The organism is Psychrobacter sp. LFX-11D (assembly GCF_904846475.1).
GTDB lineage: Bacteria > Pseudomonadota > Gammaproteobacteria > Pseudomonadales > Moraxellaceae > Psychrobacter > Psychrobacter cryohalolentis.
The window spans coordinates 1-57671 of the sequence record NZ_CAJHAV010000013.1 but is presented as its reverse complement, the minus strand read 5'-3'; the positions used below and the strand labels follow the sequence as shown (position 1 = coordinate 57671).

Genomic DNA, 57671 nt, shown 5'->3' with positions numbered 1-57671 from the left:
ACGAACCTGTGGTGATTGGAGACTTGGCGAGCCGATGTGGTATGAGTATCTCAGGTTTTCACCAACACTTTAAAGAGATTACACAGTTGAGTCCGCTACAGTATCAAAAAAAATTACGATTAATGGAAGCGAGGCGTCTGATCATATCCAATGACTCTCAAATATCACAGATTGCCATGCAAGTAGGCTATGAAAGCCCCAGCCAATTTAGCCGAGAATATAAACGATTATTTGGAAACAGTCCAAATAGCGATTTGAGTTAAGGGGTTGAAAAACTGGTGAAGTTATTACTACAAATGAGTATTTTTTGAAATGGTAATCTTCCAGGTTACTGCCTACGAATTTGACAGCAAATGTCAGTTCAATTCCTCACTATGAACCTGAACCTGAACCTGAACCTGAACCTTCGATTGCAGCACCCGTATGTTCTGTCTTTATTATTTTAAAACCCGCTAACTACACTAAGACCTGTATGTCGACTTCTTTGATATGACTTTTGAAGATAAACCCTAAACTTTACACTGCTTAAACTTTAGCGCTCTCTACCCAAGCAAACTCTTCCAAAATGCGCATCCATTGATCGTCTAGTCCCGCTTTTAGCAATAACGGCTCACCGGTGACCGGATGGCTGAGCGCTAAACTCTGAGCATGTAGCAGCATGCGAGTACAATCATAGTGATTACGAAAAAATCGTGTGTGACGTATATCGCCGTGGCTGGTATCACCCACGATATGATGGAATAAATGTCTCATATGCCGACGCAGTTGATGCTTACGTCCGGTCTCGGGGGTTAAGCGCATTAGACTATAGCGGCTCGTGTCATGCTTTTTTGACACCGCAAATGGCAACTCAATTTGTGCCAAACTTTGCCAATGGGTCACTGCCTCTTGAGCCGGTTTATCCAAATTAGCGAACTTATCGGCAATAGCATCGGGCTGAAAGCTCAACGCATAATCAACGGTGCCTTGTTCTGACATATAGCCGCGCACCACAGCTAAATATTGCTTGGTCATTTTGTGTTCAGTAAAAGCCTCAGTAAGGCTGCGCGCCACGGCTGAGCTCTTGGCAAATAACAACACGCCTGACGTAGGCTTGTCTAACCTATGCACCGGAAATACATGGCAACCTACCGCATCACGGGTGAGCTGCATGGCAAAGCGTGTCTCGCCTTTATCCAGCCAACTGCGATGCACCAACAGCCCAGCCTCTTTATTAATCGCCACCAGAAATTCATCTTCATAGATTATTTCTACTTGATTGGCGATTTGATTGGCGGTGTCGCTTTCGATATTCATGTTTTCAGTGCCTATATTTTAGATATCATAATTATATATCTTTTTTAGCAAACGCTACCAATTCACGTATAAAAGGTATTCCAATAATTTTGCCCATATTTCTGACCTATCCTATAACTTTCAATCTCACACGCTTTTAACCGCCTCGGCATTGCCGTTAACTTAATCCGCTAACTTCTTTAATATGCGAAGTCACCCATGCTACACTTTAGAAGATAGCTTACCAGCCTTTATCGTCTCATTATTGTGCTGATTCGCTTTTATCAAAGATACTAAGTCTTTGATAAAATTGAATATTAGTCCTATTCACTGCTCATTACTAAACATTATATTAAGCAGTATTTTTCTTTATACAAAATTACAGATTTACTGCTTCACTATTTTTTAATTAATTTAAGGAGAAGGTCAAGGATGATAATAGATAATGACATATTACGTGAACGCATTAGTTTATTAGGTTCCTTCCTAGGGGATGCAATTTCTCGCCAGACGGGCGAACAAACGCTGCATACGATTGAAACGCTGCGCAAAGGTTTTATTCAACAGCGCCGTGAGCCTCATGAAGCTCATAAGCAGAAGCTCATCGATTTTATTGCCTCTTTGGACAATCAATCCTTAAAAAATGTCATCCGCAGCTTCTCTATCTATTTTTTCTTAGCCAATCTAAGTGAAGAGAATTATCTACGTGAAGAGCGCCATGCATTACGTATGCAATCAGAGCAGAGCTGGGAAGGATCGTTTCGCCGTACTTTACTAGAGTGTCGTGAGCGCAATATTGAGCCAGCACAGATGCAAGAGCTCATTGAGCAACTAAAATTCATGCCTGTATTTACCGCGCATCCTACTGAAGCGCGTCGACGTACAACGATGAACTTATTACAAGGTTTATTTACGCATAGCGATGCCTTAAATAACGTTGCACAAAACAGTTTTGCCTACGAGCAAGCCAGAGAAAAAACGGCGCAATCGATTGATCTGCTATGGTCGTCTGATGAAGTGCGGACGCGTAAGCCTTTAGTCTATGACGAAATAAATAATGGCCTGCATTATTTCAATGCCAGTTTATTCAACGCCATTCCTAAGGTTTACCGTAATATTAAAAACGCTATTATTGATATTTATCCTGAGCTAACAGACTACCCTCTACCTGCTTTCATAAGCTTTGGCTCTTGGATTGGTGGCGATAGAGATGGCAATCCCTTTGTCACTCATGACACCACAGAAATGGCCGTATTGATGCATGCAGATACCGTGCTGCGTCACTATCAAGTGTTGCTTAAGAAACTACGTCGTCAGCTTATTCATAGTGATACGATTGTTACTATCGAACCTGAAGTATATGCAAAAATTGAAAGTTATAGTGAGCTCGACAGACGAGTCTTTGATTACAATCTTGATGATTACGGCAATGAACCTTATCGCAGATTCCTCTCCTTAATCCTAAATAAAGTCAAAGCCACCAACCTTTTAATCCAAAGCAAAGGGAATGATACTGAGGCTAAAAAAGATGCCTACGCCAATCCACAAGAACTATTAGAAGACTTACGCATCATCCGTCAAAGTGTGAATACTCATGACACAGCACATGGCGAAGGCTTATTACTCGATATAATACGTTTGGTCAAAACCTGTGGCTTCCATTTGGCAGCGCTCGATATTCGCCAAGAGTCGTCTTATCATAGCGAAGTGATAGCTGATATTTTTGCCAATGCTTCTAACTTGCCTGACTACCAAAGCCTCAATGAAACCGAGCGCCAAGAGTGGTTGACGCGCTTGCTTAAGAAACCAGGCACACCGCTTATTTATACCGATAATTTAACGGATAAAACCCGTGAACAATTGGCCTTGATGCACTCAGTAGCGACTTTACGCAAACTGGTTGGGCAAGATACTTTTGGCAGTTATGTTATCTCAATGACCAATAACGCCAGTCAATTATTAGAAGTATTGCTACTCATGCGCTTTGCAGGCTTATGTAGAGTGGATGACGAAGCGCGACTGTCTGCCGACTTGCCAGTAGCCCCCTTATTTGAGACGATAGAAGATCTTAAAAACATCGATAAAATTCTACCTGAAGTTTTAGACAATCCATTATATCGAGGGTTGCTACGACACTCAGATAATACCCAAGAAATCATGCTGGGCTATTCGGACTCTTCAAAAGACGGAGGCATCATTACTTCTGCATGGCAGCTTTATAGCGCGCAGCAGACCATTAACCGTATCGCAGAAGAATATGGCATCAAAACCCGCCTATTTCATGGTCGTGGTGGCTCAGTAAGTCGTGGTGGCGGCTCAACGCATAAAGCTATTGCCGCGCAACCTGCAGGTACACTGCATGGGCAAATCAAAGTGACCGAACAAGGCGAAGTCCTTTATGCCAAATATGCCAACACCGATACCGCTGTATTTGAGCTAACCATGGGCATCACTGGCACGCTTAAAGCTTGCTCCTCAAGATTCGTGGTGCAACCGCCTGAACTGCCACATTATGAAGCGCTCTTTGCGCGTTTAGCAGATGCAGGTGAGCAGCGTTATCGCAAGCTAACTGATCATACCGAAGGGTTTTATCAGTTCTACTCCCAAGCGACGCCAGTAGCAGAAATCTCCTTATTAAATATTGGCTCACGCCCAGCACATCGTAATAAAGGTCTACCAAGTAAGACGACTTTGCGCGCAATTCCTTGGGTATTTGGTTGGTCATTAGCGCGCTTTACACTGCCCGCTTGGTATGGTGTCGGCAGTGCGTTGCATAGCGTCATCGATGATGAAGCACTGATGAAAGAAATGATTGACTGCTGGCCATTTTTTAACGTGTTTATTAGCAATATTGAAATGGCGTTTACCAAGTCTGATATGAGTATTGCTCATGCTTATAGCCAATTATGTAACGATGAGATATTACGTGAACAGATTATGACAGCGGTGACGGATGAGCACGAGCTGACCTATTCAGGTTTAAACTCTTTGCTTAACCAAGAGTCGTTATTAGAGCATCAGCAGAATCTTGCCGCTTCTCTTGAATGGCGGAATGCGTATTTAGATCCAACCAACTATATCCAAATTGAGCTATTAAAGCGTGCCAGACAAAAAGACGCTACAAGCGATACCAATCTTGGTGACCTCGACGTTGAAGATCCATTAATCCGTAGTATTAATGCTTTGGCAGCGGGTCTACGCAATACAGGGTAATTGATAAAACAGAAAAATATAGGCAAAAAAGACAGTACTTTTAGTATTTCCTAAAGGTACTGTCTTTTAATCTGTTTATCTCAAACGGTCACTTAATTATCGATATAGGTTTAATAAACGCCTAAATAATATTAATCTCATAGCTGAACTTCTCTGCCAGCCCATAGGATTCTCTATATTCGATAGGATCGCCTTCTAGATTCTTCGCAATGCGTCAACCTATCTGATGGTATTCAATTTACTACCATTGTTATTGGTTTCTTTAGTGTGAGTGAAATTCTAATCTTGCTCGAAAAAACCACGACTGGACACAAGGTTATTGAACAAGGTAAACGCAGTCTCTTAAACTTTAAAGAGTTTACTTTTGCTTTTGGAGCCATGCTACGCAGTGGTCTCATGGGCTTTGTCGTTGGTATCTTACCAGGTGCAGGCGCAACGATTGCCAGTGCCATGACTTATGCTAGTGAACGCAAAATTGCTGGTGATACTGGTACTTTTGGTGATGGTGATCTTCGCGGTGTTGCTTCGCCAGAAGCGGCAAATAATGCCTCAGCTTGTGGCTCATTTGTGCCAATGTTGACGCTAGGTGTGCCGGGTTCTGGTACGACAGCAGTCATGATGGGCGCATTGACGTTATATAACATCACACCGGGTCCGCAGTTATTTACTGAGCAGCCAGATATCGTATGGGGTCTGATTGCCTCATTATTTATCTGTAACGTGATTTTGCTAATCATGAACATCCCTTTGGTGGGTTTGTTCGCCAAACTGCTTGATGTGCCGAACTATATCTTGATACCAGCCATTGCTGCGGTCAGTTTCGTTGGCGTATATTCTATCCATAGCACGACCTTTGACTTGGTATTTATGGTGGCACTTGGTGTCTTCGGATATTTCTTACGTAAACTAAACTTCCCCTTATCAGCGCTTATTTTGGGCTATGTATTGGGTGAGCTCATGGAGTCTAACTTAAGACGTGCCCTGTCTATCTCTCAAGGCGAGCTTAGTATCTTATGGAGCAGCCCTATCACAGTAGTTCTATGGTTGTTGGCTATTTTGATGGTATTCATGCCAGTCATACGTAGTATCTACCGTAGAAAATTTAAGCCTGCTATTTAAATTTTAGTTACTCTGTTCTCGAAATACTTCTCCGGTGGTGGTTATACTCTATGTATGACCACCATTTTTTTAGGTCGTATTACTGAAATACCCCAAAATTTTCCGAAGTAGGTTTTATACCAATATAAAAGTAAATAGCAGTAGCTCGCCAAGACTGAGTCATTCGCATTGATAGCTTATAATTGTAAGAAGTCCGTATGACTCAAATTGTTATTATGGTCGGATATTATTCAAAAGTATCTGTAGCTTGCCTTATCTCAAAGAGGATGAATGATGCAAAATAAATCTATACCAAGCCTGCCGAGTATGAATCGGCAACCTTTAGGGTTTTTCCCAACGCCGTTGATTGAGCTGACCAGATTAAGCAAAGCACTCAATGGTCCTAAAATTTATATGAAACGCGATGACAATACGGGACTGGCATTAGGCGGTAATAAAACCAGAAAGCTTGAATTTATCATTGGAGACGCCCTTGCTAAAGGTGCGGATACAATCGTGACAGCAGGTGCCGCGCAGTCAAACCATTGTCGCCAGACCGCAGCTGCCGCAGCCAGTTTGGGACTTGAATGTCATCTGGTTTTGGGCGGACACGAGCCAGAACAGTTGCAGGGCAATCTATTGTTAGATAAGATTTTTGGCTGCCATATCCACTGGGCTGGCAGCAACCGTAAAGGGGAAGACATTCCTGAGATTGTAGAGCAGCTCAAAAAACAAGGTAAGAAACCCTATATTGTCCCTTATGGCGGCTCAAGCGAGCTTGGTGCTTTTGCCTTTGTTGAAGCCTTTAAAGAGCTTGAATTACAACGTCAAGAGAGGGATATCTCATTCACGCATATCTTCTTTGCCTCCAGCTCCGGTGGCACACAAGCGGGCTTGATGCTGGGTAATAAAATCTTTGATTCACCCTATCAGATAGTAGGTATCAATATTGATAAAGGTGAAACCGATAAAGTGCCGTTTGATCAGTATATTATCTCCCTCGCCAATAGCACGGCTGCATTGATTGGGGCAGATTACACCTTTTCAGAGTCAGATTTAGTGCTTAATTCTGATTATGTGGGAGACGGTTATGGAGTGATTGGTGCACTAGAAAATGAAGCCATTGCTATGACCGCGCAAATGGAAGGGATATTATTAGATCCTGTTTATACAGGGCGTGCGATGGGCGGATTACTTGATATGATTCGTACCGGTAAAATCAAAAAAACGGACAGTGTGTTGTTTTGGCATACTGGCGGCGCGCCCGCTTTATTTGCTTATGCTAGTGATTTAGCGATATCTCAAAGCGATAGTTAATCTGTCTAGCACTATCAAAAAGATCGGCTAATTAAGGCTAGCCGACCTTTTTAACAAGCTTTCCATCACTATAAAATCTAAACTTTAATTTTTAGATAACACTACATTCTATTCGCTAAAGAATAGCTATCACCAATCATAAAACTTGTCAAAAACAACGGGCATATTTCACTCATCCTCACTGCAAGAAAGATATAACCTATCTAACGCCCCAATTATCCAATTTCCGCTATACATCAGCGACTTAGAGCTGGATATTAAAAATATATCGAGCTCTATGATTGCCTTATATATGAGTTTTAAGCAATATTTGAGTGTACAGTTGCACACATATTGTGTTACAATGTATATACAAATATCTGCATATAGTTTCATTTTATATAGAAACTGTATATATATTGTTATTATCAGGTAATTGCGCTGTGCCGATAGGTTCCAAATTACTGAGATATCTGATCTTAGTACGGTGAATTTTAGTCTTCAGCTAAGTCCCAAATTTTATATTATTGAAATTGCTAAAAAAACCTAATCCTTTGGAGATTTACCATGTTATTTAAAAAATCGGTTATGACCGCGGCCGTATTTGCCGTTGGTAGTTTTGCTGTTATGTCTGCGAATGCTGCTGATTCAGGATCTTTTACTGTCGCAATGACAGTTGCAAAAAGCTGCGTCGTAACAGCAGGCGACAACATTGCCCTAACCGCTAAGACTGACGCGACTGCTCCAATTGGAAGCAGTATTGTCAAGGTAGCCTGTTCTCTAGATACCCCTTACAGTGTTTCAATGACACCAACAACTGGCTCCACCAATACGGGTGAAAGTAAGGGCACCTTAAAAGGAACTTCTGGTAATCTAGCTACATTAGATTATCAGCTGGCTACCGATGCAGCTGGTGCTACTCCTTGGGCTGCTGGAGCTACAGGTAACGCAACAACAGGTGGTACAGGTACAGGTACAACGGAAGCGAAAAACAAATCCTTTACAGTATATGCAAAAGTGACAGGCGACAAGAACCTCGTTCTACCGGACGTTTATAGCGACACTGTTACGATCGGTGTAAACTACTAATCGCCATGTTAAGTCTCTGGTTACGCCGTATTGCTAGACCTGTGCTGATCTCTAGCTTGCTACTGTCCTCTAGTTTGGCAGTGGCAGCCGGCCTACAGGTATCACCTATCTCGCTAAGCTTACAAGCTCGCGAGACGGCGAGTGGTCTGACACTCAGTAATACCAGTAATACTGTGGTGCAGGCGCAGGTGCGGGTGCAGCAGTGGACGCAGGATGATTCAGGTGACACGCTTGCCCCGTCGCGCGGACTGCTTGCCAGTCCGCCGATGATTGAGCTACAGCCGGGTGAGCGGCAGCTGGTACGTATCATCCGCGCCAAAGCGCCGCCGCAAGGCGCAGGCGCAGTTGAGGACGCGTACCGACTGTTGGTCAATGAGGTGCCGATTAAGCTGCCTGAAAACACCAGCGGGCTACAGTTTGCGATGAGCTACTCGCTACCGGTCTTTGTTCAGCCGGTTGGCGTGACTAAGACCCGTCCGCAGTTGCAGTGGAGTACCCATCTGCAACCAGATGGCAAGGTGGTCAAACTGCGTGTGAGCAATCGCGGCAATGGGCATGCGCAATTGGCTGGGCTAAGCTTTACTGATGCGGCAGGTACGAGTACGGATATTTATCCCGGTTTGCTTGGTTATGTGTTACCCGGTGCGACTATGAACTGGACACTGAAAATACCACCCTCCGTGCTAACTTCAGGGGGTAAATTCAAGGTTATGCTAAATGGTACACAGACGACACCTGACGTCACACTGGACACAAACACTCGCTAAAGTCGTTTTTTTGCAAGGTGTGACAAGCTCAATTGGTCACACCGCAGTACTGAGTGAAGATATGCCTACGAGCAGCGTTGATACCAGCGCTGCTTTTTTGCGTGTTGCAAAAGCTATAGAGCCTACAATTCAGGCTCAAACGGATACCGTGGCTCAGGCTAATATAGATGCGGATTTGGCTCAGCTTGATTTGGACCGTTATAGTGATGATGACGATGCAGGGCTAGATTTGTATCTGGACGTCACGCTGAATGGTGCCAGTAAGGGTCTAGTACACTTCGACTACCGTGATGAGCGCCTTTGGGCAACAGCAGCTATCTTGCAACAGCTGAGCTTTGTGTTGCCTCCATCGCTACAGGCAAGCCGTGACCCTATCGCCCTTGACAGCCTACCTGAGCTGAATATTGACTACGATGCACGCCAGCAAACACTCACCCTTATTGCTCCACTCGATATGCTCAAGCTAGATACGACTACCCATAGTACGCGTACCAATAAGCGCCCAAAACCGAGCGCCTCGCCCGGTCTGTTATTAAACTACAACCTGTATAGCAGTCAAACTCAGAATAGCACTAAAAGTCTGAGCGCATATACGGAGCTGCGCGCCTTTAATGCGCTTGGCGTGGTCAGCTCTACCGCCTTAACGACTGCAAATACGGCTGCTAATGACAGTCGTCACAGTCAGTGGAAGGGTCAAACCGTGCGCCTTGATACCAGCTGGAGTCAATCCTTCCCTGATAAGCTGCTAACGGTTCGGGCAGGCGATATTCTGACCGGCGCGTTATCATGGACGCGGTCGACACGTTTGGGCGGTCTACAAATCGGCACCAACTTTAATCTGCAGCCTTATCGCGCGACCACACCGTTGCCATCGTTTTTTGGCTCAGCAACCCTACCCTCAAAGGTAGAGCTGTTTGTTGATGGTCTTAAACACTATAGCGGTGAGGTGCCCGCAGGTCCCTTTGAGCTGGACACCGCGCCCAGCATCAGTGGTGCAGGAACGGCGCAGCTGGTAGTCACCGATGCCTTAGGTCAAAGCAAAACCCTAACTTTTTCGTTATATGATACCCATCGTTTGCTCCAACCCGGACTGTCTGATTGGTCAGTTGAGCTTGGCGCAGTGCGTGAAAATTATGGGACAGAATCTTTTGATTATGGGGATGCGCTTGCTGCCAGTGCTACTTGGCGCCATGGGGTGTCCAACCGTTTTACCGCTGAAACCCATGCCGAAGTGACGCACGGTCTCTCCAATGCAGGGGTCGGTGGGACTTGGCTATTGGGGCGCGCTGGTGGTATTTTGTTTGCCTCGCTAGCCGCAAGCCATAGTGAGGGACAAAGCGGCATGCAGTACAGCACCAATTACTCATGGAACAATCGCCGCTTTAACATTGGTTTTAATGCGCTGGGAACTTCTGGTGTATATCGCGATGTAGGCTCACAATATGGCAATGCCCCTGTACATCGAAATGAGCAAATATCTACGGGTTATAGCATACCTACGCTCGGTAATTTTGGGCTAAGTTACCATCAGGTTGCCCAAGCTGAAAAAGAGGACACACGATTTGCCCGTGTCTCTTGGTCCAAATCCTTTGGTAGACGAGTAAGTATGAACCTCAATTATAACCATGACTTTGACCAATCAGCAAAAAGTAGCCTGTCGATAGGCGCATCGCTATCACTAGATCGCAATATGTCAATGCGAAGTAGCTTGCAACACACCGCAGCGCAAGACATCATCACAGCAGATATCTCAAAATCAGCGCCAAGCGCGGGTGGCATTGATTGGCGCGCGCAAGTACGCCACAGCGCGGCTAGCCAATCAGACAACAGCTTAAATAGTAATGCTAAAGACAGTACAGGCGCGTTGGCTGAGCTAAGCTATCTTGGGCGCTACGGACGGGTTCAGGCTGGTATCAGTAGTAATGATGACAGCTATGCCACTTACGCCAGTGGCACAGGGTCTCTGGTGATGATGGGCGGCGGTATGTTTCCTGCGCGCCAAATTAATAGCGGATTTGCGGTGGTATCGACCAGCGGTATCGCTGGTGTGCCCGTCCTATTGCAAAACAATCCTATTGGCACGACCAACCGCCGCGGACTGCTGTTAGTGACACCTCTCAATGCCTATCAAGAGAATAAAATTGCTATCGACCCGATGCAGCTGCCAGCTGACTTACGCATTGATAAAGTCAGTCTGGACGCGACCCCAACCGACCGTGCAGGGGTGATGGTCGCTTTTGATATCACTCCCGTGCGCTCAGCAACCATTGTATTAATCGATAGCGATGAGCAACCGATTGCCCTTGGCAGTCAAGTCACCTTGATCTCCAACGAAGATACGCCAACCACTGTAGTGGGTTTTGATGGAGAGGTATATTTGGATACATTGGATGCCCACAATACACTGGAGGTCACTACCCCTGCTGATAGCATTTGTACCGTGCGCTTTAAGTACACCAAGCAAGGCGATGAGATTCCGCTCCTCGGTCCTTTTATCTGTAAAAAGGCACAGAAATGATAAAGCTATTTACTATACTTCACTACGGCTATCGCCTATTATCTTTACTCTTTATTCTCTGCGTTGCAGTTTGGTCGACGCCTAATAACGCTCAGACACCTCTCAACGTCACCTGCACAGCAAACGTGAATAGTGGCTCTATTAACCTCGGCTCTATCACGCCTGTTAATGCTGACACTGCCAACATTACTGCTCTCTTGAGCTACGAATGTGAGAATACAAGCGACACGGTCGCAAAAGTATCAGTTTGTCTTGCTGCAGGTAGCGGAAGTAATGAGAGCCAAATTGTTCCTGCACGGTATATGACTGGACCCAATAGCTCCAGATTAGCATTCAATATGACATTGTCAGATGGCGAAATTTGGGGCGATCGGAACTTCGGTAAAGAATATAAATCAAGCGTCCTTACTATCGCTGGAAACTCCAAGATTCAAGGTAGCGAAGTTATTAATACCTCTCTACTTTCAGGAAAAGGTAATGTCAACGCGCTACAAGGTGTTCATGCTAATAATTTTGATGGTATTCATACAACTCTGACGGTAGATATAGGAACAGACTTACAGGTGCCCGATTGTGCAACAGTAGATCAGGGTAGCACTCAATTCACTTTCACTGTCCAAGCAACGGTCCTTTCCAGCTGTCTTATCAATGCGACATCCGATATTAATTTAGGCATACATTCAGCAGGCGCAACTAATATTACTAGTAACAATAACATCGCTGTCACCTGCACCAATGCTACTTCCTATAAGATTGGCTTAACGCCTTCTAATGACAATACGACTGGTAAGGGCATTATGGCAGGAACCAATGGCAAGTCTACCTTACCTTATCAGCTGCAATCTGATGCAAGCGGTACAGAATGGGGCAATAACGGAAATACTTATGCCGCCCTCACCAATGGTGTAACAGGTACAGGAGATGGTGCGGCGAAAGCCCATACAGTGTACGTTACTGTACCGAACACTGATGTCACCCCTGATAGCTATTCTGATAGGGTGACTGTGACCGTGTATTATTAATAACCTTATAAAATAAAACAGCAAGACTGAAGATAAGTCTTTTCACAAAACTGATCTACCTTTACTTAGATCTAATACGTTCATCAGTAGATTCTCGACACTCAAATCTTAATAGATATGAAACTCTTGATGATTATTCACACTGAGGCATACATTTATCAATGCACAACAGGCGTACCCTCTGTACTAAAAGCAAAACCTTTATTGCTAAAATTACCAATCATGACTGCCTCAATGACAGGCGTAACGGTGTCGTCCACCCCTTCTACTTCAATGATAAAGTTGGCACCAGAACCCCCTTTATCCTCTTCTTTTTCGACAATATAATTTAGAGTTGCCATCGCTGGTAGCTCAATAGGAGCTCTTAAGTAGGACTTTACTAAGGCACCATCAGTATCATAATAATCAATTTTATTGATATACAATGATTTTTTTAACGTGGTATTACGCACGCTGAGTGTTGCAGAAAGCAATACTTTGCGATTGTCTCTATCAGTATAAATGTCTGAATATATGGGCACATAAAACGTTTGTTTGTAGCCAAACTGGCTGTGATCCGTTTCTTTTGACGTTTTTTCCAACTCTTGAATTGGGTCCTTATGCTTCTCTGAAAACATCACATTTGGATCTTGTATAGACCGATCACAGCCTGAAAACAATATCAGGGCAGTCAGACATAGCATAGATACTCGATATTTTCTCATGGCCTCTTTCCTTATTTAACGGGCTTTAACCCCAACACTACGTAAAAACTTATTAATATGTTCATTAGCACCATAAATGACCAGTACATCATTATCTTGTAGTACTTGTTCAGGTGCTGCCAAGCCTTGTATATTTGGTTTGGTTTGCATACGACCGAAGCTGTCTTCATAGTGTTCATAACGCATGGTGCTGAGCAATTTGATACTAAATCGGTGTTCAAGCTGTAGCTCGCCGATGGTTCTACCAATCAAATCAGTAGGAATGCTAATCTCGACAATACTAAAGTTGTCACTTAACTCGAACGAGTCTACAAAATAACGCAAGGACAGCCGTTTTGCCCAGCGCATTGCCGCCTCTTTCTCAGGATGAAAAATATCATCAACCCCAATCGCTTGTAGGACTTTTTCGTGTAGTGGATTGATACTACGACTGATCAAACGCCGCGCTTTTAGCGTTTTAAATAGCGCTGTCGCCATGACATTGGCACCTTGGTCTTCACCAATAGCTACCACGACAATATCGGTGTCTTTAATCGGTAGACCATTGACCGTATATTCATCGGTCGCATCCATACAGATGGTATGAGTAATCACTTCTTTATAGGTTTCAACCTTTTGCATACTGCTATCGATAGCAATGACCTCATGACCTTGACTGGTCAGCGCCATACCAAGCGAAGACCCAAAACTGCCCAAACCTGCGATAATGAATTTCATAATACTCCTTTTCACTCACCTCTAGACTATAGTGGTAGTGATGGGACGGGTTAATTAATAGTAATCTCTTCCGTTGGATAACGGTAGTTACGCTCATGTCTATTTTTGAGTAAGGCAATAAAAATCGTCAGCATACTGACACGCCCAACAAACATAATGAATGACACCACAAGCTTGCTAAAAGTAGACAGCTCCGTCGTCAGATTTAAGCTTAATCCCACCGTACTATAGGCTGAAAAACACTCAAATATCACTTTAATCAAATCAAGCTCAGGCTGATCATAACTGATCAAAGTCACGCCCAGCCCAATGACTAATAAGGACAACCACATAACTGAAAACGCACGGCGAATTGAGTTATCTGCAATTTCGCGTTTGAACACTTCGACTTTGGTCTGTCCACGTGCCAAACTCAACGTATTTAGGAAAGCAATGGCAAAGGTGCTGGTTTTAATACCGCCACCAGTAGAGTTTGGAGATGCCCCAATCCACATCAAAAAAATGGTCAGCATGATGGTTGGAAAAGCCAAGGCATTCATATCGATATTGTTAAAGCCTGCGGTTCGCGGTGTCGCAGCAGTAAAAAGCCCCGCTACCAGCTTGCCATACCAACTGCTGTGCTCAGCCAACACACCATGATATTCAAACATCATCACCCCAATCAGCCCTACTAACAGCAAAGCGCCAGAGGTGATTAAAGTGATCCGACTATTGATACTCAACAGCCACGGCTGGTAGGCATAGCGCTGTCCATCACGACACAGCGCTCTTTGCATACGGTGACGCAGATAACGGAGCAAGTTAACGACAATCAAAAAGCCCATACCGCCAAATAAAAAGGTAATACTGATAATCAGCTGTAAAGGATAATTAAAGCGCAGTGATTCATCGTATAACCCTGCACTAAAAGTAGAGAATCCAGCATTACAGAATGCCGAAACGGCATGAAATATAGAGAAGAATAAACGCTCAAATATGCTCATGCCTGCCAAATCATAAACACTTATATAAATCAGTATTGCTGCCAGTGCCTCAATACCAAAGGTGACATATAAAATAGACTTTAAGGTTGTCACCATATCGCCCATACGTGGCGAATATGTCATCTCACTGATACTAAGCTGGGTCTCGTAACTGATACCACCCTTAAAGAAGTAACTAAAATAAGTCACAAAAGTTAGGATGCCAAGACCACCAATTTGGATAAGACCTAGAATAATCACTTGCCCAAAGGTAGTGAAATGGGTAGCGGTATCGACGACGATGAGCCCCGTCACACAGACGGCACTGGTCGCGGTAAATAAGGCGTCTATAAAGGAGATGGGTTGATTTGTAGCATTTGGCATCATTAGCAATAATGATCCGACCAGTATCACTGATAAAAAACTTAAGATAAAAAATTGACCTGGGTTTAAAAAGGCTCGGTTAAGACTAAAATTATTATCTGATATTTCACGGATGAAAGTGACTAGCACGGCAATCTTGATGGCAATAAAACCATCAGCGGGCGTAGACAATCCCGATTGAAACAATTCAGTAAAATGTAGGACGAGCAAGATTAAAATGGCAATGCTGGTCAGCAAATCAAAGACAGCGACTTTATTGACCGTCAGGCGTATTTTTGGACGTATATAACGTCTTAGCGTAGTGACAAAACTGAGTAAAATGATACTCATATAAAACAGGTGAAACACTTGTTGTAACCATGCGGACAATGTAAAACCACTATCAATTAAGGCAACACCGACACCAATAAGGCTTATTACAACGATAAATTTATTTAATAACCGATACGGTATGCCCACATACATAGCTTAGGTCCAGAAAAGGAATAACCAGAATACTTATACTCCTTTTTTCTGTCATATACTAAGCGTGGTTTTAGATAATCGTAACCAGTTATGTGTTCTAACATTAGCCACTACAATATTCGTCATAGTTACTTATCTAGTGGTTACTTTAACAACATTGTCTCTACCGTTTTATCAGCAGAGCACCTATGTTAACGGGCACTATTTATTATAATGTATTAACAATAAAACCACTGATTGCAGTAGCGATTATTGCCAGACTGAATAAACGATCAAGGACGAGGATTTGTTATGAAAATGACTTCTAAAGATAGCGTACACTCATTGATACCGACCATCCACTATAGTACTGGCTGTACCTGCCCAAAGTGCGGCTGTAGCGCGGCATCAACTTGTGATAAATGTGATCGCTGTTCGAAATGCTGTGAGTGTGGTGAAAAGTAGTCATTCTTACCATAGCCTTTTGAGCTACTGACATCGAAAAGCAGCCTCTAGAGGCTGCTTTTTTATACTTCGAATTGCAAAATACTTAGTAAATAAAGGGTCTAAATTTCATTATAGTAAGGTTTAAGTATTAAAGTTTAGGTGTTAAATTTAACTTTTATTTGCTGCAATCCAGCTTTGCATCTGTTCAATCTCTGGCTGCTGGGCATCGATGATTTCTTGCGCCAGCTTACGCATCTCAGGATTTTTACCATATTTAAGCTGTGTTGCTGCCATATCGACTGCCCCAACATGATGAAGTAACATGCCACGAGCAAATGCCATGTCTGGTACTGGGTCAGCAATACCTTTCATCATGTCACCATGCATCGCATCCATACCCTTAGCATAAGCTTGCTGCATGGCTTTAGTATCCGCTGTTGGCATTTTGCTATCAGGATTGTTGGCAAGCCATGTTTTCATCTGCTCAATCTCAGACTGCTGGGCGTCGATGATTTCTTGTGCAAGCTTACGCATCTCTGCATCGGTGCCGTATTTTAGTTCAATCTCTGCCATGTCTACCGCGCCAACATGATGAGCAAACATGCCTTGAGCAAATGCTGCATCTGGATCGTTATAATCCATGCCAATCATCATTTCTTCATGCATCTTAGTCATTGAGTCAGTGTAATCTTTTAGCATAGCTGCCATTGGTGTGCCGTCAGCGACCATAGTGCCTGCACTCGTATCATGACCCGCATGCGGGTCTGCTGCAGTATTTTCTTGTACAGCCTTTTGCGATGCAGCATCTTCTGGGGCAGTCACGTCAACCTTATCATTGGCTGGTTGACAGGCGCTTAGTGCCAATAGGACACTAGTAGCGAGAGCAAAGGTGCTTAATTTATTATTCATGGTACCGCCTTGGCTAATAACGATTTAATTTAGGTATTACAAAGTAAAAAAGCGCTAGCTTATAGCTGTTGCTCGGTTGAGACAATATCAGCATAGACCTCAGTAGTACCATCTTTATTAAGCTGCATAATCTGATAAGGCGCAAATTTATTTTGATACTCCATACCTGGACTACCAACTGGCATACCAGGTACCGCAAGACCTAGGGCTTGTACTGGTGGGTTTTCTAAAAACTGCGCCACATATTTGGCTGGTACATGACCTTCAAAGACGTAACCGTCGGTTGTGACAGCAGTATGGCAAGAGCGCATCTCAGTTGGTACGCCGTAGCGCTCTTTAAATACTGCCAAATCCGTAACATCCTGCGCAGTGGCGCTCAGACCATTGTCTTCTGCATGACTTATCCAGTCTTTACAGCAGCCGCAATTGGCATCTTTGTAGACCGTTGCTGAGACGTTTTTTAATAAATCTGGATTGCTGGCTGGCGTTGTTATTGCCGATTCCGTTTGAGCGTTTGATTCAGCAACATTTGCGGTGACTGCTGCGCCATTGTCATTTTGTAAGGAGCTTGCATTGGACGCGCTACTGTCAGGTTGGCTACAGGCGAATAAGGCGGATGCAGCAACTAACCACACGGTACTTTGCAAGAGTTTATAAGAATGACGTTTGAAGGTAGGGCTAGAATCGGATGTAAAGGCGTTCATAATGCGATCTCATGTATTTTTTGCATTATACCAAATAACCCTTAGGCTCAATCAAGACAGTCAGGCGTTTAACACAGTGACTTTAACAAAACATGACATTCAGATAACAATGCTGGCAGGTTGGCATATCATTCACTTACTGACCCTTTCTCTGCTCTCATCATCTTTACACCACCATAAGTGACCAATATTACCCCCAGCGCGATTAATGAAGCGCCTAGGATTAGCCCTTCTGGTGGGCTTTCATTTTGTAAAAAAATAGCAATTGGCACACCGACTACCGCCCCTACTGCCCCTAATAAGCTCAGCAGCACAGGACCACCCGTTTTTTGCAGTAAAAACAACAGTAAAAACTGCGCAGCGAATACAAATGCTTGTAGCACAATTACACCAAGCGGTAAAAGCGCTGTCATCGGAACCGCTAAAGAGTAATGAGGAATGATACTGACCAGAGCTAGCAATCCTGATGCAGCAATCAGCATACCAGGCGCAAGCGCACTAGCAGAGAGATTGGCTGGCCAATATAGCGTCCGATAAATATTACCAATGGCAAGCAAAACAGGACCACAAAGCGTCAAGACGATCCAAAACACACTGGCATCTGGCGCAGAAAACTTACGTGCTGCCAATACGCCCGCTCCCGCAAGTGCCGCGATCACGCCAAGTGCGCGAAGCTTAGTAAATGGCTCTATACGCAACACGATGGCGGCAAGATAAGTAAGCAGCGGCGGCAAGGAGATAATCAAGGCGACAAAACTTGCGCCAACGTGTGGAATCGCTGAGAAAAATATTAAATTGGAACCTGCAACACTGACCAATGCTGCAACAAAATAATAGCTGAGGATAGGTTTGTTTAAAGGCGGTAGCTCACGACGCCACAGTGCATAAACAAATAAAATAACCGCAGCACCTGTAATGGACCAAAACAGAAATGCCAGTGACGTCAGACCAATCTCGCCTGCATATTTTGCCAAATTGGTAGAAATACCGATTAAAGCGCCGCCAGCGAGCAGACAAAGCAGAGGAAGGAGCCATGTTTGCTTATGGCCTAAAGTCCCTTGTTGCGCTGACGACACCATAGCTTATCCTATTCATCCACCTTATTATGCCAACCACGATAGATTAGCATTCACGCCATTGCAACCACAAACGCGTATCCAGCTCCAACTGATGATAATCAGGCTCCATATGACAGCAAAGCTGATAGAACGCTTTGTTATGCTCCTGCTCCTTAAAGTGCGCCAATTCATGGACGACAATCATCCGCAAAAACTCAGGCGGCGCCTCTTTGAATAAGCTTGCGACCGTAATGCTATTATGCGCTTTAAGCTTGCTGCCTTGCACGCGAGACTGGTAAGTATGAATACCCAGCGCATGTTTGAGTACGGTGAGCTTACTGTTATAAGTCACTTGAGACAATGGATTGCTTTTGCGCATATACTGATTTTTTATGTCATTAATATAGTGATATAACGCCTTGTCGTTTTGGATTTGGTGTCTCTCGGGATAGTTTTTATCCAAATAATCGCCCAATTTGCCACTACTAATTAACATGGCAGCTTGATTTTGGATGTTCTCAGAATAATGAGCAATATATTTTAAGGTGGTCACTGCTTTTGTCCTTTATCTTGATGCGCGATATTTATCTATATCAATTATACGGTAAGGATATTTTTTTGCTTTAATATAGTCAATTCTAAATAAAACAGATACGTTATATTCCAACGCAGTACTGGTATAAATTTTTCTGGCATGCTGTGACTACGCTGACAGAGGCTGCGTAAAATTCATCTCAGTCTTACTGTATCGTTTTAATACTGAATTCACTATAGTTTGCTCAAATAGATAGTGGTTGTTCTATTATTGAGTCATCAACATGTTATTAAAGTAGATAAAATAATAGTGTTATGGTCGATATTTAGACAATTATGATTAGATTTATAATTAATCTCATAATAAGGTTGACAGCTCATGACTACTTGGCTAAAATGTGCCCCACATAACGCAAACAAGACAAGCAATTGGGCATATTAAAGCCTTTGTAAAACTTGATGTTATTACCAATTATTCTCCAATAGCTCAGTTGGTAGAGCAACGGACTGTTAATCCGTGTGTCCCTGGTTCGAGCCCAGGTTGGAGAGCCATATACGAAAAGACCTTCATCACTTATTTGATGGAGGTTTTTTTTGGCTTGTATTTATTAGTGCTTTATTAATATGGCTATTAATGCAGCTTCGGTGTTCTTTTGGGGACTTTTGTTGTATGGTAAGAGTACATATGACTAAGTCAGTTTTGCCTGAGTGCTTTATTCCTACTCACTAATAGTAATGGTTTATTATGATACCTGCACGTATAAAAAATAAGTTTTCTGATCATCCGCAAAAAATCATGCGCCCTATCAGTATTCGCCTCTCTGAAGAGATGATTGAGCTTTTAACGGCGACCGCATCAGAGCTTGGATTTAAGCGTATTCAAGGCTTGATTCGCCTATATATCCGTCAAGGTCTTGATCGTGACCATCAAGACTATACGCTTGCCCATGATGAAGTTTTTATTGAGACATTACGCAAAAAAGGCGTGAGCCAGCGTATTATTGATGAGGCGATTGTGGTGACTCACAATAACAATATCACCCATTCATTGTCTGATCTGCAAGAAAATAAATAGCAGTAGCATTTGAGTATTTAACCGCTTGAGTAGCTAATATTCGAAGCCTTAATAAAGACTAAGTTACCCTAACGGTGCTTGGTCTTTTTTTGCGATTGATAATACTGTACTCACCTTTATTTAGCGATAAATAAACATACACAACTGTGAGATACAATACATTAAGATAACAACTATCACGGCTCATATGGAGGTATCAGATAATGGGTTTATACAAACGTTTAAACAAAGTTGTGTTATTGACTGTGAGCTTGGGGCTGTTTCCTGCCCTGTACGGTTGCTCGCAGCCGCAAGTAGATCCTAGCCAGCAAACAATACCGACCAACTCTGATCAGTGGCAAAAGACACTGGGCGATACCTTTGAGCGTCTACCTGAAGCAGATAGAAAGCTTCTCAGCCGTTATATGCTACGTATGAAGCTTAGTAGCGCCTATGAATCAGGCGCGATGCCGCGTATTACTATTAAACAAGCTTTGATCCAGCAGCGCGAATATGAGCGCCTACATCCAAACAACCCAACGGGTAAGAAAAGTCCCATTGTAACCAGTCAAAAGCTCGAAACTGCCAATCACCTCAACTATCCTGTTGCCCTATTACCAGTCAAAACCAGCGATAGTGATAGCTTAAACCAAGTCAAGCTACAGTTTATGCTGTCAAATCATGGCAAAGTAGCTATCGAAAGTTTTCAAGGTACTCTCACGATGAAAGAGAAACGTTTGACCAAAAATAAACGCTTCAACGTGCCATTAACCCAGTTTGAGCCGCCTATCGCTCCAGAACAATCTGGCAAGATAATCATTGAGAGCAGTATTGAAGACATCAATGTTATGCGTGCTATTAAAAATAACACAGGAGTGAGCATTGAAATCACTGAAGGTAAAATGATATTAGCGGATGGGCAGGAAATCAAATTTGACGAGTTACTAGCCAAATAAAACAAAGGTTTTAAAATCTATAGCAATATAAAACAGCAACATAAAAAAATCCCCAATCAGCAATGATTGGGGATTTTCGAATTTGGCGGAGACGGAGAGATTCGAACTCTCGAAGGGCTATTAACCCTTGTCGGTTTTCAAGACCGGTGCATTCAACCGCTCTGCCACGTCTCCATTTGTGCATCATTATAGCGATCTGAAATGAGAATGCAAGCAGTTATGTCAAAAAAATTAAATTATTTTTTAAACGGCTTATAATCATGAGTCTAAAGCTTGTTTGAAGCAAGATGCAAGCACATATCAAGCATGCGATTGGCATAGCCCCATTCATTGTCGTACCAAGCAAAAACCTTGTATTGATTGCCGACTTGCATCAGTTGTTGCCCATCTATAATCAATGATTCAGTCTGATGGATAAAGTCACTTGAGACTAGCGGTTCGTCCGTATAGTCCATGATCGTCGCTAAATGCGCCTGACTCGCTGATTTTAAAACGTCACGTATTGCTTCAATACTGACATTTGGCGTCTCAAATACAAACGTCACATCAATAGCGGCGACATCAATAGTTGGCACTCTTATTGAATGACCATTTATCTTGCCCACCATATTTGGTAACACGCGTTCCGTAGCAGCGATACTGCTGGAAGTCGTCGGAATGATATTATAACCAGAGGCGCGCGCACGCCTTAGGTCACGGTGCGCTTGGTCAAGTACGGTTTGATCAGCCGTCACTGCATGAATCTCAGTCATCATCGCCGACTCAACGCCAAACGCCTTATCAAGGGTATCAATAAGCGGTACGAGCGCCTGAGTGGTACAAGAGACGCTAGAGATAATAGGCAGATCACGCGTCAAAGCATCGCTATTGACGCCCATCACGATACAAGCATCGACATGGTCAAAGGGTGCGGCACCGATAATCACTTGTTTGGCACCCGCCTCTATGTGCAAGCTTGCCTGCTCATATGAGCGATAGTGTCCGGTGCACTCAAGCACCACATCGACCTGCAACTCTTTCCATGGCAGTGTCTCTGGGTTTTCTCTTGATAATAAACGAATGCAGTAAGTAAGATTATTTTTGGTCAAGCACAGCTGAATATCATTTTTTGCTGTCGCACAGGGCTTTTGCTGATGATCAGTGAAGCCATCTTGTACGATATCCGCTGTCACGCCAAGCTGGCTCAAACGCCCATGTGTGCTATCGAACCTCAGTAAATGTAATAAGGTTTCGGCAGGGGCCAAATCATTAATCGCGACCACATGAATAGCACGTCCTAGCACCTCAAAGCGCTCTAATAACGCACGCAATACATTGCGACCAATACGACCAAAACCATTGATAGCCACTCTCAAAGGCTGAGTCTGGTCACTGGTCGTATGAAACCCTGCTGTAGCAGGATTAGACGTCAAACGGTAGGTAGCACTAGAAAAATCAGGCATAACAAGTTATCGCTGTAATAGAAATAAAAAATGAAGGCTAAAATTGAATGCCATCGGCTGATCAAAAAAGCGCCACGCAGAATATATAGTGAGTTTACTACAAAAGTGTTATAGCGCTATTGGTATGAATTTTACGCAGCCTCTGGGAACGCAGCACGCCAGTAAAATTTATACCAATAGCGCGTTCAAATTTTCATAACATTTTTATTTTCATCTGACTATAGTCGTTCGCGAATAAAAGAAATACAAATGTTATAAGGTACTACTGGGGTTAACTTTTCTTGCTTGCTGTGCCTACGCAGACAGAGGCTGCGAATAATTAACCCCAGTAGCTCTGCACCCTTTTAAAAGTGAATTAACTATATAGGCAGTCGCGAATAAAACAGTTGCAGACAAAAGAGTTATCTTTTAAAAAATGTACTTATGACTTAAGAATGACTACGGAGTAATAAATATCAATGCCAAACGAATGGTATTGTAATCAGCGCTTTGTTTTAAATGCTCAAATATCGGACGCAGCTTAATACTACCATCATCATTAAAATCATTTGGGTTATTAGCAACTTTAATCGCCACATAGGCATTGCCCACTGCCGTCATAACCTCATCTTCTGGACGCAAATGATCACAAGCGAGGCTAGGGTCTTGAGATTTCAGCTCAGCAATATGGCGCATAATGGTAGACTGTGACAGCTGACGTGCTTGCGATATTTCCGCGATAGATAAACTTTCTTCAAGAAGTATTCGTGTGGCGAGTAAGGTACTGTCTGACTTATCAGACACTTGATTGCCAAGTTTCTGTTTTTTTCCTATTTGCGCTTGCTGCTGTTCACGGCGCTTTGTTTGTAGAGTGGCATAGGCATCAATCACTGACTTGCTTAATGTACCGCCTGATTTAAGAATAAACTTCTCATGTGCCTGTGTCATACTTTCTTCATCAAGCATTGCATAATTGGCATCCGCTTCATCAGACAGCACTAAAAAGCGCTTATCTGCACCGCGTGCCAGTGGGTCAAGCTGCAAGCTCATTTCATTCATACCGAGCAACTGAAGACCTGCCAGCGATTTTAACCGTGATAATGCCACATATCCTTGCCCAAGCTCAAAGGTACGTGACAAGTCAATCTCAGCAGCTTCAAGCGTCATACCTTGCGACTTATGAATGGTAATCGCCCAAGCTAGACATAATGGCACTTGCTCATAGCTTGCCAGCACATCGCCCGTCTCGTCCTCGATAATCCATTCTTCTGGCTCAGCGATAACCTCACGCCCAGTATTTAACCTAACCACTGGCATTTTTTGTGTCGTCGGCTTCTTAACTTTTGCTTTATCTTTTTTGGCTTTTTCTTTTGCGCTTTTTGCAGTCTTTTTCTCATTACCAACATTACTGTCTTTATCGCTACCAATATCATCGTCTTCGATTAAATCGTCATTATCGTCTTTGCTATCATCAATTTTCACAGCAGCAAAGCCAATCAGCTCACCCATCGTACCGTTAGACACGCCAAGCTCGGTATTGTTTTTGATAAACATCACTTTTGAGCCAACTTTTAATACCAAGTCATCTTGAGTACGAACCGTCTTCTTTAGCGTCTCAACCAGTTTATTATCGCCAACAGACGTGGCTTCAAAGCGCATCATCTCGCCAGATAAATCAGCCAACTCTTTGTCATTGATTTTATTGACGTTGAGATTGTGCGTATAAAGACGCGTACGCTTAATATCGACATTTTGATCAAAGGTAGCTTCTAAGGCAGCAATCGCCTCAAAAGTCACTTCTTGACGACGGATTTGATTGAGAATATCGTCCAAATCAAGCCCACCATTCGCCGCTTCACTGACCTGTCGATGTTGCTCAGATAAGTAGCAGATGTGAAACTTGGCATCGAGCCAAGCTTCCGACATAAAGGCAAATTTTTCACGATTACTCTCACCCTTACTGCCAATCGGTGGTAACTGAAAAAAGTCTCCTGCAACAACGACTTGGATACCACCGAAAGCTTTGTCATTTTTGCGTACATGCTTAAGCACTTGGCTGACCAAATTAATCTGCTTGGCATGCAGCATGGATATCTCATCGATGATAAGTACCGCGGTGTCTTTTAATCTATCTGCCAAAAACTGCTTACGTGATAAATTGGTCAAGTCGCGGTCAGACAGTTCATCCTTAATACCAATGCCCGACCAACTATGAATGGTCGTGCCATTCATATGAGTGGCGGCAATGCCTGTACTCGCAGTCACAGCAACAGGTACACGGCGCGCGCGTAGATAATCGATATATTGGTTAAGTGTATAAGTCTTACCTGAACCTGCTGAGCCCGTCAAAAAGACGTTTTGACCTGTTTTTAAAATATCAAGAGCAGAAGATTGACGCATATATCCAAACCAACCAATAACTTAGAAGAAAAAGAAAAGAGAGCAGCCATCAGCAATTTTATAAATGCCGTAGCCTAAAATATTGGCAATAATTATAACAGCTACATCCACTTTACGAACCCTTTTAACTGACACATTTTCCATAACTAAATTTTATGAGTTAATTCATTAGCTATTATTAAATGTGAGTATAAATCTGCTCAAAATTTGAGTAGTATGAAGTGAGAACTTGATCAGGAAGATTCGGTGGCGATGAGATAAGCATTTATTTTACACGATGATGTAATAAATAATTGCTTATATATGACTTGCCTCATACATAAAACAACAAGGAGCAGTTAATGTTATATCCCTATCCAAACACAGAAAAAAGCCAAGTCCAATTCCGCGAAAAATATGACAACTTTATCAATGGTGAATGGGTTGCACCTGTTGATGGGGAATACTTTGACAACACCAGTCCCATAGATGGCAAAGTCATTTGCCAAGTTGCCCGCTCAAAAGAAGCTGACATCGAAAAAGCCCTAGATGCGGCTCACGCTGCCAAAGATGCGTGGGGCAAAACCAGCGTGACAGAACGCGCCAATATCCTCCTCAAAATCGCTGACAAAATGGAAGCCAATCTTGAGTCTATCGCCATTGCTGAATGTTATGAAAACGGCAAACCGGTGCGTGAGACACTCGCAGCAGACATCCCGCTAGCCGTTGACCATTTCCGTTATTTCGCCAGTGCCATTCGCGCTCAAGAAGGCGGCATCAGCCAAATCGATGACGATACCGTTGCCTATCATTTCCATGAGCCACTAGGCGTTGTTGGTCAGATTATCCCTTGGAACTTCCCTATCCTAATGGCCGTGTGGAAACTGGCTCCTGCGCTTGCTGCGGGTAACTGTGTGGTTCTCAAACCTGCTGAGCAAACCCCTGCCTCTATTCTCTATATGTTAGAGATTATCGGTGCGGCTGACCTGTTACCTAAAGGCGTATTAAACGTCGTCAATGGCTTTGGTGTCGAAGCTGGTAAGCCGTTAGCTTCTAACCCTCGTATCAATAAAGTGGCCTTTACGGGTGAGACCACAACCGGTCGCCTCATCATGCAGTATGCCAGTGAAAACATCATTCCTGTGACCTTGGAGCTGGGCGGTAAGAGTCCAAACATCTTCTTCGCTGATATCATGGATGAAGACGATGACTTCTTGGACAAAGCGGTTGAAGGCCTAGTGATGTTTGCGCTGAACCAAGGTGAAGTCTGTACCTGCCCATCACGTGCACTGGTACATGAGAGTATCTATGATGAATTTATCAAACGCTGTATCGCCCGTGTTGAAGCCATCAAAATGGGCAATCCATTAGATACGGAGACGATGATTGGGGCACAAGCAAGCTCAGATCAATTAGAGAAGATCCTATCTTATCTAGATATCGGTAAACAAGAAGGCGCTAAAGTATTGGTCGGTGGCGAGAGAGCCACACACGACGGTGATCTGGGTGATGGCTATTACGTGCAGCCGACTATCTTTGAGGGCACTAATGACATGCGCGTGTTCCAAGAGGAAATCTTTGGACCGGTGCTTGCGGTAACGACTTTTAAAGATGACGAAGATGCGATGAGAATTGCCAACGATACGTTATATGGTCTGGGTGCTGGTATTTGGACGCGTAGTGTACATAAGGCATATCGCTTCGGACGTGGTATTCAGGCGGGTCGCGTATGGACGAACTGCTATCACATCTATCCGTCGCATTCTGCATTCGGTGGTTATAAACAGTCTGGTATCGGCCGTGAAAACCATTTGATGATGCTTGATCATTATCAACAAACCAAGAACATGCTGGTGTCTTACGATCCTAAAAAAATGGGGTTCTTTTAAGCCCCAGTTCGAAGCACTTTGCAATCGAGGTTGCAAAGTGTGTTAGGTACATTCACAGATTATTTTTATGCAGAAAATCTAACAAGGAAGAACTATATGAGCAATAAGATGAAAGCCGCCGTATTACATGAGTTTAATCAACCATTACAGATCGAAGAAGTTGATATTCCAACGCCAGGCGCGGGTGAAATCGTTGTCAAGATGCAAGCCTCCGGTGTCTGTCATACCGACTTGCATGCCATTGAAGGCGATTGGCCCGTCAAACCAAGTCCGCCATTTATCCCTGGACATGAAGGCGTTGGCCTGATTACTGCCGTTGGCGCAGGTGTGACCCATGTAAAAGAAGGCGACCGCGTTGGTGTGCCTTGGCTCTACTCTGCTTGTGGTCACTGTACCCATTGTTTAGGCGGCTGGGAAACCTTATGCGAGCGTCAACAAAACGCAGGCTATTCAGTCAATGGTAGCTTTTCAGAATACGTACTGGCCAATGCCAACTACGTCGGTATCATCCCTGAAAGTGTTGACTCGATAGAAATTGCACCCGTTTTATGCGCAGGCGTCACCGTGTACAAAGGTCTAAAAATGACCGATACCAAGCCTGGTGATTGGGTCGTTATTTCTGGTATCGGTGGTCTTGGTCATATGGCAGTACAATACGCCATTGCCATGGGACTCAACGTTGCGGCAGTCGATATCGATGACGAAAAGCTCGCATTTGCCAAAAAACTAGGCGCGACCATTACCGTTAATGCAAAAAATACCGATCCTGGCGAGTATCTAAAAGAAGAAATTGGCGGTGCCCATGGTGTGCTAGTAACAGCCGTATCTGCTATCGCGTTCGATCAAGCGTTAAGCATGGTTCGACGTGGTGGCACGGTGGTCTTTAACGGCTTACCAACCGGTGACTTCCCTGTCTCTATTTTTGATACGGTGCTCAACGGTATTACCATTCGTGGCTCCATCGTTGGTACGCGACTCGACTTACAAGAGTCGCTGGACATGGCAGCAGCAGGCAAGGTAAAAGCCACCGTTACCGCGGAGCCGTTAGAGAACATCAACGATATCTTTGAGCGTATGCGTAACGGCAAAATCGAAGGTCGCATTGTGATTGACTACAGTATGTAGTTATAGTTTATTCAGTTTAAAAGAGAGACAAGGCAACCGAGCGCAGATGTATATGTGATACCTCAAGTGAGGTTAACGCTGTAACTCTTTTATAGAGGATTGACTATATTGCTTGTGAGATTTTGATATTGTCTTAATGCTTCACACATTTAATCACAAACCATCAGTCGTATCGTTTTCATTCACATGCTATAAGTGATGTGAGTGAAAACGATACGGCTTTTTATATTCTCGCCCAATATGGGTATGAGGTTTATGCTTAATAAGACTCCTATACTTAATAAGACACTCGTACTTAATGAGACGTCTTCTACAATCATATTTTAATGATAAGGAAATCATTATGAACGTTACAGCGACAGAATCCTGCGTAGACTTGATTGAGCTACTTAAATCCAAGCACGGTGAACTGATGTTTCATCAGTCTGGTGGCTGCTGCGATGGTAGCTCGCCTATGTGTTACCCGCTAGGTGAGTTTAAGGTAGGCGGCCAAGATGTATTGGTCGGTGAGATTGCTGGTTGTCCATTTTATATGGGCAAAGCGCAGCACAAATTATGGCAAAATACGGATTTGACCATTGACGTGGTGGACGGGCGTGGCGCCAGTTTTTCGTTAGAAATACCAGAAGGTAAGCGCTTTATCGTACGTTCAAAAGTTTGCTCAATATAAATATGCTAATCGATAACACGCCCTAGGTAACATCACAGAACTTATCAATAGGCTCCTAGTGATAGTCTATTTTCTCTATCTACACGCTCTAGTCATTTTTATTTTATTATTCTGGCAAAATAATAGATACTGTAAAGCATAGCTTACTTTGAAAAGCTCGTTTTGATTGGCATGGATGCTATAAGGAAGATAAAATGGAACTTGATAAAACGTTTGATTACGTCATCGTGGGCGGTGGCTCTGCAGGCTGTGTGCTTGCCAGTCGGCTGACAGAAAATCCAGACATCAGTGTCTGTTTATTAGAATATGGTGGTGAAGGCAAGGACCTCGCAGTTCGTGTGCCTGCTGGGCTGATTTTGATGGTACCAGGTAAGCCATTAAAGTTAAATAACTGGTGCTTTCACACTACCCCTCAAACTCATCTCAATAATCGACGCGGCTTCCAACCACGTGGGCAATGCTTAGGTGGATCATCCGCTATCAACGCCATGATTTATACCCGCGGCAGTGCGCTAGATTATGAGCGCTGGGTGGAGCAAGGCTGTGATGGTTGGGGGTTCGATGATGTCCTACCTTACTTTATCAAAGCAGAAAACAACGTCCACGGTAGCGATGCACTACATGGTGACAGCGGACCGCTGCACGTCAGCGATTTACTCAGCCCACGCGATATCTCAAAAGCCTTTGTAGAAGCCGCGATTGCCAATGGTCTCGACCATAACACAGACTTTAATGGCGAAAAGCAAGACGGTACAGGGTTGTATCAAGTCACCCATTTTCATGGTGAAAAGCAAGGTCAACGTTGCTCTGCCGCTGCAGCCTATCTACATCCTGTCCAAAGCCGCTCAAATCTGACCGTTATTACCCATGCACAAGCCAACCAAGTCATCATTGAAGACAAACAAGCGACTGGTGTGGTTTATGAAAAGGATGGTGTCAAACATACTGTCATGGCACATCGTGAAGTCATCCTATCAGGCGGCGCTTTCGGCTCGCCTAAAGTGTTGATGCTATCAGGCATTGGTCCTGCTGAACATTTGCAGTCTCATGGCATCGATGTATTGGTAGATGCACCCGACGTTGGCGGTAACTTACAAGATCATTTAGATGTCGTCTTTGATTACGAGGTCAATACTACCGATGTCATCGGTCTTGGTATAGCAACTATTTCAACCTTGACCAAAAGTATTCGGCAATGGCGAAAAGATGGCACAGGTCTGTTATCTACCAATTATGCAGAAGCAGGCGCGTTCTTTAGTGTCGGTGACGACCCACAAGAATGGCCAAATACCCAGCTGCATTTTGTGATATCTCGCGTGATTGAACACGGACGTGATCTTAGACGGGGTTTTGCCGTTTCTTGTCATACCTGCTATTTACGCCCTGAAAGCCGTGGTACGGTCAGACTCGATTCTGCCAATCCCTCTGATGCCGTATTAATTGATCCAAACTATCTCTCGTATCCGAAAGATGTAGAGTATATGGTAGCAGGTGCTGAACGTACGCGAGCCATTATGCAAGAATCGCCAATGGCTGAATACATCACTGAGGACTATCCTGCTCCCTATATCGAAAAAGATGGTATGCTTGGCTATATCCGTAATAAATCAGACACTATCTACCACCCTGTAGGCACTTGCCGTATGGGCTCAGACAGCGATTCAGTCGTTGATTTAGAATTAAAAGTACGCGGCGTGAGTGGACTAAGGGTCATCGATGCTTCAGTGATGCCAACCTTAATCAGTGCCAATACCAATGCACCGACGATTATGATTGCTGAAAAAATAGCAGACCTTATCAAGGCGAATCACGTGCATGCTGAGTCAGTCCCTGCTTAACATAGTTTAAGATGATTAATCGAGCCCAAAATCAAGTTTCATTTGGGCTCAATTTGTATTGACTACTCCGCGACATTTTGGAAATTGGCTACAACCAAAAAAGGTCTGCCCAAGATGTGCGCCTTTTTTTGCAACGCGTTTGACCATCTCACTATTACATCTCGGGCAAGTTGGTGCTTGGATGAAATTAGCTATATTGTCTATCGCCACAAGTGTCGCAGGGTAATGCACTTGTGGCTCAGTCTCTATAACCTCAAAGGGTGTGAGAAAAACCTTATCAGTAATATCATGCGGCGAACTTATCTGCTGAGTACTCAAACTATCAATTGGTAAATCGCTAGATTCAATCTCAGTTTGACCAGACCATCGATGCACTTCTCTGCTTTTCAGCCTGGCTCGTTTAGCGGTTTCTTTTACTATCGGCTCAGATGTAGACTTATCAGTAGTTGTAGCAACTGAATTACCATTAGGGTCATTGCTAGACGACTTGCTTGGATTGCTATGCCTATTCTTTAAGTACGCTTTATGGGCTTGATTGGTGCGCCACGACTTACTAAATCTATTGCTTTCAATCTGAGCAACGATAAATTGAACCTCATCTTCGCTTAATATCTCATCCTGCTTTCTTTTGATATACGACACCATTCCACTCGTCAATACGTGCTCCGGCAACTCATCGCGAGTTTTTAGCTCACATTCACCGATGAACGCAATCATCGAATGAAAGTAGCTTATCTCTAATGCTAATAAATCCGCGAGCGTTTTAATATGCAAATAATTCTGGCGTAATGGGTTTTGGAATTTATACTTACGACCCATAATGACTTGCGTCCACTGTCTTTGCGCCTCATTACCAAATATCCAGCCTTTATAGTTTTTGGTTTCGATGACAAAGATGCCGTATACGGAGACGATGATATGATCGATTTGGGTACTACCACCTTTGTCTCTTGGCAAGGTAATACCGTTTAATCGGTGATAGACGTTTTTTTCAAGCTTTAGCCACATGGCAACATTAATGACTGTTTCGCCTAAGACACCTTTGAAGCTGGACATGAGGGACATAATCGTCTTCCAATAAAAAAGATAAAAACACTTATAATTAAAATAGCATGCTGTCTGTCTTAAACCATTTACCTAACACGTCTCAAGCACTTATAACTTTAATAGTACATTGAAACCGCTTAATTGTAGTAGGATATCGCCTTACTATAGTCGATTGATTTTAAAAAGAATAGAGCACGGATTAATTACTATAGAACCACTTAAATTAAATTATTTTAACTACTGATATACCTCCTATTTCTCTTTGGATCAGACATATGACCACACCTGTCACCTCTTTGCTGAAAATCACACTCAGCAGCTGCCTACTATTATCATTACCAGTCATGGGATTGGCGGCGACCGTTCCGCAAAAATGGAAACTGGACGTCCCAAAGACCAATGTCGAGTTCGAGGTCAAGTATTTGGGTAAAGCCACGACTGACGGCAGGTTCAATAAGGTCAATGGTGCCATCAATTATGACGTCAATAAACCTGCAAGCACTACCATTAATTTTACCGTTTTTACCAATAGTATCGATACTGATCGCAGCTTGAGAGATTCATTTTTGCGCCGAAAGGAGCTTTTGAATACGAAACAATATCCGACGATGACTTTTGTTTCTAAAAAAGTCAGCATGATAAATGCTAAAGAAGCCAATGTGACCGGTGATTTTACGGTATTAGGTCAAACCAAACCTTTGACGGTGAGGGTAACGTTATCAGATGTAGAGAACGACCCTGTCACCTCTAGACCTACCTTAAAATTTCGCGCGACGGGTTTGGTAGATCGTTACAACTACGGGGTTACCGCTTTTCCAAAAGTGATTAGCAATATTATCCCGCTTGAGATATCAGGGAAATTGATTGCTGCTAATTGATTTTAAATAGCTTAAAAACCCAAAAAAAAGAGTTGCTAGAAATCCTAGCAACTCTTTTTTTTAGCAGTTTTAAATACTTACACCAAACTATTCACTGCATTAACCACGGCTTCAGTCGTGATACCAAACTCTTTATATAACTCATCAGCAGGCGCTGATTCACCATAAGTCGTCATGCCAATCACTTTACCGTCTAAACCAACGAACTTATACCAGTAATCGACATGAGCCGCTTCGACTGCGACGCGGGCGCGAGTATTGGCAGGCAATACCGCTTCGCGATAGCTAGCGTCTTGCTCGACGAAAATCTCAGCACACGGCATAGAGACCACACGTACACCGACGCCATTTTCGCTCAAGGTCGCGTAAGCTTGCATGGCAAGACCGACTTCTGAACCAGTCGCGATAATAATCGCTTGTAGCTCGCCTTGCTCTTTCGCAAGTACATAACCACCTTTAGTGATGTTCGCTACTTGTTCGCTGTCACGCGCTTGGTGTGGCAAGCTTTGACGGCTAAAGATCAATGCTGATGGATTGTGTTCTGATTTGATTGCTTCTACCCAAGCACTTGCAGATTCGGTCGCATCACAAGGACGCCATGTACGTAGATTTGGCGTGGTACGTAGGCTAGTTAACTGCTCAACTGGCTGATGCGTTGGACCATCTTCACCCAGACCGATTGAGTCATGCGTATACACATGGATGACGCGCTGCTTCATTAGTGCGCCCATGCGTACCGCGTTACGCGCGTATTCCATAAACATGAGGAACGTCGCTACGTAAGGGATAAATCCGCCATGTAGTGCGATACCATTAGCAATCGCCGTCATACCAAATTCACGCACGCCATAATAGATATAGTTGCCAGCGTCATCGTCTTGGATACCTTTGGCATCTTTAAATAGTGTGATGTTTGAGCCTGCTAAATCCGCCGAGCCACCAAGTAATTCTGGCAATAATGGCTGTAAGGTATTGATGGCATTTTGGCTGGCCTTACGACTGGCAACATCACCGCCCTGCTCTTGAGTTTGCTGGATATACTCTTGCGCTTTTTGCTCAAAATCAGCTGGTAAGTCACCCTCTAAACGACGAAGTAACTCAGTTGCTAACTCTGGATAAGCCTTCTTATAAGCGTCAAAGTTCGCGTTCCAGTTTTTCTGTAAGACGTCGCCTTTGGCTTTACCATCCCATGCTTGATAGATTTCATCATCTAGCTCGAAAGGTGCATGCGTCCAAGATAATGCATCACGGGTTAAAACGATTTCATCATCGCCAAGTGGCGCGCCATGACTGGCTGCTAAGCCTTGTTTGTTTGGGCTACCAGCGCCAATAGTCGTTTTGCAAATGATTAAGCTTGGCTTAGTCGTCTCTTTAATCGCTTGCTCAGTCGCTTGCGTAATGTCATCGGTATCATGACCATTGACCTTGATAACTTGCCAGCCATAAGATTCAAAGCGCGCTTGCGTATCATCAGTGAACCAGCCGTCGACGTCACCATCAATTGAGATGCCATTGTCATCATAGAAAAATACCAATTTGCCAAGCTCTAACGTGCCAGCCAATGAGCAGACTTCATGGCTAATACCTTCCATCAAGCAGCCATCGCCTAAGAAGGCATAAGTATGATGATCGACAATATTATGACCATCACGATTAAATTGCGCTGCCAACGTTTTTTCTGCAATTGCAAAACCAACCGCATTGGCAATACCCTGACCTAATGGACCAGTGGTGGTTTCAACACCTGGCGTATAGCCAAGCTCTGGATGACCTGGTGTTTTCGAATGTAATTGACGGAAACCTTTTAGGTCATCAACGCTAACGTCATAGCCTGATAAATGTAGCAATGAGTAGATCAGCATCGAGCCATGACCGTTTGATAAGACAAAACGGTCACGGTTGTGCCAGCTTGGGTCAGCAGGATTATGCTTCAAAAACTTGCGCCACAAAACTTCGGCAATATCAGCCATGCCCATTGGTGCACCCGGGTGCCCAGAATTGGCTTTTTGAACCGCATCGAACGACAGTACACGGATGGCATTGGCTAATTTACGTTCGCTAATTGGAGCTGGCATAGAGTGTCCTAATATTCGGATAGAAGTATGGAGGATAAGAGGAGAGTTTACTCAGAGGGTCATAAAATAAGGACGCAATGGGCGCCCTTAACGAATAATCTGTAAATACAGGGGTAATATTAACATATTTGCACTCTATCTAGCGCAAAAATGCGCTGACAGAACCGTTCGTATTTAATAATAATTTGTATCAGTTTTATCAATTTGACGGATACCTACTGTAATAAAACACAATCGGCGAGCCTGAATACCAACTCACTAATTGCATCACTCATCAAATAACTATATGTCAAAAACCCACATATCAAAAAACTATAATAAAATGGTGTCAGCACCGCCCATAAACGGACGCAATACTTCTGGAATCGTAATACTACCATCAGCATTTTGATAATTTTCCATCACTGCCAATAATGTACGACCTACTGCTAAACCCGAACCGTTTAAGGTATGTGCAAGACTAGTTTGTTTACCATCTTTAACACGTGTACCCATACGGCGTGCTTGGAAATCGCCACAGTTTGAGCAGCTTGAGATTTCACGATAGGTCTCTTGGCTTGGCAACCAGACTTCGATATCATAAGTTTTTTGGGCGGCAAAGCCCATATCACCGGTGCACAATTTGACGGTGCGGTATGGCAAATTAAGCTGCTGTAAAATAAATTCTGCTTGTCCAGTCATCGCTTCAAGCAGCTCATCTGATTGCTCAGCTGTGGCAATATTAACCATTTCGACTTTTTCAAACTGATGCTGACGAATCAGACCACGGGTATCACGACCATGCGAGCCAGCTTCACTACGGAAACACGGCGTATGAGCGGTGAACTTTAATGGCAGCTCTTTGATATCCAAGCGCTCACCCCGTACCAAGTTGGTCATCGGTACTTCTGCGGTTGGAATCAGATAAAAATCCATGTCATCATTATTCGTATGATTGCTTAGCTTAAACAAATCATCTTCAAACTTAGGCAGCTGACCTGTACCTTTTAAACTTTCAGAATTAACAATATACGGCACATAAGTTTCAGTATAGCCATACTTCATCGTATGGGTATTGAGCATGAATTGAATCAAGGCGCGATGCATCTGCGCCAATTGTCCTTTTAAGACATTAAAGCGACTTCCTGTAAGCTTGGTTGCTGCTTCAAAATCGAGCATACCAAGTGTCTCACCAATATGCGTATGATCTTTAATTTCAAAATCAAACTCACGCGGTGTGCCCCATTTGCGTACTTCGACGTTATCGTCTTCTGATGTACCAACTGGCACATCTGCTGCTGGGATATTTGGAATTTGCATTGCCGCTTGGCTAATGCGCTCTTGTAAGGTACGTAGCTCGTCTTCAGCTGTCTTAATCTCACCACTGACACTTTGCATCTCAGCAAGCAACTCACTAGCATCTTCGCCAGATTTTTTAAGCGCTCCAACTTGTTTTGCGCCTGTATTACGGCGCGACTGCAACTCTTCGGTCTTTACTTGTAGCGATTTACGTTCGTTCTCAATATTTTGCCAGAACGCCATATCAAGCATATAACCACGGGTGGCCAATTGCTGCTGTAAATCTGTCAAATCGCCGCGTAAGAGTTTTGGGTCTATCATAATAGGTGCCTGTCGCGCTAAAAGTGGATAAAAAGTGTGAAAATAATGAAAATCTGGGCTCTATAGCCCGATTGTGCTTAAAATTAGGTGGTAGCCGCTATAATACCAAGCTGCGGCTGTTTTGACCATGTTTTGGCAGTTTTTTACCCATCTCTTGACTGAGTTTTGAGCTTCTATTCTCTTAATCTTTAAATAGGAAATAGTTATTCATATTAACGTGCTAATAATATAATTTAAGGTCGCAAGCTCTTTATAAATGTGACTTACCTTTACTAATGGCTTAAATATGGTGTCTATTAGCGAACAGAGTGGCTTATATGTTTCATTTAAGGGCGATTTTCGGTAAGATAAGCGCATATCTTTATTCTATTTCCAGCCAAATATTACCTTGTTGTCGACGTTTGGCGCTTTTAATTTAACGTTTTCACTATAAGTCTTTGAGAAACCTTTATGGCTCTGTACCCCTACACGCTGCAACCTGTTGCCTTAAACCTAACCGAGGCAGAATTCCACCAAGCACAGTATGAGCTATTTTCTAGTGCCAGCCCGTCATTTGGTCTGTCGAGTATCAAGCTTAAAGAATGGATTATCATGGCAGTCGCTGTGGTTTTAGCCGTTGCTGGGCTGGTTTTTTTGACCGGTTATTCGACCATTATTTTTTGGCTGATGCTAGCAGCCGTTGTTATTTACCTACTGGTTCGTACGCTTGGTTTTAAATGGTATGTGAAAAGAGAGTTTGAAAAGCAAGTCGCTGATCAAGAAATGCCTGACGAGATGCGCCAAATGAAACTGGGTGTACAGAAGCATGGTCTGGTAATGGCAGTGCCGGTCAATCAGTCAGATATGTTTAGTAGCAATCAGATGCGCGGTATGCAAATGCGTGCAGGCAGCACCCAACAAGCGGTGATTCCTTGGAGCGCTGTGAAAAGCTGGGATGAGACCGACGACTATATCTTTATGATGTTTGAGATGAAAGGTCAGCAAGGCAGTCAGATTATTCCTAAACGCTTGCAAGCGCAAAAATTCCCTATCGATACGGTACGCCAGCATTTATTAGAAGTAGTCGCAGTGAAAGGTCTGAACTCTGAAAGCTTACAGATACCTGCTAAATAGGCTTAGCGCTTTCTGTTAGATCAAGGATTTAGTTGTTTTATAAAATATATTACAAATTTTAATTTGATTAATTTAACTTATTTTTGCATGCTTGCTACAATAGTAAGCATCGAAGGTTGAGTAACGCGTAGTAAGCGGTCATTTAGGATTTAGTCCAATAATCGCTCGCTATAAATTGCTTAAGTTTAAAGGTTTAATAACTTGATGTTTGAACCCTACACTCAATGAAAAGGATAATATAATGAGTAACAATAATAACGACACTAACCAGATCGGTCTAGAAAAAGCAGATATGAGCGAAGTCATCAGCAAGTTAAATGGTCTGCTATCTAGCTATCATATGTTTTATATCAATGTTCGTGGTTATCATTGGAACGTCAAAGGTGAGCATTTCTTCACTTTACATCCAAAGTTTGAAGAGCTATATACCGCGCTGCAAATCCAAATCGATGAAATCGCTGAACGTATTTTGACCCTAGGCGGCACACCTTTACATGCTTATAGTGATTTTGCTCAGCATACCAGCATTCAAGAAGATAAGAACGTTAAAGACGGCACTACTTGTGTTAAAGGCGTTGTGACAGGTTTACAAGAGCTAATTGAAGAACAACGTCAAGTATCGACTCTAGCAGCAGAAGCAGAAGATCAGGGTTCAGCAGATCTTGTTGATGCTTATGTGCAAGAGCAAGAAAAATTAATATGGATGTATAATGCTTTTTTGGGCTAAAAGCTGAATAGTCACAAAATCTAAGATATAAAAAAAGCACCTAAATAGGTGCTTTTTTTATAAGTGCAATCTTTTTACTTTTTTATCTCAAAGCTTACTTTTGCATCCATTGACGCATTTTTTCACGCTCAGCAGGTGTGGCTTGTAGCCAAATCTGCATAAACTGATCAAGTGAACTGGTAGATGCGTTGACACTTGTCGTTTGCGTCACAGTAGCACCTGTAGTTACTGACTTGTTAGTACTTACGGATGGCTGATCGAGTGCAGCTATCGCACGTTGGTTTTGTAGCTCAGCATCACCGCTACCACCGAATACGCCACCTAATGCTTTACCAAGACCTGAGAATAAGCTATTGCTATTATCACCGACACTTTCTTGACTGGCAATGATGGTGTTATTACTTTGTATCGCAAGCGTTGGACGCTCAGCATACTTCTTGGCAGCTGCATAGTCTTCTGGCTGATTTGGCATGGTTAAGCGATAGGTCTGATTGTCTGCCAATTCAGCGGCAACACTGACGTTACCTGAACGCAAATAATCATGCTCATCACGGCGCAGATCATAAAGACGATCATATTTAGCGGTAATCACATGCTTACCTGGCTGCAAGGTAAATGACTTGGTCAATGGCTGAAGAAGACTCTGTGTCAGCTCTTGACCATTAATTGCCGTCACTTTGATATGATCATCGACCACTAAAGTAACTGCCGCTTGAGACAGCATAGACACAGAAGCTGCCCCAACAAACACAGCGCTGATAGACAGTTTTTTTAGCAAAGACGCATTTGATTTCATAATTTTTCCAATAGTAGTAAAAAGCATTTCGGATAGAAAGTTTGTGTTCTGACTGCTAAAAATCAAGTGGCATCGTATGCTGAGTATGATGGTCTTGATCAGCGGCATCATTGTCTACTTGCGATTCCTGTGCGATATCAGCAAGTTCAGCAGCAAGCGTCTGCTCATCAATCGTACGCAGCGCGTCAGCAATGACCGCTTTTGATATATTACTACGACCCAAGTTGGAGAACATGGGTTGAATGTAATTGAGCACCTCCATCATTGCACCAATACGATGCGGTCCTTCAGTGAGCAGATAATTGGTAATACGTTCATCAAACTGCCAACCACGTCTGCGCAATATCGACTGTAATAATGCTTCGCGGTCTGCAAAATCATGTCCTGTCGGTACTTTAAATGAGGGCGCTTGTGCCAAACGGGTGAGCAAATCTCTCAATTGAAACGGTAGCTCGGATGCAGGCTTATTAGCGGCAAATAAAAGTTGGCGCTGCCCTTCGCGGCTACGATTGATCAGATGAAATAAAGCTTCTTGCCATTGACTGTTTTGTTCAATGACTTCCAAATCATCGATCGCAATCAAAGAGAAATTTTCTAGCGATGATAATACATTGACATCGGTATGAATCAACTCGTTTAACGACAGACAAATCGCTGACTTGTCCATCTCAATAAACGACTCACAAATAGCGGATAATAAGTGCGATTTGCCAGTAGCAGGACTGCCAAATAGGTACAGCTGACCTATCAGGCCGACATGGAGCTGCCGTACTGCATCGATAATAGACATCCAACCCGGACCGGCGAAGTCGCTGAGACTTGCATCATGCTTTATGTCCAGATTGAGACTTAGCTGTGCTTCTGCCATGAATCATCAACTCGGTTTGCGTAGCACAATCAATAAAAAGGCTAAACGACTAATATACTTATAAACTGACTTTGGTAAAATTCATTTTAGCCAAAGCCAACCTAGTAAAGGTCAATACCGTTACTACTGCGCCTATATATAACATATTTGCAAAATGACTGACAAGTCTTTTACCCATAACACCCAATCAATCCTGTTTTATCACGCAGGCAAATGACTATGATATGTCCTGTCACCTGAAGGACTTCATGGCAGCTATACATACAACAACATTATTTTTTTTCAAACAATGCCAACTGCTTACGACCTTTATAAAAGTCAGTCGTTTGATAATGAGTATAAAAATGACGGAATAACACGTTCAAGACAGCAGACACTGGCAGCGCAATCAGCATACCAACGAAACCGAGCAAACTTGCACCTGCCAGTACCGAAAATATTACCCATAATGGCGATAGACCAATTTTGTCGCCCAATAGTAGCGGTTGCAAGATATAGCCTTCAGCAGCTTGTCCAATCAAGAATGCGCCAGCAATCAAGGATAAGTACGTCCAATCTAGACCAAACTGGAACAGACAGGCGATAATCGCGGCAACGAAGCCAATACCAAAGCCCAAATACGGTACAAAGCTAGCAATACCTGCAACCATACCAATAATCAGCCCAAGCTCAAGCCCGATAAGCTGCAATTGCACGGCATAAATAGCACCTAGTAAGACCATCACCAATAGCTGACCTTTAATAAAAGCCATCAACGCACGGTCACACTCTTGCGCAATTTGAATCACTTTTTTACAGTATGGCGCAGGTATCGCCATTTTCCATGTATGTAAGCGTTGCTCCCAATTAAATAAGAAATAAAAGGTCAAAATCGGCACCAGGACAATCAGCCCAGCATTATTGATAAAGTTCATGCTAGACGCCAGTATTTGGCTCATCATGGTACCGGCATCTTCAAACTTATAATTGGTTTGCATGTATTCAACCAAGGTCTCAGAGAAGCCCTTAGACTCAAGCTCTGGTAGACGAATACGGCTATTACTAGCAAACCATTCACGGACGACTTCGTTATACCAAGTCAAAAGCTGTGGCAGATAATCCCATGCTGCTTGCAGCTGATGCCACAATGTCGGTATCAACCACCACAGTAGTAGCACCATACTCAGCGTAATCGTCGAATACACAATAATAATGGCAATCCAACGTTTGATATATTTTGATAAGCGTTTAACCAATGGATTAAACAAATAAGCCAATACAAAAGCAAAGACAAACGGCACAATGACCGGCATCATTAAATACAATAAAACCATAGCCACAACAATAGCAACGACGATAAATAGGCGTCGAAAAAAGGGGTCTATTGATTGGTTTGTCATGAAGGCTAGTCCTACGAATGGGCTTATTTAAAAGAGTGATTTGATTTAAAGTTGATGATAGATCTTATTGAACGACAACATTCCAATAGCAAACAGTTATTGACCATAATTTTAGCCTTCTATTATCGCAGAGTCCTATAAAAAAGCCGTCATTTTTTGTTTCTTAATTTTCATGTCATCTTTATTGCCGTCTTTCTGAAATATTAGATAGATATCAATCAAATTTAGGTCAAATAAAAGCAAGTTGTTTTGCGAGTAAGGGTGATTTTTGGGTATAATGCGCGCACAATCTGCAAAATTCATATGACCGACACGCGTTTTTACTGACTGACCTTCATTCCCTATAAAATTTGTGAGATGACCATGAGTAACAAGCCTTCTTTAAGCTACAAAGATGCTGGCGTTGATATTGATGCTGGCGATGCGTTGGTGCAACGTATTAAATCCGTGGCAAAAGCCACCTCACGTCCTGAAGTGGTGGGCGGACTTGGCGGCTTTGGGGCGCTTTGTCGCATCCCGACTGGTTATACCTCACCTTTACTAGTTTCGGGTACTGACGGTGTGGGCACTAAGCTTAAACTGGCATTACAATTGAACCGACATGACACCATTGGTATCGACTTGGTCGCCATGTGCGTCAACGACTTATTGGTTTGCGGTGCTGAGCCTTTGTTTTTCTTAGACTACTATGCAACTGGTAAGCTTGACGTCGATGTTGCAGCTACTGTTGTTACGGGTATAGGTGAAGGCTGTAAATTATCAAATTGCGCGCTTATCGGCGGCGAAACGGCTGAGATGCCAGGCATGTATCAGGACGACGATTATGACCTAGCGGGATTCTGCGTCGGTGTGGTTGAAGAAGCGGAAGTTATCACTGGCGAAAATGTGGCTGAAGGCGATGTACTGATTGCCCTTGCTTCAAGTGGCGCGCATTCTAATGGCTACTCATTGGTACGTAAAGTCATTGAAGTCAGCGGTGTGGATGTGACTAGTAGCAATGAGCAGCTAGATGGTCAGTCTATCCAAGATGCCTTAATGGCACCGACACGTATTTATGTTAAAGCGATCAAAGCATTGCAAGATACACTTGGTAGCTCATCCCTACATGCGATGTCACATATCACTGGCGGCGGCTTAACCGATAACCTGCCACGTGTATTACCTGAAACGCTAGCCGCTAGCATCGATACGAATAGCTGGCAGTTCTCAGAGCTGTTCACTTGGTTACAAACCCAAGGTAATATCGAGCAAAGCGAGATGTATCGTACCTTTAACTGCGGCGTTGGGTTTGTTATCGTCGTACCAAAAGATAAAGCAGAAGCTGCTATCCAAACCTTGAATGATGCTGGCGAAAAAGCATGGAAATTAGGTGAAATGGTTAGTCGCGAAGCGGATGCTGTGGTGTACCGTTAATGTCAGACAGCCATACAAAAATTCATAACAAGCCGTTACGCATTGCCGTTTTGGTATCTGGTAGTGGTAGCAACTTACAAGTATTGATTGATGCTATGCAAGCTGGTGCGCTACCAATTGAGATTGTCGGCGTTATTAGTAACCGTGAAGACGCTTATGCCATCGCACGCGCTAAAGATGCTGACATTCCAGTGGCGGTCTTATCTCACGTTGCTAGTGGCAAACGCATGGGAATCAAAACTTTTGAGAGTCATGCCAGCGCCCAACTAACCACATGGCAACCTGACCTAATTGTGTTAGCTGGTTTTATGCGTGTTTTAAGTGCTGGTTTTATTGATAACACGCCAGCACCAATGATTAATCTGCATCCTGCGCTCTTGCCTGCTTATAAAGGTTTGGATACTCATCAGCGTGTTATTCAAGCAGGTGAGCGTCAGCACGGCTGTAGCATTCATGTCGTTACCGCTGAGCTCGACGCAGGTGCTGTACTAACCCAAGCATGGCTAGCAGTGCATCAAAAAGATACTGCTGGCAGTTTGCAAACGCGCGTGCAAAAGCTTGAGCATCAGCTGTTACCTTGGACAATTTTGCTACTAGCCAAAGGTGTATTATCGTTGAACAACGAGCAATTATTAAATCAGCAACGCACCTGTATGCCGATGCTACCTTTTAAGCTATATTTAAACAGTTAAAACAATGGCAACAAGCACAGAAAGATAGCACTCATTTCAAACTATCGACCACAAAAAAGCCCAGTCACTCAATTTATGAATGACTGGGCTTTTCAATATCTAACATTTAGAGCGTTTTAACTTCAGCATTTGTACGTGTTCTTAACTGTTATGAACATGTACACCTTTGATGTTTACAAATTCTTTAATACCGAAACCACCATGCTCGCGACCATGACCCGAGTTTTTCACGCCACCAAAGGGTAATGCTGGATTTGCAAGGCCATAACCATTGATATAGACCATACCCGTATCAAACTCTTCATTAGCTAGACGAATAGCTTTGTCTTCGTCTTTAGAGAAGATAGCACCCCCTAAGCCATAACGGCTGTCGTTAGCAATACGTAAAGCATCGTCTTGATCTTTAGCACGTATTAGTGATGCTACTGGACCAAATAGCTCATCATCATAAGCTGGTTGACCTTTTTCAACATTTTCCAAGATAGTCGCTGGATAGAAGCTACCTTTACCTTCTGGTAATTTACCACCAACAGAGATAGTAGCGCCTTTGCTTACGCTCTCCTCTACTTGCGCATGCAATTTTTCTTGTAGATCTTTACGCGCTAGTGGACCAAGATCAGAGCTGTCATCCATAGGATCGCCGGCTTTTTTACTTGCAAACTCTTCAACGATGCGCTTACGGAACTCGTCATATAAACTGTCGACAACGATAAAGCGTTTTGCAGCAACACAAGTTTCGCCATTATTGATAAGACGCGCTAAAGTACAAGTTTGTACTGCAAGCTCTAGGTCAGCATCCTCTAAAACGATAAATGCATCATTTGAACCCAACTCTAAGACTGCTTTTTTGATTGCTTTTGCTGCTTGCTGACCGACGATGCTACCTGCACCATCACTACCAGTAAGCGTGACACCGCGTACTTTATCATTACCAATTAACTCTTCTGACTGATCATGATCAATGAGAATCGTACGGAACAAATCGTTCGGTAAGTCAGACTCATGGAAGATTTTTTCAATTAATAAGCCAGAACCAGTCACATTTGCTGCGTGCTTAAGCAAAATACTGTTACCTGCCATCAAATTGGCGATGGTATAACGGAACACTTGATAAGCTGGAAAGTTCCAAGGCTGCATACCGTAGATAACGCCAATGGGCTGATAAGTGACAATACCTTTTTTGAGACCTTCGATGTCACGTTCATCATCAGCAAGCGCGGCCACACCCTTCTCTGCGGTGTAATCACAAATCGCTTTACACAGATCAATTTCTTGTAGACTCTGACTATATAGTTTACCGCGCTCCTCAGTCATAATACGGGACAGCTCCTCTTTGTACTTCATCAAAGTCTCGCCGATAGAGTTAATAACCTTCGCACGCTCTTCATGGCTAGTTTTACGCCATTCTAGAAACGCTTGGTGCGAGGCTTCAACAATGTTGTTGACCTCATCATTACTCATATAATTATATTCTTTAATGTCTTCGCCTGTTGCTGGGTTTACAGTAGTAATATCTGCCATGATTATTATCCTTATTTATTAGAATGTCTTGAGTCTATAAAACAACCTATTCCTAACAGCTCAACTTTATAGAACAACTTAACAATAGATATTTTATTCATCATTTTTCTTAATGTTCGACTATCATAACAAAGTGCTTGGTGAGTAGGTTTACAAGTTATAAAGAATTGTGCGTAAGATGTTAAGAATGTGACGGTGTTATTAAGCAAACCTAAATCTTGTATAGAGCCTCTCATGCAGAGAGTTTTGACAACTTTAGACAAATAAAAAACCAGCACGATGGCTGGTTTGATATTGTCAGAGAAAAGTAATATCGATACATCAAGTACTGCTGATATTAATTTTTCTTGCTTGCTGTGCCTATGCAGACAGAGGCTGCAAAAAATTTATACCAGCAGCACTGTAGCGTTTTTGAGATATTTTAACTATACATAATTGAGCTTTAGAAGACCATATACAGTTGTACAATAAACAACCTAAAACAAGTGATTGATCACAGGGATTTCTTGTGGTGGATTTTCTTCATCATTAACGATTTGACGTGCCACATGCATAATCAGCTGACGTAACCAGCGATGCGCCGGATGATGCTGCAATAACGGCGACCACGCCATCGTTAGCTCAAATTCTGGTATAAAAAACGGTGGCTCTTCCATAATAATGCTGTCGTTATTAGCCTGCATTTTTGCGACACGAGTCGGCAAGGTTGCAATCAAATCTTTGTTTGCTGCTAGCATAGCAGGCATTTGATAGTGACGGGTAAAAACGCTGATTTGGCGCTTTTGACCTAAACGTTGCAATGCTTGATCGATAGAACCTAAGCCACCTGATTTTTCTGGATTGACACCGAAGCCCACGCCCATACCAGTTTTTGATACCCAAACGTGCTGCGCTTTAAGATAATTTTTAAGATTAAAGCGATGAGCATAAGGACTTTCAGAAGATAATAGGCAGCTAAAGGTATCACGCCATACCAACACTTGATGGAAGCTTTGCGGGATCTCGTTAAAGCGGTTGATTGCCAAATCTACACGCCCCTGCTCCATATCACGATAAGACACATCCGATGGCGTTAAGAAATCCAAAATGACATTGGGTGCCTCTGAGCGTAGCGCTTTCACCAATTTCGGTACTAGCGTCGCTTCAGCATAGTCCGAGGTCATGATACGAAAAACACGTGAGGTACTATAAGGACGGAACTCGGTACGGGGCTCTAACACTTGCGTCAAGTCAGCGAGTATCTCACGGATACGAGGCTGTAGCTCAAGGGCGCGTTCGGTCGGTGTCATCCCTTCTGATGAGCGCACCAATAAAGGGTCGTTAAATAACTTACGCAAGCGGCGCAAGATGTTACTCATGGCAGGCTGAGTGATGCCAAGCTGCTCAGCGGCGCGCGTTACGTTTTTTTCTCGCAACAACACATCCAAATGTACCAATAAATTTAAATCAACCCGCTGCAAATTCATATATTTGTCTCTTTACCTTAGAATAAACACCATTACAAACATGGCATTTTTTGTCCTGTTATTTATTACAACTCATCTATAACAGCATGATATAAGAATATTTTTGTGTTAATTTTTTTGGAATATGCTTATTATAACTGAATTTACCCATCACAAAGCATTGTTTTATATATACTATAATCAAACGAAATACCCAAGATAATAATCATAAACTAGATAAATCAAGGCAACCTAGCTATAGTAGCTAGCAAGCGCTCATTAGGCATTATTCAATATTAGACCGTTACTATGTGTTTTAATGGATGAGCTACCAAGTGCATTTTATCGTATTTTCATGCTGAAATACGGACATAAAATTCATTACAGCATCTTATAAAAACTTAATTTTTGCGCTTGTTTTTTAAGCTTGGATGAATATCTTAATAAGCTTGAAGATGACAGTTACTTCAGCCGTCGAAAAACTCTTCTAAAACAACCAATTAATCATAAAATAACCGTTCAAAAAATAGACTGGAAAATAAAAGCTGACCAAAGCGACAGGTTTTAATTGCTTTTATCACCATTTTCTTATAGTTTAGTAGAGATTGCTCACGCAAGAAGCTTATATTGCAAATTTTTACTTCTGCCAGCATCTTTCTATACAGACCAAAATTATCTTAATTTACTCATTTATTCACCACCAAGGAGACTATAGATGTCAACTGCATATAAATCAGCGATCGATTTAGTACGTGAACTAAAACAAAAACACGGTAACTGGCAAAATATCAGCGAAACCGATGCGGCACGTATGATGTCACAAAACCGTTTTAAAACGGGCTTAGATATCGCTAAGTACACCGCAAAAATCATGCGTCAAGACATGGAAGAGTATGACAATGATACGTCTCAATACACCCAGTCTCTAGGTGCATGGCATGGTTTTGTTGCACAGCAAACCATGTATGCGAAGAAAAAATACTTTGGTACAACGTCTAAAACGTACATCTACCTATCTGGTTGGATGGTAGCTGCCCTACGTTCTGAGTTTGGTCCTCTGCCTGACCAATCTATGCACGAAAAAACATCTGTACCTAAGCTGATTGCAGAGATCTACACTTTCTTGCGTCAAGCGGATGCAAAAGTATTGAACGACTACTTCCGTGAGCTAAATGCTGCTGAAGAAGCGGGTCAAGATACCTCAGCTATCTTAGAAAAAATCGAAAACTTTGATTCACATGTTGTGCCAATCATTGCAGATATCGATGCAGGTTTCGGTAACGAAGAAGCGACTTACCTACTAGCGAAACAGATCATCGAAGCAGGTGCTTGTGCACTGCAAATCGAAAACCAAGTATCTGATGCCAAGCAATGTGGTCACCAAGCGGGTAAAGTAACTGTACCGCATGAAGACTATATCGCAAAAATCAATGCAATCCGTTATGCATTCTTAGAGCTTGGTGTTGAAGACGGTGTTATCGTTGCTCGTACTGACTCTGAAGGCGCGTCATTAACGCAAAAAATCCCAGTATCAAATGAGCCAGGCGATCTTGCTTCTCAGTACATCGATTTTATCGAGATGGAAGAAGTTACGCTAGAAAACGCCAAAGAGAACGACAGCTTACTTAAGCATAACGGCAAATTAGTACGTCCAGTTCGTTTGCCTAATGGTCTCTATCAGTTCCGTGAAGACACGAACATCGACCGCGTTGTCCTTGACTGTGTAACGGCTCTAGAAAACGGCGCTGATCTACTATGGATCGAAACACCGACTCCAGACGTCGCACACATCAAAATGATGGTTGACCGTATTAAAGAGCAACAGCCAAAAGCCAAGCTTGTATACAACAACAGCCCATCATTCAACTGGACGCTGAACTTCCGTAAGCAAATCATCGCTCAGTGGGAAGAAGAAGGTAAAGACCTATCTGCCTATAATAAAGCTGACTTGATGAGTGCTGATTACGATGGTACTGAGCTTGATACAGCAGCTGACGAAGCGGCTAGAAACTTCCAACGCGATGCAGCACGTGAAGCAGGTGTATTCCATCACTTAATCACGCTACCTACTTATCACACCACGGCTCTTAGCGTTCATGAACTTGCTAAAGGCTACTTCGGTGAAGATGGTATGCTTGCTTATGCAGCTGGCGTACAACGTAAAGAAATCCGTGAAGGCATCGCTTGTGTTAAACACCAAGCAATGGCGGGTTCTGACCTTGGCGATGATCATAAAGAGATCTTCTCTGGTGAAAACGCCCTTAAAGCTGGTGGCGGCAAGAACACGATGAACCAGTTCTAATGTCTGACCACTTATAAGTACATTTTATAAGTAAAAGTTTTAAGAAAAGCCGTCCTACATGGTAGGGCGGCTTTTTTGTGCGCTATAAGTAACGATATCTACCAAAATAACAGAGCTATTCAATCACTTTTTTAATTAACTGATGTTCATTTACTCAATAATTATTTGGCTCGATTTAGCCAACCAAAACGAAAGTTTTACTTGTTATTCACTGATAGCTTTCATACGATGGTAATAATATAAATTTATTAAAACAATCAGGAGCCATCATGCAAGAAATAGAGCTGAAATTCTTGGTACCAGAGTCGCGATTAAAAGCGCTTATGCGCCAAGCGAAAGTCAAATCATCACAAGTAACACAATTGGCTGCGCATTATTATGACACCCCTGACCAGCAGCTTGCACAGGCTGGTATTGGCCTGCGTATTCGTCAGGAGGGTGATGCTTGGGTGCAGACTATCAAAGCGGGCGGCGATGGTATCGCAGCGCGCCTAGAGCACAATGCCACCTTAGATAATGAGCAGGTACAAGCCATGCTCGACAATAACGCGCTGATGCCTGATTTAACGATTTATAAAGATAGCCTTATTGCCCCAGCATTGACAGATTTTAAGCTCAAAAAATTGGCTAAAAAACTGACCCGTTTATATGTGACTGATGTAGAGCGTACTACCCGCTTATTGATAGAAGATACGAGCGATGAAGTCGTTAACAGTATTGAGATGGCTTACGACTATGGAGAAATTATCCATGGCACCGATGACACTCAAAGAGACGCCATTCAAGAAGTTGAATTTGAGCTCACATCCGGTGAGTTAGATTTTTTATTTACGACGGCTAAAACGTGGTGTCAACGTCATAAACTGTGCCTTTCTACCGTGACCAAAGCAGAGCGTGGCGGCTTGCTTATTAAGGGACAAAATTATAGCTCAGCCACTGCTGCTGACTTGAGCACCCTTAGTATCAATAAAAAAATCACTATGCCTGCTTTTTTACGTGCTGTCGTGCATAACTGCTTATTGCAAATACTCCCAAATAGCAGCGCCATCGTAGCAGGCAGTAAAGACGATAGTCACCTTTTACAGCTATCTATCGGTATAGAGCGCTTGCACACTGTACTACAAGCCTTTGATAGCTTCTCAGATGAGATCCATCCGGATTGGTCAGCCATACTGCAACAAACTGCTACTTTACTCGCTGATTATCGTAAGCTTGCTCATCTCAGTACTCAGATTGAACCAATGTTACAACAGCACGGTGCACCTATCGTTGATTGGACAGCGGATATTGATGCTATCAAAATTACACCAATGACTGCAATCAGTGCTAACGACTTCCAGATCATGTTGCTTGAGCTCATCGCCTTTACTATGAGCGACCCTAGCCTTGAGCCTCAAGCAGATAAGCTGGCTATCAATAAGCTTGAAAAAGTACTTATTAAATACTATGACAAATTACTTGAAGCTGAGCAATATTTAGAGGACAGCCATGATGATTCAGATAGTGAGTTAGAGAAAGAATCCATGATAAAAGCATTGCATAACCTACATGCTCATCTAAAAAACCTATGTTCTATCAGCGAATTAGTAGCACCTTTGTATAGCAAAAAGAAAACCAAGCGCTGGCTAAAACGTGCCGTAAAAGCACAGAAAGCACTGGGTCAACAGCTCGATATGATTGACTGTCAGCAGTACTATCAAAGTAAAGCCAGCTCTGACTCTGCTGCTTTATATGCGGCAGGCTGGTTAAATGCTGCTTCGATACCAATAGAAAAAGCCACAGAAAAACATTTGGATAGATTTCATGAGTGCTCTGTATTTTGGTAATTGAGTATATTGTCATTTTATGTTTATCAATATTAGAGAAAAAGACAGCCCACTGAATAAGGGTTGTCTTTTTTATATCGTCGACTCAATTTATAATCCATACATTACTACTACAGCTACTTAATACTACTTTTATTGGGCGATAATATTCACTGCTGTCCCTTCCTCAATCTGCTCAAACAATTCGATAATATCTTGATTGCGCATACGTACGCAGCCATGTGAGAGTGGCACGCTCATCGGCTCACTGTCTGGTGTACCATGAATATAGATATAACGCTGATAAGTATCGCAGCCACCTTGACTATTACTGCCTTTATTAAAGCCTTCCTCAATACCACTTAGCCAAAGAATGCGGCTTAGTATCCAATCGCGTTTAGGGTTCAATGCCCCAAGCTCAGCATTATATATTTCTCCCGTCGCTATACGTCCAATAAATACCGTATGACTTGGCGCATTGCCGCCTATTTTTTCTGCAATGATATGCTGACCAAGTGGTGTACAACCACTGTCTTGTTGACTGCCTATTCCATTTTTGGCTGTTGATATAGGATATTCAGCAATAACTTTTTGCCGCCTATAAACGGTCAAAGTTTGCTGAGCAATGCTAATCACTATCTGGGTCGTAAGATTTTCGTTATCTGTCATAGCAATTTTCCGGCAGTTATTTCGATTATGGTTGTTATAGTCGATTCAATTTAAAAACAATACAGTACTGCTGGGATAAATTTTGCGAAGCCTCTGGAGTGCAAAGCGCACAGCAAGCGAGAGAAATTTATCCCAGCATAATGCTATTCTGAACGTAACTTTTTTATATTGAACTCACCATAGCAGCATAAAAATGAGTGAGTCTTTCTATTATCAAGGGATTGTATCAAGACATTTGACACCGTAATATAGGGGCACACTTTTTGATGCTAGCAGATTATGACGACTATTTCACCGACACGGGTGTCGATGTATGATTTTCTATATCAAGATACCAAGCCATTGGTGTCATTATTAGCAGATGCAGCAGCGCTGTCATTGCCACAAGCGCGTTTGGCAATGGATGCCAGCTTGCAGGCGATTATCAGCGCCCTTCTCGCGTATCAGCAGCGCCATCAAGGACAAGCTCTAAGCAAAAAGCTATTTGGTCGCAGTGCCGTCAAAGAAATGCGCCAGTACAATTCTATGAATTTTGCCACTCTAAATACGACGTTGTACCATCGCCATGATGCCGCCGATGCGATATTCCATGATAATGCACGGGTGAGCAAAGCCAGTGAGTATATTGCAGCACAGATTGACGCGAAGGCGCCACAAGTACAAATCTTGCTTACTACCTTATGCGTCATTGTGCTACGTGAGCTTGCTATTTTGGTTGAGTATAGTCAACTTGATCATGATGAGGTGAATAAATGGTTCGCCTTACAGCCACAATTTTTGTCCAAAGCGCGTTTTGCTACCCCTGTCTCAAATTTAGCTGTTAACGAATCAGCTGATGATAGCGATGAGGCACAAACCACATTGTCGGCAGTAGAAGCGGTAAAAATAGAGTCAGTAGCTAGCGATGAGCGTTACTTATTAATCGCTGAGCAATTGACAGATAACCCGCCAGCTTTTGATCCTTACTGGTATGAGCTGACAGCATTCATACCCGAACAATTTGAGCCAGTAAAAGACGTGCAACTGGCAACTGGCAACTACTTAAAAGCCATTGGACGCTCAGCTGAAAACATTCAACAAGGTAAACACAATGACTTATTGATGTTTGCACCGATGACGGCTATTGGCTTGCCACATCAACGCTGGCTAGTACAACTGGCTAAAATATCAGAGATATATTTGCAGCGTAATCGATTACGCATTACTTCTGAACCTATCAACCCACCAAAGCCACCGTTGGTTAGCTCAGGATTGCTGAGCAGTAATAGCAACAATGATAATACACCAAGCACCCTTAGCGAAAAGCCGATTGAATACGAGGCATCAGTCCCCCTATGGAAAAATCCCGTCATTCTGCTGATTATTCTCGTGATTGGTGGGCTTGGAATATTGGCAACCATCAAATATCAAACGCAAAAATCTAACGGTGTCATACTTGCTACAGAGGAAGTGTTAGAAGAGCGACAGCAGCAAGATGTGGCTATCGTTATGGTGAACGAAGATACCACTGCTGATGATAAAAAATCAAAAGCTGAGTAAAACATAGCTATGTTTAAAATAGTATCGTAGAAATCGATCAGCAAAAAAAAGAGGCGCTATTTATATAGCACCTCTTTTTTGATCAGTCATTTAACAAAATGATTTAAAAAAAGCCTTTAGTCAAAAATACTTATTTTGACAAATCACGACCACGGCTGGCTTCAATTGCCAAACGTAGACCATTCAGACGAATAAAACCTTCTGCATCTTTTTGATCATACGCACCTGCATCATCTTCAAAAGTCGCAATTTTTTCATCAAATAACGAATCATCTGATTTACGACCAACCACGCTCACAGCACCTTTGTATAATTTGACACGTACCGTACCATTCACATATTCTTGTGACTTATCAATCAGCGCCTGTAGCATCATACGCTCAGGGCTGAACCAATAGCCGTTGTAGATAGTCTTAGCATAACGTGGCATTAGCTCATCTTTTAGATGCGCCGCTTCACGGTCAAGTGTCAATGACTCAATACCGCGATGCGCTTTTAACATAATGGTACCCGCTGGCGTCTCGTAGCAGCCGCGCGACTTCATACCGACGTAACGATTTTCAACGATATCCAAACGTCCGATACCATGCTTGCCGCCAATCTCATTAAGCTTAATCATTACTTCATATGGCTTAAGCACTTCACCATCGATGGCAACGATGTCGCCTTTTTCATACTCTAATTCCAGATATTGGGCTTCATCTGGTGCTTCTTCTGGGCTTACTGACCAGCGCCACATATCATCTTCTGCTTCAGCATACGGATCTTCTAAAATACCGCCTTCATAAGAGATATGTAATAAGTTGGCGTCCATTGAGTATGGGGATTTTTTCTTATTGCCCGCATAGTCGATGGCAATATTATGCTCTTTAGCATATTCCATCAAGCTTTCACGGCTCGATAGATCCCACTCACGCCAAGGCGCGATAGTCACGACGTCTGGAGATAAAGCGACAGCACCAAGCTCAAAGCGTACTTGGTCATTACCTTTCCCGGTTGCACCATGGCTGATCGCATCAGCATTATGTTCTTTAGCGATTTCAACCAAACGCTTAGCGATGAGTGGACGCGCGATAGAAGTACCAAGCAGATACTCACCTTCGTAGATGGCATTGGCACGGAACATTGGGAACACGTAATCACGAGCAAATTCTTCGCGCAAGTCTTCAATATGGATATGTTTGATACCCATGGCTTCAGCTTTGGCACGCGCAGGCTCAACTTCTTCACCTTGACCAATATCCGCAGTGAAAGTGATCACTTCTGCATCATAGGTTTCTTGTAGCCATCGAGCGATGATTGAGGTGTCAAGACCCCCTGAATATGCCAATACGATTTTATTAATAGTTTTTGGATCAAGCTGAGCCATGAAACACTCCTAGTATGAGGAATTTAATGATAGGTAAATCGACTATATCACGAGGAAGATAGATTGCTCGCTCAGTGTACATCATATTTACCATTGGCAAAAGTGGCACTGCCGTTAGGCATGAGGTTTTTGCCCAAGTTTAGTTGCCACTAAAGCAATAATTTTCTCGCCAATAATAGAGTGAACATGGGATCTTACTTCTACAGATGAATAAATTACCTACCATTTCTGTAGAGATATTATGTATAGATATTCAGCCACATATTTAGTCAGGTAAGCAAATCTGTTATGATAGCCGCACAGCAAGACTCCCTTTTACTCCCAGATATGACGATATAGAGCGCGACGATACTATGACTGATTCAATTAGAGAATTGACCATCCTACAACCCGATGATTGGCACATTCATTTGCGTGACGATAAGGCGCTAGCAACCACAGTCCCTCATGCGGCAGAGAGCTTTAATCGCGTTATCTGTATGCCAAACCTTGTACCACCAGTCAAAAACGTCGACGACGCGCAAGCATATCGCGCGCGTATTATGCAACATTTAGAAATCAGCAATCTGAGCGCTGAGCGTAAAGCATCATTTGACCCGCGCATGACCTTGTATCTCACCGATCATACTACCGCACAAGATATTGAACTGGCGGCAAAGTCTGGCATCGTACAAGCGGTCAAGCTCTATCCTGCTGGTGCTACCACTAACTCTGCTGATGGCGTTACCAATATCAATGCCTGTGTTGATGTATTTGAAGCGCTTGAAAAATATAATCTACCCCTACTGCTACATGGAGAAGTCACTCACGACCATGTTGATATTTTTGATCGTGAAAAGCGCTTTTTGGATGAAGTGATGGTACAAATCATCGCAAAGTTTCCAACCATGAAAATTGTGATGGAGCACATCACCACTAGTGATGCGGCTGATTTTGTCTTGTCACAAGGTAATCAAATTGCTGCCACTATTACGCCGCAGCATTTGATGTTTAACCGCAATCACCTATTGCTTGGTGGTATTAAGCCGCACTTCTATTGCTTGCCTATCTTAAAGCGCGAAAGCCATCAAAAAGTATTGCTTGATGTCGCTACCAGCGGCAACCCAAAATTCTTTTTAGGTACTGATTCTGCGCCTCATGCAACCGATAAAAAAGAAGCGGCTTGTGGCTGTGCTGGCTGCTATAGCGCGGCGACTGCACTACCTTTATATGCCACAGCGTTTGATAGTGTTGGTAAAATTGACAGATTAGAAGGGTTTACCAGTCGTTTTGGTGCACAATTTTACGGTTTGCCCGTTAACGAGAGCACTATTACGATTATCAATACGCCGATGCAAATACCAGCAAATTATCCTTACTTTGATGGTAGCTCATTGACTCCACTGATGGCAGGCGAGACATTACCTTGGTCGATCAAAGGATAATTTTGATACTTTTTAATTAAAACCCTTTTTTATAAAGTAAATTATCTGTATTTTATCCTATGATAGCAATGCTATCTTTTCATTGAAAAATAGTATGAGTGTCATAGGATGTTTATTTTTTATTAAACACAATAGCCCGACTGATAAAAGCGATTTAACCTGATATGACCATTAAAAAAGATACCGCTTTACCCAAAATAGATGTAGCCGTTCCTATAGATTCGACCACAGAAACGCTAGCACCCATGAAACTAAAAGAGCGTTTTCGGAAATTCCTACCAGTAGTAGTGGATGTTGAAACGGCAGGATTTAACGCGCAAACTGATGCCTTGTTAGAGATTGCCTGTATTCCTGTACTACTGAATGAGCAGGGTATTTTTTATCCTGGTGAGGCATTTAATGCTCATATCGAACCTTTTGAAGGGGCAAATCTTGAGCCAAGTGCCCTCGCCTTTACCGGCATTGACCCTAATAATCCGCTACGTAAAGCCATTGCTGAAGACGAAAAAACGGCGCTACGTCGTATTTTTAAAGGGTTAAAAGAAGTACGCCGTACTGAAGACTGCCGTCAATGTGTGTTAATCGGACATAATGCACATTTTGATTTGGCATTTTTAAATGCCGCGGTATTACGTACCAATAATAAGAGCCACAATCCTTTCCATAACTTCTCAGTCTTTGATACGGTGACTTTATCAGCACTTGCCTTTGGTCAAACGGTGCTAGCACGCGCCTGTAAAGCCGCAGGACTTGATTTTGATGGTAACGACGCTCATTCTGCACTCTACGACACACAAAAAACCGCTGAGCTATTTTGTTATATCTTAAATAATTATCCTATGCTCGCTAATGCCATGCATAGCGAGCCTGAAATCACAGAAACTGCGACTGATAATAGCAAATAAATCAGTTATTACAGAGTACGTGTTGCTCGCTACCCATAATAGTGCTATTTGTAAGGTCTGCTAACTTTAACCTTACAATTTAACAGGACGATTTAATCATTTGCGTACATCTTGCTCAAGCGATGATTAGATCTATAGATGGTTTAAGTTACCTACTGTGCTTTTAGCGTCTGTTATAGACGATTAAAGCTTATTATGAGGGACTTTATGATGGAACCACAGTTTAAATTATGGGCGACGATCATCGGCTATATGCTGCTTGCATTAACGATTAGTACTTGTACTTCGTTGTGGATTCGATATCATTTGAAGCGTAATGACCTGCATCCACGTCGCGCGCTTAAAAAAAGATATTTAATTTTAAAAAGACGTAGAAAAAGGCTTGACAGCAAGCGCAGACCCTATTAAAATACGCACCACTTCAGCATAAAGGTGAAAGCAGCTGAAGCGTTGTACTAGTCCCCATCGTCTAGAGGCCTAGGACACCGCCCTTTCACGGCGGTAACGGGGGTTCGAATCCCCCTGGGGACGCCACTATTTGGCGTCACTTATTAGCAAATATGATTGTTAAGCGTTAGATAAGACTAATAAGCGTACCACTAAAACCCTATCACAACATACTGTGATAGGGTTTTTTTATGTGGATTAGTTTCTACTTTTCAGCATAAAACATATCTATTACGCCTTGTCCGTGCATCCTAACAACCACTTAATACCTGATTGTAAAAACAAAAAAAGCCAGCAATTTATGCTGACTTCATGAATACATATATAGATATTTAGAAAATCTTATCGGATAAAATCAGCCACAATAGCGCTAACACAATCAATCCACCCAATATGGTTTGGATCAAGAAAAATGCTTGGTGCTGCCCTACTACTTTGCCTAACGTTAACCCTAGCGTGCTGTATTTTATCGGCTGAGAATCAGTATCACCGGTCACTTCTTGCGCTTCATAATAGCCTTGCAGAATATCTAAAAACTGCTGCCATTCGTTTGACTTCCAGCTATCAGGTCTAAAAGGCATAAAGGCTTTTAGCTTAGGCTCATTAACCATCCAACGCTCAAGCGTAATAGAGCGTAATGACCATCCTTCAAAGCGGCGTTCATCAATCGCTGAAAAATCCAATATTTTTAAATCTTTGTGGCGATCATCTATTAACAAGCGATTTTTAAGGTTGGTCAGTGCTTGCTCAGTACCTTCGACATATTGAAAAAAGTAACCGTTGCCGTAGCAAAGAATACCCGTAATATCATCAATCTTATTCAGCTTATTTGCGACTTCTGCGATATCGTTAAGCGTACTAGAGTTGGATAGACCAGTAGACGTAATGTGGCTCAGATATACAAGCTGGCATAGATCTGGCATTACTGGATTTGTAGAATCAATCGTTGGTGACAATCAGCTTCTCCCTATAATTAGGTAAATGTAGCTAAGACAACCATACTCATTTTTAGAAAAAAACATAGAAGCAAGACGTTTCTAAATACAAATCGGCTTGGTATATTATTGATTTTATAAATATTTATATTAATTGTATTAAGTTGGTTACATCATAGGCTGTTTTAGTGATCAAAGCAATATATGTTTATGGCAAATAACAAGTTGTTAATATTGAACAATATTTAGA

General features: G+C 42.8%; 45 protein-coding genes, 3 tRNA genes and 2 pseudogenes (1 of these 50 running past the window's edge). 27 read left to right on the top strand and 23 right to left on the bottom strand.

Translation table 11 applies throughout. The annotated features are described in order from the left end of the window. Positions 1-263, top strand: partial view of an AraC family transcriptional regulator gene (locus JMX75_RS10155; protein ID WP_259275399.1) — the 3' end only. It extends 691 nt beyond the left edge of the window; the window shows 263 of its 954 coding nt (coding positions 692-954); its start codon lies beyond the left edge, outside the window; it ends in the stop codon at positions 261-263. Between the two features lie 262 nt (positions 264-525). Here the strand turns inward: JMX75_RS10155 and truC are convergent, their stop codons facing one another. Then, positions 526-1296 carry a tRNA pseudouridine(65) synthase TruC gene (gene truC, locus JMX75_RS10150; protein ID WP_133105023.1) on the bottom strand — a complete coding sequence of 257 codons (771 nt, stop codon included), beginning with the start codon at positions 1294-1296 and terminating at the stop codon, positions 526-528. Between the two features lie 411 nt (positions 1297-1707). On the opposite strand from truC, the gene ppc reads away from it, so the two are divergent. Next, positions 1708-4488, top strand: coding sequence for a phosphoenolpyruvate carboxylase (ppc, locus tag JMX75_RS10145; protein WP_201532223.1), 2781 nt, complete (start codon positions 1708-1710; stop codon positions 4486-4488). A 121-nt stretch (positions 4489-4609) separates the two neighbouring features. On the opposite strand, the pseudogene JMX75_RS10140 reads toward ppc, so the two are convergent. Continuing rightward, a pseudogene (locus JMX75_RS10140) lies at positions 4610-4702 on the bottom strand (GntR family transcriptional regulator); the annotation flags it as partial. On the opposite strand from JMX75_RS10140, the pseudogene JMX75_RS10135 reads away from it, so the two are divergent. The 6 genes and pseudogenes from JMX75_RS10135 to JMX75_RS10110 form a co-directional block, all read left to right on the top strand. After that, positions 4702-5607 (top strand): annotated as a pseudogene (locus tag JMX75_RS10135) (tripartite tricarboxylate transporter permease); the annotation flags it as partial. The pseudogenes JMX75_RS10140 and JMX75_RS10135 overlap by 1 nt on opposite strands. A 270-nt stretch (positions 5608-5877) precedes the next feature. Then, positions 5878-6903, top strand: a complete 1026-nt coding sequence (locus JMX75_RS10130) for a D-cysteine desulfhydrase family protein (protein ID WP_265088673.1) — start codon at positions 5878-5880, stop codon at positions 6901-6903. 546 nt (positions 6904-7449) lie between these two features. After that, positions 7450-7971: a spore coat protein U domain-containing protein gene (locus JMX75_RS10125; RefSeq protein ID WP_201532222.1), complete on the top strand. Its 522-nt coding sequence runs from the start codon at positions 7450-7452 to the stop codon at positions 7969-7971. 5 nt (positions 7972-7976) lie between these two features. Continuing rightward, the gene (locus JMX75_RS10120; RefSeq protein ID WP_201532221.1) at positions 7977-8738 is read left to right on the top strand and encodes a molecular chaperone; all 762 of its coding nucleotides are present in this window, start codon (positions 7977-7979) and stop codon (positions 8736-8738) included. Next, a complete protein-coding gene (locus JMX75_RS10115) occupies positions 8689-11256 on the top strand; it encodes a fimbria/pilus outer membrane usher protein (RefSeq protein ID WP_227673167.1) in 2568 nt (855 codons plus the stop codon). Before JMX75_RS10120 ends, JMX75_RS10115 begins: the two co-directional genes overlap by 50 nt. After that, positions 11253-12278, top strand: coding sequence for a spore coat U domain-containing protein (locus JMX75_RS10110; RefSeq protein WP_201532220.1), 1026 nt, complete (start codon positions 11253-11255; stop codon positions 12276-12278). Before JMX75_RS10115 ends, JMX75_RS10110 begins: the two co-directional genes overlap by 4 nt. A 158-nt stretch (positions 12279-12436) precedes the next feature. On the opposite strand, the gene JMX75_RS10105 is transcribed toward JMX75_RS10110, so the two are convergent. Genes JMX75_RS10105 through JMX75_RS10095 form a run of 3 tightly spaced genes read right to left on the bottom strand, consistent with a single transcriptional unit; the run spans position 12437 to position 15510 of the window. Further along, a complete protein-coding gene (locus tag JMX75_RS10105; protein WP_149409190.1) occupies positions 12437-12982 on the bottom strand; it encodes a DUF3124 domain-containing protein in 546 nt (181 codons plus the stop codon). Positions 12983-12997: 15 nt separating this feature from the next. Beyond that, complete coding sequence (locus JMX75_RS10100; RefSeq protein ID WP_011514154.1) at positions 12998-13699, bottom strand: potassium channel family protein; 702 nt, start codon at positions 13697-13699, stop codon at positions 12998-13000. Positions 13700-13749: 50 nt separating this feature from the next. Then, positions 13750-15510, bottom strand: coding sequence for a TrkH family potassium uptake protein (locus tag JMX75_RS10095; protein ID WP_133105034.1), 1761 nt, complete (start codon positions 15508-15510; stop codon positions 13750-13752). 291 nt (positions 15511-15801) lie between these two features. Here JMX75_RS10095 and JMX75_RS10090 point away from each other — a divergent pair, with 291 nt between their 5' ends. Beyond that, entirely contained in the window at positions 15802-15954 is a 153-nt protein-coding gene (locus JMX75_RS10090) for a hypothetical protein (protein WP_201532219.1), read from the top strand. A 150-nt stretch (positions 15955-16104) separates the two neighbouring features. On the opposite strand, the gene JMX75_RS10085 is transcribed toward JMX75_RS10090, so the two are convergent. From JMX75_RS10085 to JMX75_RS10070, 4 genes are all read right to left on the bottom strand, one after another. Continuing rightward, positions 16105-16845: a DUF305 domain-containing protein gene (locus tag JMX75_RS10085; protein ID WP_201532218.1), complete on the bottom strand. Its 741-nt coding sequence runs from the start codon at positions 16843-16845 to the stop codon at positions 16105-16107. A gap of 59 nt (positions 16846-16904) precedes the next feature. After that, positions 16905-17549, bottom strand: a complete 645-nt coding sequence (locus JMX75_RS10080; protein WP_201532217.1) for a DUF411 domain-containing protein — start codon at positions 17547-17549, stop codon at positions 16905-16907. A gap of 128 nt (positions 17550-17677) precedes the next feature. Further along, positions 17678-18628, bottom strand: a complete 951-nt coding sequence (locus JMX75_RS10075) for a DMT family transporter (protein WP_201532216.1) — start codon at positions 18626-18628, stop codon at positions 17678-17680. A 43-nt stretch (positions 18629-18671) separates the two neighbouring features. Then, the gene (locus tag JMX75_RS10070) at positions 18672-19160 is read right to left on the bottom strand and encodes a M48 family metallopeptidase (RefSeq protein ID WP_201532215.1); all 489 of its coding nucleotides are present in this window, start codon (positions 19158-19160) and stop codon (positions 18672-18674) included. 457 nt (positions 19161-19617) lie between these two features. Between JMX75_RS10070 and JMX75_RS10065 the strand changes: the two genes are divergently transcribed. The 3 genes from JMX75_RS10065 to JMX75_RS10055 all read left to right on the top strand — a co-directional run bounded on the left by JMX75_RS10065 (position 19618) and on the right by JMX75_RS10055 (position 21151). Continuing rightward, positions 19618-19693: transfer RNA gene (locus JMX75_RS10065), tRNA-Asn, on the top strand. 193 nt (positions 19694-19886) lie between these two features. Continuing rightward, a complete protein-coding gene (locus JMX75_RS10060; RefSeq protein ID WP_011514160.1) occupies positions 19887-20216 on the top strand; it encodes a hypothetical protein in 330 nt (109 codons plus the stop codon). A 203-nt stretch (positions 20217-20419) separates the two neighbouring features. Beyond that, a complete protein-coding gene (locus JMX75_RS10055) occupies positions 20420-21151 on the top strand; it encodes a hypothetical protein (RefSeq protein WP_201532214.1) in 732 nt (243 codons plus the stop codon). Positions 21152-21234: 83 nt separating this feature from the next. Here JMX75_RS10055 and JMX75_RS10050 read toward each other — a convergent pair. The 3 genes from JMX75_RS10050 to JMX75_RS10040 form a co-directional block, all read right to left on the bottom strand. After that, positions 21235-21325: transfer RNA gene (locus JMX75_RS10050), tRNA-Ser, on the bottom strand. Between the two features lie 92 nt (positions 21326-21417). Continuing rightward, positions 21418-22593, bottom strand: coding sequence for a type I glyceraldehyde-3-phosphate dehydrogenase (locus JMX75_RS10045; RefSeq protein ID WP_227672992.1), 1176 nt, complete (start codon positions 22591-22593; stop codon positions 21418-21420). A 438-nt stretch (positions 22594-23031) separates the two neighbouring features. After that, a complete protein-coding gene (locus JMX75_RS10040) occupies positions 23032-24972 on the bottom strand; it encodes an AAA family ATPase (RefSeq protein WP_201532213.1) in 1941 nt (646 codons plus the stop codon). A gap of 341 nt (positions 24973-25313) precedes the next feature. On the opposite strand from JMX75_RS10040, the gene JMX75_RS10035 reads away from it, so the two are divergent. The 4 genes from JMX75_RS10035 to JMX75_RS10020 all read left to right on the top strand — a co-directional run bounded on the left by JMX75_RS10035 (position 25314) and on the right by JMX75_RS10020 (position 30473). After that, a complete protein-coding gene (locus tag JMX75_RS10035) occupies positions 25314-26840 on the top strand; it encodes an aldehyde dehydrogenase family protein (RefSeq protein WP_025650610.1) in 1527 nt (508 codons plus the stop codon). 96 nt (positions 26841-26936) lie between these two features. Next, positions 26937-27965 carry an alcohol dehydrogenase AdhP gene (gene adhP, locus JMX75_RS10030; protein ID WP_025650611.1) on the top strand — a complete coding sequence of 343 codons (1029 nt, stop codon included), beginning with the start codon at positions 26937-26939 and terminating at the stop codon, positions 27963-27965. A gap of 343 nt (positions 27966-28308) precedes the next feature. Next, entirely contained in the window at positions 28309-28635 is a 327-nt protein-coding gene (locus JMX75_RS10025; RefSeq protein ID WP_025650612.1) for a DUF779 domain-containing protein, read from the top strand. Between the two features lie 194 nt (positions 28636-28829). After that, entirely contained in the window at positions 28830-30473 is a 1644-nt protein-coding gene (locus JMX75_RS10020) for a GMC family oxidoreductase (protein ID WP_201532212.1), read from the top strand. A gap of 48 nt (positions 30474-30521) precedes the next feature. On the opposite strand, the gene JMX75_RS10015 is transcribed toward JMX75_RS10020, so the two are convergent. Next, a complete protein-coding gene (locus JMX75_RS10015; protein ID WP_133105043.1) occupies positions 30522-31538 on the bottom strand; it encodes an NERD domain-containing protein in 1017 nt (338 codons plus the stop codon). Between the two features lie 257 nt (positions 31539-31795). Here JMX75_RS10015 and JMX75_RS10010 point away from each other — a divergent pair, with 257 nt between their 5' ends. Beyond that, positions 31796-32398, top strand: coding sequence for a YceI family protein (locus JMX75_RS10010; RefSeq protein ID WP_133105044.1), 603 nt, complete (start codon positions 31796-31798; stop codon positions 32396-32398). Positions 32399-32475: 77 nt separating this feature from the next. Here JMX75_RS10010 and tkt read toward each other — a convergent pair whose 3' ends face one another. Together tkt and serS are read right to left on the bottom strand one after the other, a co-directional pair. Next, positions 32476-34473 (bottom strand): transketolase, encoded by a 1998-nt coding sequence (gene tkt, locus JMX75_RS10005; protein WP_201532211.1) that lies wholly within the window; start codon positions 34471-34473, stop codon positions 32476-32478. Between the two features lie 312 nt (positions 34474-34785). Next, entirely contained in the window at positions 34786-36072 is a 1287-nt protein-coding gene (gene serS / locus JMX75_RS10000; RefSeq protein WP_201532210.1) for a serine--tRNA ligase, read from the bottom strand. Between the two features lie 450 nt (positions 36073-36522). On the opposite strand from serS, the gene JMX75_RS09995 reads away from it, so the two are divergent. Both JMX75_RS09995 and JMX75_RS09990 read left to right on the top strand, forming a co-directional pair. Beyond that, a complete protein-coding gene (locus JMX75_RS09995; protein ID WP_181209819.1) occupies positions 36523-37185 on the top strand; it encodes a YcxB family protein in 663 nt (220 codons plus the stop codon). A gap of 241 nt (positions 37186-37426) precedes the next feature. After that, positions 37427-37912: a Dps family protein gene (locus tag JMX75_RS09990; RefSeq protein ID WP_011514172.1), complete on the top strand. Its 486-nt coding sequence runs from the start codon at positions 37427-37429 to the stop codon at positions 37910-37912. A 94-nt stretch (positions 37913-38006) separates the two neighbouring features. Here JMX75_RS09990 and JMX75_RS09985 read toward each other — a convergent pair whose 3' ends face one another. The 3 genes from JMX75_RS09985 to JMX75_RS09975 form a co-directional block, all read right to left on the bottom strand. Then, positions 38007-38708 carry a DUF2057 family protein gene (locus JMX75_RS09985; RefSeq protein ID WP_201532209.1) on the bottom strand — a complete coding sequence of 234 codons (702 nt, stop codon included), beginning with the start codon at positions 38706-38708 and terminating at the stop codon, positions 38007-38009. 55 nt (positions 38709-38763) lie between these two features. Next, a complete protein-coding gene (hda, locus tag JMX75_RS09980; RefSeq protein ID WP_011514174.1) occupies positions 38764-39576 on the bottom strand; it encodes a DnaA regulatory inactivator Hda in 813 nt (270 codons plus the stop codon). A gap of 272 nt (positions 39577-39848) precedes the next feature. Continuing rightward, positions 39849-40955, bottom strand: a complete 1107-nt coding sequence (locus JMX75_RS09975; RefSeq protein ID WP_011514175.1) for an AI-2E family transporter — start codon at positions 40953-40955, stop codon at positions 39849-39851. Positions 40956-41318: 363 nt separating this feature from the next. Here JMX75_RS09975 and purM point away from each other — a divergent pair, with 363 nt between their 5' ends. Together purM and purN are read left to right on the top strand one after the other, a co-directional pair. Next, positions 41319-42368 carry a phosphoribosylformylglycinamidine cyclo-ligase gene (purM, locus tag JMX75_RS09970; RefSeq protein ID WP_201532208.1) on the top strand — a complete coding sequence of 350 codons (1050 nt, stop codon included), beginning with the start codon at positions 41319-41321 and terminating at the stop codon, positions 42366-42368. Then, a complete protein-coding gene (gene purN / locus JMX75_RS09965) occupies positions 42368-43060 on the top strand; it encodes a phosphoribosylglycinamide formyltransferase (RefSeq protein WP_201532207.1) in 693 nt (230 codons plus the stop codon). Before purM ends, purN begins: the two co-directional genes overlap by 1 nt. 141 nt (positions 43061-43201) lie before the next feature. Here the strand turns inward: purN and JMX75_RS09960 are convergent, their stop codons facing one another. Next, positions 43202-44581: an NAD-dependent succinate-semialdehyde dehydrogenase gene (locus JMX75_RS09960; protein WP_201532206.1), complete on the bottom strand. Its 1380-nt coding sequence runs from the start codon at positions 44579-44581 to the stop codon at positions 43202-43204. 476 nt (positions 44582-45057) lie between these two features. Further along, positions 45058-46047, bottom strand: coding sequence for a LysR family transcriptional regulator (locus tag JMX75_RS09955; protein ID WP_011514179.1), 990 nt, complete (start codon positions 46045-46047; stop codon positions 45058-45060). Positions 46048-46741: 694 nt separating this feature from the next. On the opposite strand from JMX75_RS09955, the gene JMX75_RS09950 reads away from it, so the two are divergent. Both JMX75_RS09950 and JMX75_RS09945 read left to right on the top strand, forming a co-directional pair. Then, positions 46742-48328 carry an isocitrate lyase gene (locus tag JMX75_RS09950; RefSeq protein WP_201532205.1) on the top strand — a complete coding sequence of 529 codons (1587 nt, stop codon included), beginning with the start codon at positions 46742-46744 and terminating at the stop codon, positions 48326-48328. Between the two features lie 269 nt (positions 48329-48597). Beyond that, on the top strand, positions 48598-50154 hold the full coding sequence (locus JMX75_RS09945; RefSeq protein ID WP_201532204.1) for a CYTH and CHAD domain-containing protein: 1557 nt from the start codon (positions 48598-48600) through the stop codon (positions 50152-50154). Between the two features lie 132 nt (positions 50155-50286). Here JMX75_RS09945 and JMX75_RS09940 read toward each other — a convergent pair whose 3' ends face one another. Then, positions 50287-50802 carry a L,D-transpeptidase gene (locus JMX75_RS09940; protein ID WP_201532203.1) on the bottom strand — a complete coding sequence of 172 codons (516 nt, stop codon included), beginning with the start codon at positions 50800-50802 and terminating at the stop codon, positions 50287-50289. 279 nt (positions 50803-51081) lie between these two features. Between JMX75_RS09940 and JMX75_RS09935 the strand changes: the two genes are divergently transcribed. Beyond that, on the top strand, positions 51082-52341 hold the full coding sequence (locus JMX75_RS09935) for a hypothetical protein (RefSeq protein WP_201532202.1): 1260 nt from the start codon (positions 51082-51084) through the stop codon (positions 52339-52341). Between the two features lie 130 nt (positions 52342-52471). On the opposite strand, the gene JMX75_RS09930 is transcribed toward JMX75_RS09935, so the two are convergent. Continuing rightward, entirely contained in the window at positions 52472-53710 is a 1239-nt protein-coding gene (locus JMX75_RS09930; protein WP_133105055.1) for an argininosuccinate synthase, read from the bottom strand. Positions 53711-54063: 353 nt separating this feature from the next. Here JMX75_RS09930 and pyrC point away from each other — a divergent pair, with 353 nt between their 5' ends. From pyrC to JMX75_RS09915, 3 genes are all read left to right on the top strand, one after another. Continuing rightward, complete coding sequence (gene pyrC / locus JMX75_RS09925) at positions 54064-55134, top strand: dihydroorotase (protein ID WP_201532201.1); 1071 nt, start codon at positions 54064-54066, stop codon at positions 55132-55134. A gap of 164 nt (positions 55135-55298) precedes the next feature. Then, complete coding sequence (rnt, locus tag JMX75_RS09920) at positions 55299-56039, top strand: ribonuclease T (protein ID WP_201532200.1); 741 nt, start codon at positions 55299-55301, stop codon at positions 56037-56039. Between the two features lie 458 nt (positions 56040-56497). After that, positions 56498-56573, top strand: a tRNA-Glu gene (locus tag JMX75_RS09915). Positions 56574-56818: 245 nt separating this feature from the next. On the opposite strand, the gene JMX75_RS09910 is transcribed toward JMX75_RS09915, so the two are convergent. Beyond that, entirely contained in the window at positions 56819-57442 is a 624-nt protein-coding gene (locus JMX75_RS09910) for a BLUF domain-containing protein (RefSeq protein WP_041753194.1), read from the bottom strand. Between the last annotated feature and the right edge of the window lie 229 nt (positions 57443-57671).

Coding starts and splice junctions, on each gene's coding strand:
- JMX75_RS09985 (WP_201532209.1), bottom strand. CDS start 38,708: ATGAAATCAAATGCGTCTTTGCTAAAAAAACTGTCTATCAGCGCTGTG.
- JMX75_RS09945 (WP_201532204.1), top strand. CDS start 48,598: ATGCAAGAAATAGAGCTGAAATTCTTGGTACCAGAGTCGCGATTAAAA.
- pyrC (WP_201532201.1), top strand. CDS start 54,064: ATGACTGATTCAATTAGAGAATTGACCATCCTACAACCCGATGATTGG.
- JMX75_RS10115 (WP_227673167.1), top strand. CDS start 8,689: ATGGTACACAGACGACACCTGACGTCACACTGGACACAAACACTCGCT.
- JMX75_RS10045 (WP_227672992.1), bottom strand. CDS start 22,593: ATGCCTGATTTTTCTAGTGCTACCTACCGTTTGACGTCTAATCCTGCT.
- tkt (WP_201532211.1), bottom strand. CDS start 34,473: ATGCCAGCTCCAATTAGCGAACGTAAATTAGCCAATGCCATCCGTGTA.
- JMX75_RS09935 (WP_201532202.1), top strand. CDS start 51,082: ATGACGACTATTTCACCGACACGGGTGTCGATGTATGATTTTCTATAT.
- JMX75_RS10010 (WP_133105044.1), top strand. CDS start 31,796: ATGACCACACCTGTCACCTCTTTGCTGAAAATCACACTCAGCAGCTGC.
- JMX75_RS09995 (WP_181209819.1), top strand. CDS start 36,523: ATGGCTCTGTACCCCTACACGCTGCAACCTGTTGCCTTAAACCTAACC.
- JMX75_RS10095 (WP_133105034.1), bottom strand. CDS start 15,510: ATGTATGTGGGCATACCGTATCGGTTATTAAATAAATTTATCGTTGTA.
- JMX75_RS10130 (WP_265088673.1), top strand. CDS start 5,878: ATGATGCAAAATAAATCTATACCAAGCCTGCCGAGTATGAATCGGCAA.
- adhP (WP_025650611.1), top strand. CDS start 26,937: ATGAGCAATAAGATGAAAGCCGCCGTATTACATGAGTTTAATCAACCA.
- JMX75_RS09955 (WP_011514179.1), bottom strand. CDS start 46,047: ATGAATTTGCAGCGGGTTGATTTAAATTTATTGGTACATTTGGATGTG.
- JMX75_RS10060 (WP_011514160.1), top strand. CDS start 19,887: ATGATACCTGCACGTATAAAAAATAAGTTTTCTGATCATCCGCAAAAA.
- JMX75_RS10035 (WP_025650610.1), top strand. CDS start 25,314: ATGTTATATCCCTATCCAAACACAGAAAAAAGCCAAGTCCAATTCCGC.
- JMX75_RS09990 (WP_011514172.1), top strand. CDS start 37,427: ATGAGTAACAATAATAACGACACTAACCAGATCGGTCTAGAAAAAGCA.
- purM (WP_201532208.1), top strand. CDS start 41,319: ATGAGTAACAAGCCTTCTTTAAGCTACAAAGATGCTGGCGTTGATATT.
- rnt (WP_201532200.1), top strand. CDS start 55,299: ATGACCATTAAAAAAGATACCGCTTTACCCAAAATAGATGTAGCCGTT.
- JMX75_RS10090 (WP_201532219.1), top strand. CDS start 15,802: ATGAAAATGACTTCTAAAGATAGCGTACACTCATTGATACCGACCATC.
- JMX75_RS10040 (WP_201532213.1), bottom strand. CDS start 24,972: ATGCGTCAATCTTCTGCTCTTGATATTTTAAAAACAGGTCAAAACGTC.
- JMX75_RS10100 (WP_011514154.1), bottom strand. CDS start 13,699: ATGAAATTCATTATCGCAGGTTTGGGCAGTTTTGGGTCTTCGCTTGGT.
- JMX75_RS09930 (WP_133105055.1), bottom strand. CDS start 53,710: ATGGCTCAGCTTGATCCAAAAACTATTAATAAAATCGTATTGGCATAT.
- JMX75_RS10055 (WP_201532214.1), top strand. CDS start 20,420: ATGGGTTTATACAAACGTTTAAACAAAGTTGTGTTATTGACTGTGAGC.
- JMX75_RS09950 (WP_201532205.1), top strand. CDS start 46,742: ATGTCAACTGCATATAAATCAGCGATCGATTTAGTACGTGAACTAAAA.
- JMX75_RS10080 (WP_201532217.1), bottom strand. CDS start 17,549: ATGAACGCCTTTACATCCGATTCTAGCCCTACCTTCAAACGTCATTCT.
- serS (WP_201532210.1), bottom strand. CDS start 36,072: ATGATAGACCCAAAACTCTTACGCGGCGATTTGACAGATTTACAGCAG.
- JMX75_RS10075 (WP_201532216.1), bottom strand. CDS start 18,628: ATGGTGTCGTCAGCGCAACAAGGGACTTTAGGCCATAAGCAAACATGG.
- JMX75_RS10020 (WP_201532212.1), top strand. CDS start 28,830: ATGGAACTTGATAAAACGTTTGATTACGTCATCGTGGGCGGTGGCTCT.
- JMX75_RS10105 (WP_149409190.1), bottom strand. CDS start 12,982: ATGAGAAAATATCGAGTATCTATGCTATGTCTGACTGCCCTGATATTG.
- JMX75_RS10085 (WP_201532218.1), bottom strand. CDS start 16,845: ATGAATAATAAATTAAGCACCTTTGCTCTCGCTACTAGTGTCCTATTG.
- hda (WP_011514174.1), bottom strand. CDS start 39,576: ATGGCAGAAGCACAGCTAAGTCTCAATCTGGACATAAAGCATGATGCA.
- ppc (WP_201532223.1), top strand. CDS start 1,708: ATGATAATAGATAATGACATATTACGTGAACGCATTAGTTTATTAGGT.
- JMX75_RS10015 (WP_133105043.1), bottom strand. CDS start 31,538: ATGTCCCTCATGTCCAGCTTCAAAGGTGTCTTAGGCGAAACAGTCATT.
- JMX75_RS09960 (WP_201532206.1), bottom strand. CDS start 44,581: ATGGCAGATATTACTACTGTAAACCCAGCAACAGGCGAAGACATTAAA.
- JMX75_RS10125 (WP_201532222.1), top strand. CDS start 7,450: ATGTTATTTAAAAAATCGGTTATGACCGCGGCCGTATTTGCCGTTGGT.
- JMX75_RS10110 (WP_201532220.1), top strand. CDS start 11,253: ATGATAAAGCTATTTACTATACTTCACTACGGCTATCGCCTATTATCT.
- purN (WP_201532207.1), top strand. CDS start 42,368: ATGTCAGACAGCCATACAAAAATTCATAACAAGCCGTTACGCATTGCC.
- JMX75_RS09940 (WP_201532203.1), bottom strand. CDS start 50,802: ATGACAGATAACGAAAATCTTACGACCCAGATAGTGATTAGCATTGCT.
- JMX75_RS09975 (WP_011514175.1), bottom strand. CDS start 40,955: ATGACAAACCAATCAATAGACCCCTTTTTTCGACGCCTATTTATCGTC.
- truC (WP_133105023.1), bottom strand. CDS start 1,296: ATGAATATCGAAAGCGACACCGCCAATCAAATCGCCAATCAAGTAGAA.
- JMX75_RS10120 (WP_201532221.1), top strand. CDS start 7,977: ATGTTAAGTCTCTGGTTACGCCGTATTGCTAGACCTGTGCTGATCTCT.
- JMX75_RS10025 (WP_025650612.1), top strand. CDS start 28,309: ATGAACGTTACAGCGACAGAATCCTGCGTAGACTTGATTGAGCTACTT.